This is a genomic window from Rhodopirellula sp. J20-39 (genome assembly GCF_057365095.1).
In genome coordinates this window covers 3,794,663-3,850,000 of the sequence record NZ_CP195123.1, presented here as the reverse complement: position 1 = coordinate 3,850,000, position 55,338 = coordinate 3,794,663, and the positions used below count along the sequence as shown (strand labels likewise).

At 54.5% G+C, this 55,338-nt stretch carries 44 protein-coding genes and 1 pseudogene (2 of these 45 only partly in view); 23 read left to right on the top strand and 22 right to left on the bottom strand.

Annotation, left to right across the window (positions count from 1 at the left end; all coding sequences use genetic code 11):
• The 6 genes from ahr to ACR3ZL_RS13995 form a co-directional block, all read right to left on the bottom strand.
• Positions 1–713 carry the 5' portion of an NADPH-dependent aldehyde reductase Ahr gene (gene ahr, locus ACR3ZL_RS14020; RefSeq protein WP_473652503.1) on the bottom strand. It extends 298 nt beyond the left edge of the window, so 713 of the gene's 1,011 nt are visible here — the first part of the coding sequence; the start codon lies at positions 711–713; its stop codon lies beyond the left edge, outside the window.
• A gap of 607 nt (positions 714–1,320) precedes the next feature.
• A complete protein-coding gene (locus tag ACR3ZL_RS14015; protein ID WP_473652504.1) occupies positions 1,321–2,073 on the bottom strand; it encodes a hypothetical protein in 753 nt (250 codons plus the stop codon).
• A 93-nt stretch (positions 2,074–2,166) separates the two neighbouring features.
• Complete coding sequence (locus ACR3ZL_RS14010) at positions 2,167–2,631, bottom strand: nuclear transport factor 2 family protein (RefSeq protein WP_486172706.1); 465 nt, start codon at positions 2,629–2,631, stop codon at positions 2,167–2,169.
• A gap of 326 nt (positions 2,632–2,957) precedes the next feature.
• Positions 2,958–3,413 (bottom strand): hypothetical protein, encoded by a 456-nt coding sequence (locus ACR3ZL_RS14005; protein ID WP_473652507.1) that lies wholly within the window; start codon positions 3,411–3,413, stop codon positions 2,958–2,960.
• Positions 3,414–3,554: 141 nt separating this feature from the next.
• On the bottom strand, positions 3,555–3,890 hold the full coding sequence (locus tag ACR3ZL_RS14000) for a hypothetical protein (protein ID WP_473652508.1): 336 nt from the start codon (positions 3,888–3,890) through the stop codon (positions 3,555–3,557).
• A 136-nt stretch (positions 3,891–4,026) separates the two neighbouring features.
• Entirely contained in the window at positions 4,027–4,224 is a 198-nt protein-coding gene (locus tag ACR3ZL_RS13995) for a hypothetical protein (protein ID WP_473652509.1), read from the bottom strand.
• 272 nt (positions 4,225–4,496) lie between these two features.
• On the opposite strand from ACR3ZL_RS13995, the gene ACR3ZL_RS13990 reads away from it, so the two are divergent.
• Positions 4,497–5,858 carry a sulfatase-like hydrolase/transferase gene (locus ACR3ZL_RS13990; RefSeq protein ID WP_473652510.1) on the top strand — a complete coding sequence of 454 codons (1,362 nt, stop codon included), beginning with the start codon at positions 4,497–4,499 and terminating at the stop codon, positions 5,856–5,858.
• 81 nt (positions 5,859–5,939) lie between these two features.
• Here the strand turns inward: ACR3ZL_RS13990 and ACR3ZL_RS13985 are convergent, their stop codons facing one another.
• Both ACR3ZL_RS13985 and ACR3ZL_RS13980 read right to left on the bottom strand, forming a co-directional pair.
• Entirely contained in the window at positions 5,940–7,118 is a 1,179-nt protein-coding gene (locus ACR3ZL_RS13985) for a right-handed parallel beta-helix repeat-containing protein (RefSeq protein ID WP_486172705.1), read from the bottom strand.
• A 116-nt stretch (positions 7,119–7,234) separates the two neighbouring features.
• Positions 7,235–9,658, bottom strand: a complete 2,424-nt coding sequence (locus tag ACR3ZL_RS13980) for a glycoside hydrolase family 95 protein (protein WP_473652512.1) — start codon at positions 9,656–9,658, stop codon at positions 7,235–7,237.
• Positions 9,659–10,518: 860 nt separating this feature from the next.
• Between ACR3ZL_RS13980 and ACR3ZL_RS13975 the strand changes: the two genes are divergently transcribed.
• The 6 genes from ACR3ZL_RS13975 to ACR3ZL_RS13950 all read left to right on the top strand — a co-directional run bounded on the left by ACR3ZL_RS13975 (position 10,519) and on the right by ACR3ZL_RS13950 (position 16,375).
• Positions 10,519–11,304 (top strand): CAP domain-containing protein, encoded by a 786-nt coding sequence (locus ACR3ZL_RS13975; RefSeq protein ID WP_473652514.1) that lies wholly within the window; start codon positions 10,519–10,521, stop codon positions 11,302–11,304.
• Positions 11,305–11,413: 109 nt separating this feature from the next.
• Positions 11,414–11,908 carry a DUF1269 domain-containing protein gene (locus tag ACR3ZL_RS13970; protein ID WP_473652515.1) on the top strand — a complete coding sequence of 165 codons (495 nt, stop codon included), beginning with the start codon at positions 11,414–11,416 and terminating at the stop codon, positions 11,906–11,908.
• Between the two features lie 144 nt (positions 11,909–12,052).
• A complete protein-coding gene (locus ACR3ZL_RS13965; RefSeq protein ID WP_473652516.1) occupies positions 12,053–13,216 on the top strand; it encodes a hypothetical protein in 1,164 nt (387 codons plus the stop codon).
• 253 nt (positions 13,217–13,469) lie between these two features.
• Positions 13,470–14,624, top strand: a complete 1,155-nt coding sequence (locus ACR3ZL_RS13960; RefSeq protein ID WP_473652517.1) for a baeRF3 domain-containing protein — start codon at positions 13,470–13,472, stop codon at positions 14,622–14,624.
• A 126-nt stretch (positions 14,625–14,750) separates the two neighbouring features.
• Positions 14,751–15,614, top strand: coding sequence for a DUF1206 domain-containing protein (locus tag ACR3ZL_RS13955; protein ID WP_473652518.1), 864 nt, complete (start codon positions 14,751–14,753; stop codon positions 15,612–15,614).
• A gap of 11 nt (positions 15,615–15,625) precedes the next feature.
• A complete protein-coding gene (locus ACR3ZL_RS13950; protein WP_486172704.1) occupies positions 15,626–16,375 on the top strand; it encodes a CDP-alcohol phosphatidyltransferase family protein in 750 nt (249 codons plus the stop codon).
• Here ACR3ZL_RS13950 and ACR3ZL_RS13945 read toward each other — a convergent pair.
• The 5 genes from ACR3ZL_RS13945 to ACR3ZL_RS13925 all read right to left on the bottom strand — a co-directional run bounded on the left by ACR3ZL_RS13945 (position 16,372) and on the right by ACR3ZL_RS13925 (position 22,021).
• Positions 16,372–17,397 (bottom strand): mechanosensitive ion channel family protein, encoded by a 1,026-nt coding sequence (locus ACR3ZL_RS13945; protein ID WP_486172703.1) that lies wholly within the window; start codon positions 17,395–17,397, stop codon positions 16,372–16,374. The genes ACR3ZL_RS13950 and ACR3ZL_RS13945 overlap by 4 nt on opposite strands.
• 4 nt (positions 17,398–17,401) lie before the next feature.
• On the bottom strand, positions 17,402–18,565 hold the full coding sequence (locus tag ACR3ZL_RS13940; protein WP_473652522.1) for a hypothetical protein: 1,164 nt from the start codon (positions 18,563–18,565) through the stop codon (positions 17,402–17,404).
• A 114-nt stretch (positions 18,566–18,679) separates the two neighbouring features.
• Complete coding sequence (locus ACR3ZL_RS13935) at positions 18,680–19,282, bottom strand: esterase/lipase family protein (protein WP_473652523.1); 603 nt, start codon at positions 19,280–19,282, stop codon at positions 18,680–18,682.
• Positions 19,279–20,514, bottom strand: coding sequence for an App1 family protein phosphatidate phosphatase (locus ACR3ZL_RS13930; RefSeq protein WP_473652524.1), 1,236 nt, complete (start codon positions 20,512–20,514; stop codon positions 19,279–19,281). Before ACR3ZL_RS13930 ends, ACR3ZL_RS13935 begins: the two co-directional genes overlap by 4 nt.
• Positions 20,515–20,695: 181 nt before the next feature.
• Positions 20,696–22,021, bottom strand: a complete 1,326-nt coding sequence (locus tag ACR3ZL_RS13925) for an AI-2E family transporter (protein ID WP_473652525.1) — start codon at positions 22,019–22,021, stop codon at positions 20,696–20,698.
• 87 nt (positions 22,022–22,108) lie between these two features.
• Between ACR3ZL_RS13925 and ACR3ZL_RS13920 the strand changes: the two genes are divergently transcribed.
• Genes ACR3ZL_RS13920 through ACR3ZL_RS13910 form a run of 3 tightly spaced genes read left to right on the top strand, consistent with a single transcriptional unit; the run spans position 22,109 to position 24,342 of the window.
• Positions 22,109–22,978: a class I SAM-dependent methyltransferase gene (locus tag ACR3ZL_RS13920; protein WP_473652526.1), complete on the top strand. Its 870-nt coding sequence runs from the start codon at positions 22,109–22,111 to the stop codon at positions 22,976–22,978.
• The gene (locus tag ACR3ZL_RS13915; protein WP_473652527.1) at positions 22,962–23,174 is read left to right on the top strand and encodes a hypothetical protein; all 213 of its coding nucleotides are present in this window, start codon (positions 22,962–22,964) and stop codon (positions 23,172–23,174) included. Before ACR3ZL_RS13920 ends, ACR3ZL_RS13915 begins: the two co-directional genes overlap by 17 nt.
• Before the next feature lies 1 nt (position 23,175).
• Positions 23,176–24,342 carry an endonuclease/exonuclease/phosphatase family protein gene (locus tag ACR3ZL_RS13910; RefSeq protein ID WP_473652528.1) on the top strand — a complete coding sequence of 389 codons (1,167 nt, stop codon included), beginning with the start codon at positions 23,176–23,178 and terminating at the stop codon, positions 24,340–24,342.
• 122 nt (positions 24,343–24,464) lie between these two features.
• Here ACR3ZL_RS13910 and ACR3ZL_RS13905 read toward each other — a convergent pair whose 3' ends face one another.
• The 3 genes from ACR3ZL_RS13905 to ACR3ZL_RS13895 all read right to left on the bottom strand — a co-directional run bounded on the left by ACR3ZL_RS13905 (position 24,465) and on the right by ACR3ZL_RS13895 (position 27,334).
• Positions 24,465–24,779, bottom strand: coding sequence for a DUF4235 domain-containing protein (locus ACR3ZL_RS13905; protein ID WP_473652530.1), 315 nt, complete (start codon positions 24,777–24,779; stop codon positions 24,465–24,467).
• 216 nt (positions 24,780–24,995) lie between these two features.
• Positions 24,996–26,531: a hypothetical protein gene (locus ACR3ZL_RS13900; RefSeq protein WP_473652532.1), complete on the bottom strand. Its 1,536-nt coding sequence runs from the start codon at positions 26,529–26,531 to the stop codon at positions 24,996–24,998.
• Positions 26,532–26,746: 215 nt separating this feature from the next.
• Positions 26,747–27,334 (bottom strand): lipase family protein, encoded by a 588-nt coding sequence (locus ACR3ZL_RS13895; RefSeq protein ID WP_473652533.1) that lies wholly within the window; start codon positions 27,332–27,334, stop codon positions 26,747–26,749.
• A gap of 420 nt (positions 27,335–27,754) precedes the next feature.
• Between ACR3ZL_RS13895 and ACR3ZL_RS13890 the strand changes: the two genes are divergently transcribed.
• On the top strand, positions 27,755–29,392 hold the full coding sequence (locus tag ACR3ZL_RS13890) for an ABC1 kinase family protein (protein ID WP_473652534.1): 1,638 nt from the start codon (positions 27,755–27,757) through the stop codon (positions 29,390–29,392).
• A 25-nt stretch (positions 29,393–29,417) separates the two neighbouring features.
• Here ACR3ZL_RS13890 and ACR3ZL_RS13885 read toward each other — a convergent pair whose 3' ends face one another.
• Positions 29,418–30,803 carry an MATE family efflux transporter gene (locus tag ACR3ZL_RS13885; protein WP_473652535.1) on the bottom strand — a complete coding sequence of 462 codons (1,386 nt, stop codon included), beginning with the start codon at positions 30,801–30,803 and terminating at the stop codon, positions 29,418–29,420.
• Positions 30,804–31,059: 256 nt separating this feature from the next.
• Between ACR3ZL_RS13885 and ACR3ZL_RS13880 the strand changes: the two genes are divergently transcribed.
• The 5 genes from ACR3ZL_RS13880 to ACR3ZL_RS13860 all read left to right on the top strand — a co-directional run bounded on the left by ACR3ZL_RS13880 (position 31,060) and on the right by ACR3ZL_RS13860 (position 35,905).
• Positions 31,060–31,251, top strand: a complete 192-nt coding sequence (locus ACR3ZL_RS13880) for a hypothetical protein (protein WP_473652536.1) — start codon at positions 31,060–31,062, stop codon at positions 31,249–31,251.
• 148 nt (positions 31,252–31,399) lie between these two features.
• Positions 31,400–32,464 carry a glycosyltransferase family 4 protein gene (locus ACR3ZL_RS13875; protein ID WP_473652537.1) on the top strand — a complete coding sequence of 355 codons (1,065 nt, stop codon included), beginning with the start codon at positions 31,400–31,402 and terminating at the stop codon, positions 32,462–32,464.
• A gap of 38 nt (positions 32,465–32,502) precedes the next feature.
• A complete protein-coding gene (locus ACR3ZL_RS13870) occupies positions 32,503–33,555 on the top strand; it encodes a glycosyltransferase (protein ID WP_486172702.1) in 1,053 nt (350 codons plus the stop codon).
• Positions 33,552–34,418 carry a glycosyltransferase family 2 protein gene (locus ACR3ZL_RS13865; RefSeq protein ID WP_486172701.1) on the top strand — a complete coding sequence of 289 codons (867 nt, stop codon included), beginning with the start codon at positions 33,552–33,554 and terminating at the stop codon, positions 34,416–34,418. The genes ACR3ZL_RS13870 and ACR3ZL_RS13865 overlap by 4 nt, the downstream gene beginning before the upstream one ends.
• A gap of 200 nt (positions 34,419–34,618) precedes the next feature.
• Positions 34,619–35,905, top strand: coding sequence for an MFS transporter (locus ACR3ZL_RS13860; protein ID WP_473652540.1), 1,287 nt, complete (start codon positions 34,619–34,621; stop codon positions 35,903–35,905).
• Between the two features lie 94 nt (positions 35,906–35,999).
• Here ACR3ZL_RS13860 and ACR3ZL_RS13855 read toward each other — a convergent pair whose 3' ends face one another.
• The 5 genes from ACR3ZL_RS13855 to ACR3ZL_RS13835 are packed head-to-tail and all read right to left on the bottom strand — an operon-like array spanning position 36,000 to position 42,113.
• A complete protein-coding gene (locus tag ACR3ZL_RS13855) occupies positions 36,000–37,358 on the bottom strand; it encodes an aminopeptidase P N-terminal domain-containing protein (protein ID WP_473652541.1) in 1,359 nt (452 codons plus the stop codon).
• 21 nt (positions 37,359–37,379) lie between these two features.
• Complete coding sequence (locus tag ACR3ZL_RS13850; RefSeq protein WP_473652542.1) at positions 37,380–38,876, bottom strand: aldehyde dehydrogenase (NADP(+)); 1,497 nt, start codon at positions 38,874–38,876, stop codon at positions 37,380–37,382.
• A 23-nt stretch (positions 38,877–38,899) separates the two neighbouring features.
• Complete coding sequence (locus ACR3ZL_RS13845) at positions 38,900–40,153, bottom strand: NAD(P)/FAD-dependent oxidoreductase (protein WP_473652543.1); 1,254 nt, start codon at positions 40,151–40,153, stop codon at positions 38,900–38,902.
• Complete coding sequence (locus ACR3ZL_RS13840) at positions 40,137–41,147, bottom strand: proline racemase family protein (protein WP_473652544.1); 1,011 nt, start codon at positions 41,145–41,147, stop codon at positions 40,137–40,139. Before ACR3ZL_RS13840 ends, ACR3ZL_RS13845 begins: the two co-directional genes overlap by 17 nt.
• 12 nt (positions 41,148–41,159) lie before the next feature.
• The gene (locus ACR3ZL_RS13835; protein ID WP_486172700.1) at positions 41,160–42,113 is read right to left on the bottom strand and encodes a dihydrodipicolinate synthase family protein; all 954 of its coding nucleotides are present in this window, start codon (positions 42,111–42,113) and stop codon (positions 41,160–41,162) included.
• A gap of 173 nt (positions 42,114–42,286) precedes the next feature.
• On the opposite strand from ACR3ZL_RS13835, the gene ACR3ZL_RS13830 reads away from it, so the two are divergent.
• The 7 genes and pseudogenes from ACR3ZL_RS13830 to ACR3ZL_RS13800 form a co-directional block, all read left to right on the top strand.
• Complete coding sequence (locus ACR3ZL_RS13830) at positions 42,287–43,027, top strand: PAS domain-containing protein (protein WP_486172699.1); 741 nt, start codon at positions 42,287–42,289, stop codon at positions 43,025–43,027.
• Positions 43,028–43,112: 85 nt separating this feature from the next.
• Positions 43,113–44,471 carry a hypothetical protein gene (locus tag ACR3ZL_RS13825; protein ID WP_473652546.1) on the top strand — a complete coding sequence of 453 codons (1,359 nt, stop codon included), beginning with the start codon at positions 43,113–43,115 and terminating at the stop codon, positions 44,469–44,471.
• Positions 44,472–44,738: 267 nt separating this feature from the next.
• Positions 44,739–44,957 (top strand): MerR family DNA-binding transcriptional regulator, encoded by a 219-nt coding sequence (locus tag ACR3ZL_RS13820; protein ID WP_473652547.1) that lies wholly within the window; start codon positions 44,739–44,741, stop codon positions 44,955–44,957.
• A gap of 160 nt (positions 44,958–45,117) precedes the next feature.
• Positions 45,118–51,306, top strand: a pseudogene (locus ACR3ZL_RS13815) (PAS domain S-box protein); the annotation flags it as partial.
• Positions 51,307–51,486: 180 nt separating this feature from the next.
• Positions 51,487–53,010 carry an ATPase domain-containing protein gene (locus ACR3ZL_RS13810; protein WP_473652548.1) on the top strand — a complete coding sequence of 508 codons (1,524 nt, stop codon included), beginning with the start codon at positions 51,487–51,489 and terminating at the stop codon, positions 53,008–53,010.
• Complete coding sequence (locus ACR3ZL_RS13805) at positions 53,007–54,671, top strand: response regulator (RefSeq protein WP_473652549.1); 1,665 nt, start codon at positions 53,007–53,009, stop codon at positions 54,669–54,671. The genes ACR3ZL_RS13810 and ACR3ZL_RS13805 overlap by 4 nt, the downstream gene beginning before the upstream one ends.
• 76 nt (positions 54,672–54,747) lie before the next feature.
• Positions 54,748–55,338, top strand: the 5' portion of a protein-coding gene (locus ACR3ZL_RS13800; protein WP_473652550.1) for an SDR family oxidoreductase. 324 nt of this gene lie beyond the right edge of the window; the window shows 591 of its 915 coding nt (coding positions 1–591); the start codon lies at positions 54,748–54,750; its stop codon lies beyond the right edge, outside the window.

Below are 55,338 nucleotides of genomic sequence, written 5' to 3'. Positions count from 1 at the left end.
GCAACGGTGGACAAAATGAAATCAAAAGAACCCGACGCCTTCTCCAGCTCGTCGTCCGATCGAGAGTTGATGATCTTGTGGGCTCCCAGCTTCTTCGCTTCCTCAGCTTTGCTCTCGCTGGATGTGAACGCAGTCACCTCACATCCCCATTTATTCAAGAACTGCAACGCAAGGTGCCCCAGTCCGCCGATCCCGATAACGCCAACACGGTGCGTAGGCCGCACGTCAAACTGTACGATTGGGTTAAACACGGTCAGTCCACCGCAAAACAGCGGGCCCGCCTTCTTCGCGTCGACTCCATCAGGCAATGGGATCGCCCATGCCTTGTCGCACCGGACCTTGTCTGCGAAACCGCCGTGCCGACCCACGATGGTACTTTCACTTTCAGCACAAAGGTTGTGATCCCCGCTCATGCATTGATGACATGTCATGCAGCAACCACTCGACCACCCCAGCCCAACGACCTGACCGACGCGAAGGTGCGTTACCCCATCACCAACGGCAGCCACGGTGCCCGTGACCTCATGACCGGGAACGAGAGGAAATTCCGTCATCCCCCATTCGTTGTCGATCATGGAAAGATCGGAATGACAGATCCCGCATGACTTCACATCAATTTCGACTTCGTCATGACCAATCGGTCCCGCGTCGTACTCGAATGACTCCAGCTTTCCACCAGGTTCTTTTGCCGCATAGGCATGAATCGTTGTCATTTTGATTGGCTTCCGAGTTGAAGAAAATGTGAGACCTATTGAATCGAAATGTGCTCACCGGCGACAAATCGTAGTCCGAAGTCAAACCCGCGTTCTTCGCGACAGGAATACAGCCCGGCATCAAGATGAGATCAAAACCGGTTTGAGTCATTCAGATTTTGCTTGTCCGTGCCTCGAGAAACCGAACACAACACTACCCATGAAAGCAGCATAAAAGGGAAAGCTACCGTGTTAGTCCGCCGCCCTAATAATCACGAAAACATACTAACATTGCCGCCAACATGAACGTGTAAGCACCACAAACCAAATCAATGTTTTGTAGCCTGAAACCACGGCAGCCTCACACATTTTCCTAAATCCAATCCCACCGTTTTGCTGCAGAGACACGTTATGGAACGACTCAGTTTCAGACAGGCTCCCCACAACTTGCGACAACATTGAAAGCGGAGATCGCTATATTTCCGCTGCCTTGAATTCGGCAACTGACGTTGAAAATCACGAGCAAACACATAGCCAAACATCTCAAAATCACAGACTTCCAATGAGGCCAGCAACGCTAATTTCAATGCCAAACAAAACTCGTTTCGTCGTCCCCACGCAATCCTATTCAGGTCCCACGCTGGATAGCGGGCTTGTAACTACAGTCAAGCATTTTGGTGACATAGCGAATGCCACGTGTGGTGTATGCTTTCGCATCGGGCCGCAGATATCTCAACCAATGTGGTCGGTCGTTTCCTCTCGCCAACGCGTACAAGGCAAGTGAATAGCCCAAGGCATGCATGCTCAAGTAACCACGTTTTCCAACTGACCAAGCCGAGTATCCGGAACCGTGCACGTTGGTTTCGTGTAGAGATGCATTGGCCGCGAACACTCCAAGGCCAAGAAAGACAACCAACAAGTCGGTTAACTCTTCCTGATCCTCCGCATCAGGATCGATTCGCTTCTGACCAAGCAACAGCACATGTGCAATCTCGTGAGCAAGTGTCGCGATCACGCCACCGGGGTCAGCCAGACAATTGACCTCGAGCCATATTCCAAACCGACCGTCCTTTTCGGTGTAAAGCCCGGCCGAGGCGGCGTGCGTGGTCCCGTCCAGACCAATGCCGATGTCCTCATAGAAATTCAAATCAAGTAGCGTGGCGTCAGCTCCCATGTACTCTGCGACGCGTTCCATCAAGACGGCAAGCCCTTCTTCGCTGCAATCGTAGTCCAGCGGCAGGAACTCCTCCGTTGGAAGAACCGTCTTGTGCGACGTCAGACGATGCATCCCAAATTCTTCAGTAAGCCACTGAAAACGTCGTTCAATCCAGTCTTTCGTTTCGCGATCGACAGGGCATGTCGGTTTAAAAATACTTAGCATGCGGACGTACTAATCTCTACACTCAAAAACAATCCGACCAGCGAAGCTGGTTGCACCTCAATCTAATCCAGGCAATCCAGCTCGGTATGTCATTTACCCAAAGTGCTCGGCCATTTTGCTTACGTCCAGCAAACCAAGCTTCGCATACAGTCCGGTGTAGTCGATGATATTGTGGGCTCGGTAGATCAAGCCGTCCTTCAGTGTTCCAAAGCATGACGCCTCCAACGCAACGTCGATGTTGGTGTCGAGCTGACGCCCTTCAAACTCCATCGTCACCGCAAATTGATCTCCTCTTAGCAGCAAGAAGTGAAGTGTGGCGGTGCGGTGGCAGAGCCGCGCGCACATGGCTCGATGCGTCACCCGCATCTCTTCCAAACCCTCAATCACTTCGGGCGACAACCCACTAACAATGCACTCCGGATGAAAGTGCTCTTCGACCAGGGAGTTGTCGTTAGATTCCCATCCTGCCTTCAACCAACGTTTTAACAATGCAGCATTGATCTCTTCTCGCTGCGTCCAAGGAGGATCGATCTGGGGGACCTCTTCTCGGTAACTCATCGCTCAATAAATTTGATCTGCAGTTTGGGTCAAAGGAGATGCTGAAGATTGTACGGCAATCCCCCCAAGCCGTCCAACTAAATCGGCGGATGCAATTAAGTCTGGCGATCCCGTCAGCCAACGCCATCGCACTCAATCGCCAAACAACAAAGCAACCTCGGGACGCCGCGTGCGCCCGGCATCAGACACGAGTCATCATCCGCGGTTTCCCGAACGCAATGATCGAGATGTTTGTTTCGGTTTGTGATCACTGAACGATCTTCCACTTACAATGCCGCCGCACCTTAAAAACGGACCGTCGACGTGTAATTTGTTTCGCATGGCTATCAGTCGGCCTGAGTTGTCTTGCCATCCGCAGGGAGCTTCGCTGGGAGGATTCGTTCTCGGACGTAAAAGCAGGCTAGAATCACTGGAGCAATCGTGCATACGGCGGCAGCGCGAAAGCCTCGGATCCAATGCAGCGAAGACAGTCTCTCATCCGTTGGCATGTCCCAGCCCACGAACCACACAATGGGCATCAACACTGAAAGCAGTGCCAGCACATAGGCAAGGCCCTGAAAGGGATCAACGCGGTCACGCTGGAACCACAGGCGACAAGCAAGCGAAACTACTAACAACCATGCAGCAGCGGATATCAACGACGCAAACGGTCTTCCCTGCCATAGAAGCGCAACTGCGCCGAACAACAGCCAAGAAGATCCACCGATGACGCCACCGAACCAACCTCCCGCCTCCCACTGCAGTTTACCACTGCCGAGCCTAGCTTTCCGATCTCGCTTCATTTCATCTATCCCAAATGTGATGCAACTGGATAAACGAGAGTAATACAGTGTGATCGGGGTAACGAACTCGCAAGAAGACAATCCCGAGAACAACCAGATCCCACCAGCCCCCCACCGTGCACCGTCTGGTTCGACCAACAACTAGGCATCATACGACCAACCGCAGTGACTGCAGACGTTCTCGTCTTCCGGGATCGCCAAACCGCACGACAGACAATCGTCATCGCTACTGGACGAAGAATCGAACTTGCGATTTGAATTGAGTTGTTTCGCGAGGTCCCGTGCATTGGATTCGTACCCTATGGGAACCTGCACCTTGATCCCGCCTACCGCGTTTGCCAAGGTCCACTTCATCGCAACGATGTGTTCGTCAGCCAATCGCGCCGGGATCCCTTTCTGATTAAGAACCAGCAGAAGCAAGTCAGCCTGCGACAGGTGATCGAAGGATTGGATCGTCACGAAATCGTCGGCGTCCATCAGATACCAGTGTTTATGATTCGGTTAGCTAGCAAGCCTCCGGCGACAACTTTTATCTCGGAGATCGAACCGCGTGAGTGACTAAATTGAATACGCGTCTTGATCCATAATTTCGGCGACCAACAAAGTAGCGTTGTTATCCCACGTTTCGAGGTTGAGATGACTCATCATCATCCTTCGCTTTCGTTGGTCCACTTAAAGGATCGTCATCCAGAGTTTTGGTTTGAGGCTGCCGATCGGCAAACGAGACCACAAGCATGAACAGCACACAGACCGCGATCACCAGAAATGCGAACGTGCCCAGTTGTAAAATCACGTCTTCCGCGTTCTGCATAAGTTTGGGTACCGCCCTACGCTTAATCGTATGTTCTTGATTCGCCTGTTTATACCAACGCGTGCCCGACCAGCATTACAACCACCGCTGCTCCACCCCAGTGATGGCAGAACAGTTCGGGTGCAGCCACGGTAATTGGTTCAGCGGTCTGCAGCGTGAACCATCATCATACCACCTGTACCCGAGCAGGATGCTTATACTATCAGTCCGAATCTTGATTGCTGGTGGAAACCGCCATCGATGCAGCTCTCGTACTTCGAAAGTCCCCCATTATGAGAAGTTCTCTTTTCGCGTTTGTTGCATACCTCACCGTGGCATGTTCCACCGTGAATGCAAAGTCGCCCAACATCGTGCTGATCCTGACCGACGACCAGGGCTGGAGTCAGGTAAGTCATCTGGCGCATCCAGAAGTTCCGGAGTCGAAGTCAGATTATCTGGAAACACCTAACATGAGCCGCATCGCAAGCGGTGGCAAGCTTTTCACTCGGGGTTACTCACCCGCTCCCTTATGCACCCCAACGCGGCGCAGCATCCTTTGCGGAGCATCGGCGGCACGCAGCGGCAGCGAATTTGCCAGTCAGTACATCCCTGCACAACACATGACTTTGCCACGCGCGTTGAAGCAGGCGAATCCAGACTACGTGACAGCCCATTTTGGGAAATGGGGTGAGAAGATGCTCTCAACACCTGCGGAATGTGGATATGACATGAGCGATGGCGTGACCGGTAACGTCACCGGTGGCGCTGTAGACAAGATGGAACCATTTCACATAACCGAAGATCCAAAACTGACTCGATCGGTGACGGATCGCGCCATTAACTTCATCCAACAACAGTCAGAGGCTCAGAAACCGTTCTATGCGCAGGTTAGCTATTACGCCGTGCACCTTCGTGTTGAATTGATGCAGAAGTCGCTGAACAAGTATCGCACGAAAGGCGTGCCCGACCGTGCCTACACCGAGGCCTTCGCTGGCATGCTCGAGGAACTGGACACCGGAGTAGGACGAATCTTGGACACGCTTGATCAACTTGATTTAGCACGCGATACCTATGTCGTATTTACAGCGGACAATGGCGGGCGAGGCACACTCCCTGGCGGCGAAGCCAGTCGCTTGCCTACCAATTATCCACTCAAGGGCGCTAAACACAGCCTGGACGAAGGCGGGCTCCGGGTCCCGTTCTACGTTCGCGGCCCCGGTATCAAGGCTAAGTCCGTCAGCCACGAACCGGTTGCTGGCTATGATTTTCTGCCAACGTTCTACGAGCTCGCTGGCGGATCGAAGCCGCTGCCAAGTGAAGTCGATGGGGGAAGCATCGTCAGTCTTCTTTTAACCGACAGCCAATCCTACAGTGCAACTGAAGATGTGCAGCGTGGGGCCGGCGGTTTGGTCTTTCATCGCCCTGGCAGACGTGGTTCGGTATTCGTGCAAGACGACTACAAGCTGTTTCTAACCTGGAAGAACAATGGCGAAATTGCCAAAATCTCGCTTTACAACACCCGGACAGATCACGCCGAGCAACATGACATCGCCTCAAGCCATCCGGAAAAGACATCGCAACTGAAAGCGAAGTTGCTTGACTACTTGAAGTCCGTTGATGCCGAAAAGCCTACGAAGGGCAAGAAAAAGAAGTAGCCGCTGCGTGTTATCACAGTCGGCACATCGCAACCAGATCGACAAACTCAACGCACCCGATCGTGCCCCCAACAATGCAGGTCACTGATTCCGAACAGGTTTGCCGTGATTCCCGGGCAGACGGTAGTCCTCGGTTTGCTGGACGGGACAGCGGATCACCGTGTTGTCCGTCAACTCAGCATCGGGGCTGTTCGCTGCCAAGATACCGCGACAGAACGCATCTCGAATGTAACAACCGCTGATCACGCCACTGCCGTTGAAAAACGCGACTGCATCATCGCCCGACGCAATGAACCGGCAGTTCTTCACCACGTTGCCAGTTGTCGTCGGATCATTTGGCTGACCAATTTGCGGGCCACCGCCGGGCGCGGCCAAACAAGTCACCTGACCGTTGATGGGTGCAGAACGATCCGTGACGCAGTCGAGGAACTGCACTTGATTGAAACCACCTCGGAACACGCCGCGAGTTTTCTGGGTCCATTTGACGGACTGGAACACAAAGTCCGATCCGCCCATCAACCAATACGTTTGCCCGCCGAACTCTATATCACCACCGTGTTTCGACTTGATGCCGATCAAAGCCCCTTGTTCGTAGTTGGCTATTTGCTTCTTTCGCTTCAATTCGATCGCCCACTTCCGATCTTCGATAAGCTTGGCACTAGTCCAAGGGATCTGCTCATTGTTTTCCTGAATGAGTTGGGGATCGGTCTTGCTGTTCGTGTAGCGACGTAGGTAGCGGCCTTGCGTGCTGTGCGGGTTGAAGATCATCGCTGGCGTTGGGAAGCCGTCCTGTATCTCCAGCACAACCCGGCCTGGAGCGGTCTCCACCACCAACCCTTGACTGACCGTGTAATCCTTGCGGGTCATGTGCATGTCAGTCATCGAAACGCGATACACATCCCGCCCAAAGATGGCATGCTTGTTGTCGCTAAAGACCAACGTGGTTTGGTCGATCCCCTTTCCTCGAAAGATCAGACGACCGCTCGGTCCTGGATTGATCCCACTTAGGTCGATAGTGCCTTTGCTGTCGCTCTTGTCTTCTAGGAAAAAGGAACCTTCGTCCAACTGCATCACGATGACGTCATTGGGCTCCGCTTTGAAGTGCGACTTCGCCACGTCGATCGCCTGACGAATTCCCTCCGCCGAAATCCCGAACTTCTCCTGCACGTTCCAACTCAGTGTTGCCGCGCGCAAAATCGTGTCGTCGCTAACCACACATAGCAAAAACACTGCAATGCTCATCCAGCAGTATCGTTTCATCTAAGTTCCCTGTTGCTGATCACCATCGACTACTGACCATGGGATGTTGATCATCGACTACTGAATAACAAAAGAGCGGTTGCCCCGATGCTAAGGCCGCCCACAAACGCCACTGGTTACTCTGCCGTCCAAGTATAGCTATCACCCTTGGCCAAGTCCTGGTTGCGTACTTCGTCGCCATAGCGGACTTGCAAAGGGTTTCCAATTAGCGAACGAATCGTCGCCTCGGTTAGCTTTCCGTCCTTCCAAGCGATGTCCACTTCGAAACCACCACGAGCACGGAGTCCTTTAACCGATCCCTCATCCCAGACAGTGGGCAAAGCGGGCAGCAAGTGCACCTCGCCGTCATGACTTTGCAACAGCATCTCGGCAATAGCGGCCGTGCCACCAAAGTTGCCATCGATTTGGAACGGTGGATGGGTATCGAACAAGTTCGTCAGCGTCATCTTCCGATGCAGATTGCTCAACAAGTCGTGAGCCCGGTCACCGTCATGGAATCGTGCCCAAAAGTTGACCTTCCACGCCATCGACCAACCTTTGCCGCCGTCACCGCGTGCCTGCAGTGACTTCTTCGCCGCTTCATACAAATCCGGCGTCGCGTTTTTGGTGATCTGATTACCGGGATGAAAACCGTACAAGTGCGATGTGTGGCGATGGTGAGGGTCCTTTTCACCGTAATCCTCCACCCATTCCTGCAATCGCCCCGTTTTGGGACTGATCTGCAGCGGTTGAAGTTTCGCTAACGCCGCTTCCAACTCGCCACGAAACTCTTTGTCGAAATCGCCGGTTGGGTCAATCGCCTCGTTCGCCTCCAAAAGTCCACTGAAAAGGTCGTGGACGATCTCAAGGTCCATTGAAGATGCATAGGTGAAAAGCGACTGGCTTCCGTCTGCCTTGATGAATGAATTCTCTGGGGAGTGGGATGGGCTGGTGATCAATCGTCCAGCAGCAGGCGTTCCTTCCGGAGCCTCGATCAAGAAGTCCAAAATGAACTGCGCCGCACCTTTCATCATTGGATAAGCCCGCTCTTTCAGGAATTCTTTGTCGCCGTTGAACCGATAATGTTCCATCAATCCGCGACTCGCCCATGCGGCACCCATCGGCCAGATCCCATGCACACCGTCCGCCGGAGCAGTCATGCCAAACAGGTCCGACAAGTGATGCAGGGTCCATCCGTCAGCCCCGTAGTGCACCTTTGCAGTCTTTTCCCCAAACGGAATTAGGCTCTCGACATAATCGAAATAGGGCTCGTGGCACTCCGACAAGTTGGTCGTTTGCGCGGGCCAGTAGTTCATCTGGAAGTTGATGTTGAAGTGGTAATCGCTATTCCAGGCTGCGTTGTATTGCTGTGCCCACTTACCTTGCAGGTTGGCAGGCAAGTGGCCAGGCCGCGAACTGCTGATCAATAGGTATCGACCAAATTGGAAGTAGAGCGTTTCGAATTGCGGGTCAAACTCACCATCCTTGACCGCACGAAGTCGCTCATTGGTCGGCTTGTCCACCGCGTCGGTCGTGCCTAAGTCGAGCTCCACACGCCCGAACAACTTTTGGTAATCCGCGACATGGTCGGCTCGCATCTCTTCATAGGACCGACCACGGATCGCCTGCAGGTACTTCTCACACCGCGCGGCCGCATCTCCGGAAATATCAGTCGCGTTGTTGTAGCTCGTCGCGCCCACCACCAACAGCGTTGCCTCATCGGCCTCGGTGATCGTAAGCACGCCATCGGTGGACTCGACGTTTCCACCTTTCACCACCGGCCGAAGCTGAGCCTCGTAGTCGACGCCCAATTTTCCACGCAGGATTAAACGATTGTCAGAATCGGATTGAGTCGTCGCATGGTCACGAGTAAAACGGGCCTGAAAGCTAATTTTGCCCGGCTGACTGGCTGTCAAATGAATCACAATCGCCTGGTCAGGCGAGCTCGCAATCACCTCCCGAGTGTATTCGACACCGTCAACGGTATAGCGAGTCCGGTTGATCGCGGTCGTCAGATCCAACTCGCGACGGTAACCCGATACAGTGTCGGTGTCGGCGAAGTCGATGAACAAATCGCAGAGCGTTTGATACGATTTGATTCTACTGGGGATCGCCATCATTGTTCGACCGGCCAAACGGGTTGCCTCCGCGTTCTTTCCCTCGAAAAGTAGCCGACGCACTTCCGGTAGAGCCTTCAACGCCTCTGGGTTGTTGTAGTCCGTTGGCACGCCATCCCAGACGGTCTCTTCGTTGAGCTGAATGCGTTCGTTGTTAACGCCGCCGAAAACCATGGCCGCCAACCGCCCATTCCCAACTGGCAACGCTTCGGTTTCCCACTTGGTCGCCGGCTTGCGATACCAAAGTGACAACGGCTCGTCAGGAGCGGATGCCTCGTCGACATAGGTTTGATGCGCCTTCGGATTGTTGCTTTCGTCCACGTCGTGGCGTGCTGCCCAAGAACTGTCTGCTGCGAAGCAGCCAAGTATGACGAAGGTGACGAAAGCTCGATACATATTGCCTGCCGTTTGAGTGATGTTCATTGTCTGGATTGAAAAGATCATGAAGCTGATTTTGGTTGGCGGCTCTATCGCCGCGTCTGGAGAATCTGTTGGCGGTCTTGACCAGGATAACTTAGCTGGTTCGTTACGAAAGAAGTTTGGCACAGTAATGGAAACTGAAGCAATGTAGCTGACCGAGGCCCTCGGTCAGTAACTCCGCATAGCGGCAGTGTTCGGTGTGGCAGACTGAGAGGCCTCAGTCTGCTACGGGGAAGATGACTGGGAAAGCAACAATGTAGCTGACCGAGGCCCTCGGTCAGCAGCTCCGCATAGCGGCAGTGTTTCGGCATGGCAGACTGAGAGGCCTCAGTCTGCCACGAGGAAGGGTGTCAAGGAAAATAGCAATGTAGCTGACCGAGGCCCTCGGTCAGTAACTCCGCATGGCGGCAGTGTTCGGTATGGCAGACTGAGAGGCCTCAGTCCGCTACGAGGAAGGTGACGGGGAAAATAGCAATGTAGCTGACCGAGGCCCTCGGTCAGTAACTCCGCATGGCGGCAGTGTTCGGCATGGCAGACTGAGAGGCCTCAGTCTGCTACGAGGAAGGTGACGGGGAAAGCAACAATGTAGCTGACCGAGGCCCTCGGTCAGCAGCTCCGCATGGCGGCAGTGTTCGGTATGGCAGACTGAGAGGCCTCAGTCTGCTACGAGGAAGGGTGACTGGGAAAGCAACAATGTAGCTGACCGAGGCCCTCGGTCAGCAGCTCCACATAGCGGCAGTGTTTCGGTATGGCAGACTGAGAGGTCTCAGTCTGCTACGAGGGGATGATTACTGGGGGTCGCAATGCAAGTCGATAGTGGCACGACAGTTGCTCGACCTTGGTCTGCACATCACACGTTCTCGACCTCAAGAGTGGATTAGCAAATGAAATACGCGACGTTCTCAATACTCTTAGCGGCAACGCTTTTACCTCAGCCATCCACAAACCGATTTGCAACTGCGGACGAGGTGAAAACAACGTCTACCAGCACCGATCGCGATACGCAAACGAACGAATCCGCGAGCATGACTGTCGCCGTGGAAGATGCGATCGTCAAACAAACCAACGACTTCCGAAAATCAAATGACCTGGATGCCGTTGATCCAAACAAAGAACTGATGAAAACCGCCAAGAAATTTGCGGAGTTCATGGCGAAAACGGGCAAATACGGTCACCATGCCAACGGCATGACCCCCGCCGAGCGAGCGAAAAAGGCGGGCTACGATTATTGCGTCGTGCGTGAAAACATCGCTTACCGCACCAACACCGGCGAGGTCACCGCCGAAAGCTTGATCGAAGTGTTCGTGCAAGGCTGGATCGACTCGCCGCCGCACCGCGAAAACATGCTGGCAGACTACGTCACCGAAACAGGAGTCGCCGTCGCGACGACCGATGATGTGACCTACTACGCTGTCCAGCTTTTCGGGCGTCCCAAGTCGTCAGCCTTCCATCTTGAGATCACCAACGAGTCAGGTGAACCTCAGACGGTGGTTTTCGAGGGAAGCGATCAAACCGATGAGATCGAGGTTCAGCCGCGAACGACCTTGAAGATGACACGCTGTCTGCCCACCACGATCGCTTTGGCCGATAGCGATGACCGCACCAAAATTTCCGCGGATGCCGCCATGACGATTACGGAAGATGGCGAAATGAAATCGCAGTCTCGCTAAAGCAATCTCCACTGTACTCCACTCCGACGTTCAACCCCACCCGCAGTTTGCCGGAGCGAATTCAACACGCTACCGAATAGCCGCCTATCAACTTCGAAGGAACCGACTCATGTCACATGAATGTCTTATCGCCGAATTTTCCGACTTTGATTCTTTCCGGACCGCTCTGCAGGTGCTCGAGAAATCCAACTTCACCGAAGACTCTGTTTCCATTGTCACCAGAGCGGAAGAGGTATCGAGTTCAGGAATCGATGACCGTCCAGACGACGAAACGGCATCGCCTCCATCCGGTAAAACCACGGGTGCCGCGACGCTCGCCGGTGGAACGTTGGGTGCCATGCTGGGCAGCGCCACGATGATGGGGCCGCTATTGGTTGCCGGGCCACTGCTAGGTATGGCCGCGGGTGCTGCTGGGGGCGGAGTTCTATCCGCTATCGATAGTTGGGGCGTCGCTCCTGAAGAGGCAGGGCGATACGAAGATCGAGTTCGCCAGGGCTCGAGGCTGATCATTCTGACCGGCGACGATATCAAACTCGCCGAAGGTGAGCGGATGCTTCAAACTTGTGACCCAACTTCACTCGAGCGTTTTGAGCCTACGGCCTAACAAGCTGACCACCGTCACAAGTTGATGGCATCTGGTTTGCATTGCTTCACAAATGTTATCGATCTCTACGCCGAACCACCAGCGAAAGCTTAGTTCGCGTAACCGATTCTGTTGAAAGTTACCCAAAACCCACAAGCAACTGACATGAACGTTTCCAGATCTCTCTGTCTTTTCGCATCCGTGTTCATCGCAATTCCGATTGCTTACGCTCAGACGCCCGGGTCACAAGAGTCGAAGGTTCCCGATGGGTCGCCGTCCCGAATTAGCGATTGGGCATTGTCTGGTGTTATCTGGAGCGATGCGAGTCTCACGAAAAAATTGGCAGACAGCGCGGCGAGGGAAGCCGACTCGGCGGCTCAAGCAACTCGATACCGCGAGCTGTCGCGGCAGTCGTCCGAAATCATCGAAGCGATGGAAGAGTTCGGTTGGAAACAAGTCACACGAACAACCAACCTGAACGATGGTCGATCACAGGACGCGGCGATGAACCGCGATCCATCAACGCAACCGAATACTTCACCGTTAACCGGCGATAATCTCGAAACGCCCCCTGAACGCACAGGACTTCAACGGTTTGACACTGAAACACCAGCCAATCGCGATGATCCTGGCATGGACGACGAGCGGACCGATAACAATCTTTCGCTAGATGTCGATAACTACCGCGTGGACGATTACGTGGACGAAACACCGAGCGAACGACGCAACCGCGCCGACGCGATTGAGGACGGAGTCGAAGGTGCAATCGCAGCAGCGTCTGGCCGGCTTGGCACCGGACGCGGAACCGCTGGACACATCAGCGTGAGAGAATCACAAACATTATCAGCTACCTTGCCATATTCTCGCGATTCCATCTACGACGCTGATGACTACGATCCAGACGTGGACTTCTTGGTCGAAAATCCAGAGGGTACACGATCTGTGAACCCGCGAAGTGTTGGCGTTGGAGACCAGGACGATGATATCGACGGTGGTGTGCTTCCGGAAACCGTTGACGGCGAAGATGAACTGATGGCTGCGATGAGCCGCGAACGAGGATCGAGCGAATCACGAGCACGCACCGACATCGCGCGAACACCACGTATGAACTTGGACAATTATACGTCCGAACGATCCAAGCACGCTCAAGACGCCAATTGGGTTCAATTCCATCTTTCCGCGAATCAATCCGTGTGGAGCGATTTTACGACACGCGGCAATTTGACCACACAGCTTGATAGCTCGATCATCAAGTTAAAGGCGAGCATGAAGGCAGCAATGGATGCGACCAACAACGAAAGCCTCCGGGATATGCTGAGCCAGTTTTAAGCACCTCTATCGAACCGATCCAATGCAGCGCAGCCCAGGCCCACAGCCTGGGTTTGTTGCGTTCCGGGAACCGGCTTTAGAAACACAATTGGTGCAGCCAGAAGCCTTGTAAGTGAATGCGCCGAAAGATATTGACGCGTTATCGTCGCTCGGTCGCGATTCCAAGCTCTATCATGAGTTAACTCGATAGCGGCATCGGATTTGCAAGTTATGACGTTGGACAACGTCATACTCGTAAGTAGGAACTTAAACGATGAATGCCACCGCACTTAGTAGTCCCAACCGAGCCGAACTGACCAACCTGATCGGAAAGGAGTCTGGCACTTGCGTATCGGTGCTGATGAATACATATGAACGCGGACGCGAGACGAATCAAAACGCGATTCGGTTTAAAAATCTGGTAACGAAGGCGATCGAACAAGTCGGCGACCGAAGCGAAAGAGTGAAAGCCCGACTCAACGATTTAATGAAACTATCAAACGACGATCAATTTTGGCAGAACCAAGCCGCCGGGTTCGCCATGTTTGTTGGTGAAGACTTTGATCAGTTCTTCAAGCTCAACCACGCCCCCGATGAGACGGTTTACGTTGGCGAGCACTTCTACACGCTGCCCATAGCAGGTGCCTCCTGCGGGACGGGTAGCACGCGAGTGCTGGCACTAAGTTGGGAGCGAGCTCGTTTGTTTTCGTGTGACGGCCATCAGACGTTCGAAATTACTGATCACCAATTCCCAGTCACCATGGACGAACTGGTCACCGCTCGAGACGCCGAAGAACAGTTGCAGTTTTCAACTCAAGCGACTCAGGGCGGCGGACCTTCTGGACCGGGAGGAAACTCCACAGCGATGTACCACGGCCATGGGGAAGGTGAAGACAAAATCACAGCGGATCGCGACATGTATCTGACCCGCGTGGGTCGAATGGTTGCCGATGCGGTTTACAACACCGATCACCCACTGGTCGTCGTCGCGACCGATGAAGTTGCCGGTCACTTCACATCGACGACCGACGTTCAGGTCAATCATGTGATTCACGCCAGCCCAGACGGTCTGACGCAACAAGACCTTCACCAACGCATGACCGAAGCGTCACACGCATTGCTCAAGACATCCGCCGCTGAATTATCCGAGCAACTCGGCACTGCGATTGCGAAGGAGTCCGGATCATCTGACCTGAGCGATATCGTGGTACAGGCGGCCGACGGTCGTGTCGATACCCTTTTGCTTAGCGACTCTAAGCCTCAACGAGGCACATTCGATCGTGATCGCCGACAAGTTCAGCTTCATGACGATGGCAATACTGACATCGTCAATCTAGCCGTGCGGGAAACGCTGAAAGCCGGCGGAACGGTGACTCAGATTGCAAGCGGCGAATCTAAATTTGATGTCGCAGCGATCTATCGCTTCTAGAGCTTCTCGGCAGTCGCCGTGTTCAGCGATAACACGGCGTTTCTGTCCTAGGCTTCAACCTCCAAACGAGCCGACCATCACAAGCACGCCCTACCGGCTATCTCAAGCCATACCCGAGACCATTCGATGACGACCAGTACGACTGCGGATCACCCCCAAGCAAATATTTCGTGGCACGGATTCACGACAAAGCAACTCCCCGAGGTGCCTTCTTGGGTTGAACCGCTTGGGCGTGCTGGGCACATCGCAAAGGGCATTGTGTACGGGATCATCGGCAGCTTGGCATTTATGTTGGCGATCGGAGCCGGTGGCGAGATTTCAGGTTCGCGTGAAGCCGCGCGTCAGATTGGTGAGCAACCGTATGGCCGGGTGTTACTGGGGATCGTCGCGGTTGGTTTGATCGGATACACCATCTGGCGTTGGACCCAGGCGGCGAAGGACACCGAGGGCGCCGGCACAAATGCCAAAGGACTTGTTAAGCGGGCCGGATATACTGTTAGCGGCATCGCGTATCTGTCGCTTGGCTTCTTCGCGGGGTCACTTGCGTTGGGCATGGCGACCGGACAAGCAGACGGCGGTTCAAGTTCCTTGCTAGACTCCACCTGGGGCCGAGTCGCATTGGGTACAGCGGGAGCGATCACCATCGCGGTCGCATTCTTTCTCTTCTACAAAGCTTATCAAGCCAAGTTTATGGAGAAGTACGATCTGAGCCGGATGAATGAAACGGTGAGAACGTTCGCGTTGTACGCTGGTCGTGCCGGACTTTCCACTCGCGGCGTTGCTTTCACAATCATCGGTGGTTTCATCCTTAGGTCGTCGATCCGAGGCACGTCCGATGGAGAAATCGCCGGGATGAGTGATGCCTTAGCGGCCATCGCAGCCCAGCCATTTGGCAAAGTGCTGATCGGGATCACTGGGTTTGGACTCGTTTGCTATGCGGTTCACATGTGTCTGCTTGGTTGGTACCGACGCTTCAACGTTGGCAACTGAAGCAGTCACGGATGAAACAACACAAATCAGATCAGCAGCCAAACCAACACGGCAAGTTGAGTAACAAGCGAGTCTCTGCCTACGCAGTTCACGTGCTGACAGCGAGCGGAATCGTTCCAGCCGCGTTGGCCGTGATGGAGATTGCCAGTCCAGATTGCGATCCGCGGGTTGTCTTCCTTTGGCTGTTGCTGTCAACCTTGATCGATGCAATCGATGGTCCGCTGGCGAGACGTTTCCATGTCAAGGAATTTGCCTCCAGCATTGACGGTCGAACGATCGACGATCTGATTGACTATTTGACATTCGCTTTCATTCCGTTGTTGCTGATCTGGCGAATAGACTGGCTCCCATCGTCAACTGGATGGACAGTCCTCTTTGCCATGGGAGCAAGCTTGTTCGGGTTTGCTCACGTTCACGCAAAGGATGAGACGAACGGTTTCTTTCGTGGCTTCCCATCGTACTGGAACGCATACGCACTCTACGCCGGAGTCTTCTCAGCGACGATCTCGCCTTGGCTAACCGCGATCACACTGTGGGTACTTACCGTTTTGACGATCGCGCCCGTTTGGGTGATCTACCCGAACCTCGCCCCCAGAAAGTGGAAGCGGTCCATCATGGTGGGGGCACTGCTATGGACGATCTCGATGCTGGCCATCTTGTGGTATTTCCCACAACCGCCATCGTGGCTGATTGTCGTGTCGCTCACCTATCCGGTATATTATGCGATCCTTTCTTGGCGCCTGCGACGTTCGGTCACTTAGAACGTTAGCGTCGGTGGAGAGTCCGTCTTTTCGACCGCCGTATAGGGCGATGTGATTTCGGTCGCTCCCATTTCCGCGATTGCTTCTTTGCCACGGACCGTCACATCGGTAATGAACACGAACTGATCGCGCATGTCGAACGGGTATGCTTTGACTTTGTAATGCGATCCCCAAGGTTCTTCGCTCATCACTACCAAGACTGGCTTGTCGTATTCCAAATAGGCGCTGGTCATCACAACGTCGCGAAGAGCGCCCCGCAGGCTCGCTGCGTCATGATCGGGATGAACGTAGAAGTCGGCAATGCACATCAGCGTGCGTTCGCCATCATTGCTATTGGAAACGTTATTTTGCCACATATGTAAATGAGGCACTGTGATGATGTCGTCGGCTGGCGTTCGGATCGCGATCGCGCGGAGGCCGACCGATTGCACTTCGCCGTAATCGCCGTTGATCTTCACCCAATCACCCGGCCGATACGGACGCTCGAATACCGCTACCACACCAGCGATCAGGCTGCTGACGTAATCCTTAAACGCGAAACCGATCGCGACGCTGGCACCACCAGCGATCACCAGAAAGTTCTGGAAAGTAACGTTAAAGATAATCGGGATAATCCAGACCACCGCCAACGTCATCAATAGCAAGCGGATGATGGGCACGGCCGCCAACAAATAGAGTCTTAACTGGCTTGGCCCACGCTCCGCCAAGAACGGCAGCAACCGCCGGATGATGGCGATCGTGACAAAGACGCCGATCGAGATCGCTGCGATCTGAAGCAGACTGATGTCTTGCCAGTCATTAATAAGCTTCACCGCTTCATCGGAAGCCTTGCTAGCTGCGCCCGACGATCCTTCGCCAACAGACGTGGACTCAACACCACCGCCCGAAATCGCATCAGCAGCAGAATCACCCGTTGTCGATCCGCTGGCCGCGTTCGCGACATCGGCTACCTCCGCGGCAACGTCAGACACGGCGTCCGAGGCCGGTTGTGATTCCGTCGTTTGGGTATTTTCGTTTTGCATTGCGCTACAGACGATCCAGAGGAAAACCGGCGTCGGCCAGTGCTTGCCGAATACTGGGATACGCGGTGGGCGAGCAATAGAATGCGTCGCCATCCCGTTCAACAAACTCGGCAGTCACCAACGCCGCCAGCAAGTTTGACTCATCCACGCTAGGCAAAACGATGCTCAGTTCTGCCGCTGTCAACGAGTGATGTAACAACAACGCGTGCAGAGCGAGCAATGCGTTGGAAACATGGTTTTTGGGTAAATGAAAGTCGTCCAGTTCAGCGACCCATAAGGCCTGCTCGTCAGGGAACTGCTTCGCGATCTTTGCGTTTTCCTTCGGCGCCAACCTCAAACTGCTACGCCACAAATGCCACGCGATCCAGGGAATGCCCAAGCTTCTTGCTGCCAACTTGGTCAGAAAGTCGGATTCCGGCGAACCGTTGTCCTTCGGGTTAGCGAAGATGTCTTCGCCCGTGGCGGAGAGACGAAAAACCTTGCCTTCCGCTTCGCCCGATTCAACCAACTGAGAAAACCAAGCGTACAATCGGTCGGCATCGTAGGCCTGCAGCGTCACAGCGACGGGTAACACCAAATCGGCACCGACTGTTTTTTCGAAGAAGCCCCACGCCCAACTATTGCATCCAATCACACAATGTCGTTCAAGCGAAGCCAGTTGGTCCAGAAGTCGACGCAGCAATTTCAAACCGTTGCGATGTCGGATAAACCAATCTTCTAGACGAGGAATCACGAGCACGCCATCGCCGTGGATCTCGGGAAGCGTAATGTCAGCACTCCCGTTGAGGATCGCCGCACGGTCAGGTGCTTCGACTAATGTGTGACCGGCTTGTTTCGCCCACGCACTGACGATGTCGTTCTGGTCGCAAGGCGGTAGCACGACCAATTGCATCCAGTGGATCGGATCCGAATCTTGCGACCACTGGTCAAACGTTGCGTGCATCTCACCCAATAGCGGCCCGCAGGCAGGCGGTGGCACAAATCGATTCAACTTTCGATTGGTAGCAACTCGCAGTGAATCGTCGGAGATGAAAGGATCTTTGGTCTCACGACGCAACGTCCGCCAAATATTTCCGGCGAACCGTCGGATTGTTTCATCAGCGGGGGTCGGCGGCAGGGTGAACTGACCGAGAGGCTGAAAGGTTTTAACGTCGGATGATTCATTCATGCGGCTGATACGCTTACGACGCTCCTTTAGTTATTGCCAAGCTGAAATTTACGATACCGTTCCCCCATAGCACTCTAATTGAAAACCATCCGCGATGGAGCAATCGACGCTCTTTTAGCCGCGAATCGCACCACATGTCTCAACAACCGGCTGGCGTTTCAACTCATCCCGCACCAACCTCCACACATTTGGTTGGAACAAAACCGAGGTATGCGAACCAGTCACAAAACGCTGGTCCACCGCCTCTTGCTGACGCACTAAAATTTCGCCTTTCGCATGGACGACCGTGCGGTCGATCTGCAGGTTAGTCGGTAAGGAAACTTCGGCCGACGAGGCACGCGACATGATTCGCAGTTCGGGCGTTATGTATTGCGAAAATCGCCGCGTGCGGTTGACGATCGGGACAGTGGTCGTCACTGGACAAATCGAAATGAGCCGGATGGACCGTGGGGGCTGGATGAGGTGTAACGCCGACCGAGCCAGCCAATCACCGAAGCTGTGCGAAACAATGGCAAGCGAAGGGCTATCAAATTCGGAGAACTGCTTGGCGAGCGATACCACGCTCGCATCGAGATCCGTAAAGACTCGGGGATAGTCCCACCGAACCACTGGCCGGATCGATTGCTGAAGGTATCTGGCAAGCGGCCACATGGTCCACGCGGGCGACATGAAACCGGGAACCAATACTACCGGAGCGACTGGCAAAGTATCCGTCATGGCTTGAGCGGACTTGCAGATCGTTGCTCATCGCGTCTGGTAGCGGCTTCGACAAATGCGAGCTGTGACGATTCAAGTAAGCCCAAATCAACACAGTGTTGAGCCGCTTCAACGCTGTCCTTGATCGCAATCATTGGTACCCCAATGCCGTTACACTCACGAATGTATTGATCCACCTTTTTGTCATGTTCACTGTCACCCATGGGATCAATATCTCGGATGAAGATTGCCTTAATCCGCGAACCGAATTCCGCTGCGGCGGTCGCGTACAACCTGGCGTCCTCCTGGCCTGAATCGCCTGACAAGACAAACGGCAAATCTGGGTACGCGTTGATCAACCGGCGAGCCTTATCAAGTTTGTGATCATGACCGCTCTTGAGGAACTTGTTGTGATCGAAGCCAAGATCTCGCAACAAGATAGGTCCATCCGGAATCGCATTGATTTCGATAAAGTCCTCCAACAGATCGTAGAGATTCCATGGTGAACTGCTGACATAGAAGATCGGATTGTTCGGCTCCCAATCGTCCGATACTTCGATATTGTTTGTTCCGACATGTAACAGGGAACTGTGGCAACGGGCACGGTGCATCGCTTCATACCATCCGGCGATGCCAGGTAGTGGCGCTCGTGTTCGTGCGTTGCTGAAGAACGTTAGCTTCGCCATCGTGCCAAGACTTGTAGCACCGGTGTGCAAGATCGTATCGTCTACGTCGCTAATCAGAACAAAGTTAGCCGTGTCAGGAACCGCCATCACCTTGCAAACGGTTGTCGATTCAAGTGGCGAAGTCCGGGCGTGATCAACAATCGAAAGTGTCGCATTGACCCAAAAGGGCAACTCGCTTCCAACGTCACTACGGTCCATAATCAGATGGAAGTAGCCCTCGTTGTCACTGACCGCCTCACCCGTTGCCTTCCCCAAGCTCGCTCGGATCTTAACGCCCGGCACTTCATCGCTGGCAAAACGCTGAACGGTGTTGGCTAGATTGTGCCACCAACGGTCTTCGCTGAAGTCCGCGTCCAGTGGCGGATTCGTAAGGACACGACCATGCAAGTGGATAGTATCGACGGTCGCATAACCCCTATACGCCTGAATTTTCGGTCGCCCCGATCGGCCGATCCGCTTGCGTAAACGCCGGACCCCAATGTCAGCGTAGTCGTCGGCCGAAGCAGCAGACCGCGTTACGATATTTCGTAGTTCTCTTCGCCATACCGATGTTTCTACATGATCCATGTCTACTCAGTGGGGTTCATTGGGATTGTCACACTTCACGCGTCTTCAACCGCTGTGATAGAGCCGCACACAACGGTTCCAGCCAAACTGGCGGTCGATTGACTCGGGGATAGGCAATCTTCATGCCAACGTCGGTAAGTCTACCAAGCCGAGCTTGAACGACCTTGGTTGTAAACAGAAATTACGCCGGGACGGTATCTGCAATCGGGCTATCCTCTTGAATTGGTTCGCAATCTTCACCGGGTTCGCATGCCTCTTCGCCTAAAACAACCGCGAACGCGTAAGTAGCTTGGAAGCTGGCAAAAACCTTTCGCTGAACGATCAACAAGGGTACGGCAAGGAACACTCCGGGCAGTCCCCAAAGAAAACCCCAGAAGGCAACGGCGATCAAAACCACGACCGGACCGACACGCAATGTTTTGCCCAATATGATTGGAGTGATGAACTGACCTTCCACCGCAGTTGTCAACCAGAAGGCGAAGGCGGTTAACCCGGCTCGTCCAATCGTGTTAAATGACGTTGCTGCTGCGAGAAAGACGATCGCAGTGGCCGCTAAAGGTCCAACGTAAGGAATGAAGTTGAACAGCGCCGCCATCACACCCCATAAAACAGGCGTTGGCATTCCAACGAACCACATGACAATTGTGACCGCGACGCCGAGTCCAACGTTGATGGCCGTGATCTGGGCGAGATAACGGCCAACGCTGTGCTGAATGTCACCGATCTTTTGCAACACCTCCTCGCGTGCCGCTGACGTGGGCAGCACACCAAGCACGCGATTGAGAAGATCGTCGCCGGTGGAGAGCATAAAGAACGTGAGCACCGCGATCGCCGCCACAAACGCGAGCAATTGTCCGGTGCTATTGATCAGCATCGCTTCGCTCACCACGGACGGCTTTTCGTAAGCGACCTCGATTCGCGGTTCGCCGTCACGCAAAGGCGCCGTAGCGTTATCAACCGTGTCTTCCGCTCGATCCAGCGTGGTTAGTGGTTCAACGACCGATTGAAAATTCGCTCGCACTTCAGCGAGGCTTTCGGGCGCAGTCACGATCCATTGCTGAGCAGGTGAATAGAGCAAAGCGACGATCAGAGCAAGCGTTGAAAACAACCCAACAATAAGTAGTCCACTGGCTGCCGCTTGCGGCACACCCCAACCACACATTTTTGCCGCGATGGGGCGTAGCGACAAATAGGCTAACGTCGCAATCACGACCGGCACCAACAGATCCCCAGTAATGTACAACGTCCCGATCACCAGAATCGCTGCGATGACGGTCACCATCGTCCGAATCCAACGATCGGGTTCAACCTCCTGTTGTAAATAGTCCCCTGGCAAAGAATCGTTCGCCACACGAACTCGCTGCAAATCGACACTCGATGGTGACTTCAACGCGGCCGTGTTTGCGGCACCAGCATCGAACCGGCGCTGCTGGTGATCGTTTCCAGCACATGATTCCTCAATATGCCGTGATTGATCTTCGCCACACTCACCTCGTTTGTCTGCCATCTTTGACTCCCCGTGCGTTACGAATCGTTCCGTGTTCCGTTGCGTCCTCTTTATCATTCTCTGCGTCGTTTTCCTGCGAATTTGGGGATGCAATCCATGTGCCGACTTGGCACGCCGATTGCTTTCGCAATAGCCAGACAAACACTGGAGCAGGATTCACTCGAATTTTGCCTGACCGACCTGCGACGCTGGGAAAACGACGATTGGATCCCCAGCCCGCCTGACAACCTGAACGAAGTTGAATCCATGAATCACGCAATCAACGCAAACCGACCTGCACCGGTCACTCGAACTGCGTTTGCCCGCCGCGCTTGGTTTGTACTGAAAGCTTGGCTCCAAGACCCACTCAACGTAGCCACGATTTGTCCCAGTTCGCCGTTTCTGACGGAGCACTTGGCGGACCGAGACTGCGTTCGACAAGCCCAGCGAATCGTGGAACTCGGCCCCGGTGCCGGTGGAACCAGCGAGGCGTTGCTCGATAACATGCGGCACGACGCAGAACTACTGGTTGTTGAAAAAACAGCCGCCTTTTCAGAAGCACTTCATTCGATCTACGATCCGCGACTGAAAGTGGCGATCGCTGATGCGTGCGACCTTGTCGACCTTGTCGTCAAGCACAACATCGGACACGCTGATGTCGTGATCTCGGGGATTCCTTTCAGCAGCATTCCAAGTCCAGTCGCGAAGCGAATTACCCAGTCCATTTATGAAGTGTTGCGTCCCGGCGGTGTCTTTATTGCGTACCAACTTCGTTCGGATGTGAAAGATTATGCTCGACCGCTCTTCGGTCCGGCGGAAACGGAATCCATTCCCATCAACTTGCCTCCGCTGACCGCGTTCGTGTGGACGAAGGTTTGCGGACTACCTCAAGGAGACGATCATGGCAACGACAACAACGGATCACAGCACCATCAGGACTTGGATCGAAGAGCGTGGCGGAGTGCCTGCGACGGTTGAATCAACCAGTGAAACCCCAGACGGCGTCGGAGTGTTGCGCGTCGATTTCCCTCATGGTGAACGCAACGACAATCTTTCGACCGTCGCCTGGGAAGACTTCTTCGCCAAATTCGACGAGGCGAACTTAGCGTTCCTGCATGATGAAAAGACAGCCGATGGGGAACTGAGCCGGTTCTGCAAATTCGTAAGTCGCTAATATGAGTATCGCTTACGTTGCAACAATCGTTTTGTTGGCGGGACTGCTATTTCTCGTCTTCGGCACGCTATTGAACCTCAGCAGCAACCCGCATTGGTTTGTACGCGGTTGGGATTTCCCTCGCGTGCAGATCGTTGTGATTGGTTGGCTATTGGCAATCGCGTATTGGCTCATCCGCCATTTCGGGGGAAGCGACGATGTGCTTCCGGCTTGGCCGTTCTTTTCCATCGCGACTGGACTAACGCTTTGGCACGGCTTTCGAATCATGCCTTACACCCCGCTGATGCCGAAGCAGTCCGCTGATACGCCAAGCGAATTGATGGCCGATCACCGTGAGGATGATTCGACGATTCGCATGGTGATGACAAATGTCGAAATGGAGAACGATCAGTACGACCGTTGGATGGAAACGATTGATGAGGTTTCACCCGACGTTGTCCTGATCGTTGAGGTGGATGAGAACTGGACCAAAGCGATTTCGGAACTGATCGATCGTTATCCCCACCGGATCGTTAAGCCACAAGACAATTGGTACGGCATCGCATTGCTATCCCGCATGCCCATTGAGAGTTTTGAGGTTTTGCATCTAGTCCAGGACGATATCCCATCGATCGATGCGAAAATTCGCATGGACGACGATACGCTGATTCGCTTTGTCGGTGTCCATCCTCGGCCACCCGAACCGATACGCGACAACGATGCGACCGCTCGAGATGCGGAATTAACTCTGTGGGGTGAAGAACTCGCCGACGACAAGGGTCCGGTGATCATCGGCGGCGATCTCAACGACGTGGCGTGGTCACAAACGACGCGATTGTTCCTGCGTGTCAGCGAGATGCTCGACCCACGTCGTGGACGGGGTTTCTTTAACTCTTTTCATGCCGGTCGATGGTACATGCGTTTTCCACTGGACCACATCTTCCACTCGACACACTTCACGGTCAGCAGAATCGAGCGACTTCAGTTTGTCGGATCCGATCATTTCCCGATTATGATTGATCTTTGCTACGCTCCTGAAAAGCGTCAGGAAAACAAGGTTCTTGAAAAGAAATCTTCGGATGATCAAGAGAGCGAAACCCGAGTGGATCGGGCGGCCCGAGAACAAGCCTTCGACGGTGAAGCGGTTCGCAACGGAGCAGGCAAGAAGGGAGCTCCCATTCGCCATTGATCGGCTGCCAGAACTGGTATTAGCGAATTGCCAGAAAAGAGCGTCCTCTGTTTTGACGGAAGCGACAAGAGAGTTCTTCCGGGACAAGCATGAGGACGCTTTCGCATTCAGCTCGCACGACCTTATTGCCTGAACGAACGATAAACGGATGAAGATCCACGTCGGGATGCGATGCGAGCGATTCCAACGACCGCTCCCGAAACGGCTCCCCAAAGCAACGCGTCACGCCATGCAACTTCATGAGATGCTGGATTCTTTGGCGGTTCACTATCCATCGTGGTACGCCACCCCGCCTGCAACGCGTTCCGTGCCAGGAACGTCGCTCCCAGAGCGACGGCAAATGCGACTAGGTTTTCGGTTGGCTCGATCCCTGCGTTTCGTCCATTGGGTTCATCTGAAACGTACTCGTTCGCCTTTTCCTTAATCGCTTCCAACATCGGTTTCTCCGCTAAGTGTCAAAAAACGGCAAGGGACTTCCTTGCCAACACCAGCTTCGATCGCAAAAAGCAGGCCGCTTTCAAATTCACCCGCTTAAAACTCCTGTCAGTCGATCAGGACGGCCAAGCCGGATCGTTAACGGCCAGCCTGACTGCTAATCCACCAACCTCAAAACGCTAATTTGCTAGCGGATTCAACCGACGGTCAAGACAATACTAGGCCAACGATTCGCGTACTCGATCGACCAAACCGTTATCCTTGTCACCGCTTCCGGGAAGCAGGTACGCAGCACTAGCTAAGTACGCATTACGGAAGTTCGGTGACACCGCATAGAAGTCTTCCAGGGCGGCCGAGCTGAATTTGTAGTCATGCGAGTCGTTCCCTTTCAAGAACACCAGACGCCGAGCAGCGTTAATCAACGGCTCAGGTTGATTGCCGGCATCCAGAAAGGATTGCATGCCCGCCGCGGCCTGTTTGCGATTCGATGAAACCATCTCGTACAGCGTATCAACATCCGGTTGTGATTCTTCCGAATGAGGTTCTGATGCAGCATCGATCCGGAACGATCCCAACTTCCCTCTCGATCGCATGGAGTCTCGGAAGTAGGGAATGAAGGCTGCGTTTTGCAGCAACAACTCGCGACGTGTTTGATCGCGATAAGTCGTTCGATATGCATACTGCATCGCGTTGGTCGTCGTTGCGGAATGCAGGGCAACAATCCCCGGTTGCTGCCCCAGCATTTCACCCGCCGACAAAAACAGAGCGTCGCTAATGGATTGCGGACCAATCCCATCATTGATCAACTGCGTCGTCGCCTTGACCGCTTCAACCGGACTTGCCGTACGCAGGGTATCCAGCAGCGATAGCGTGGCCCCTGGATCAACGCGTCCTTGCATCCAGTCATCATCGAAGTCATCGACCTTTTCTCGGGTCACAGCCCAAGCTGCATCCGGTGACAAATTGCTTTCGGACGGATTGGGTTCGCCGTGGTGATTTAAGATCGCGTAGGCCAGCGAACGGAGCACTGGTTCGGCGTACCGCCATCCAATGCACTGCAGTGTTCGATATGAATTAGCCACGTAGATCGCCTTGTGTCCAATGCTGCGAAAATCGCGACAACCATAGTGAGCGAGAAGATCGAACACACGTGTCGCACTGGCCGATCGGCACAAAGCGGTAACTGCGACATCTGCCGCTTCCACGTCCCAGCTATCCATGGCGTTTCGAAACGCCTTTTCCGCAAGATGCGATGGCGGAAGTTGGGACTCGTCCAATGCCGACATCGTCCAATCGTTCTCTCGCACATCACGAGCTTGAGCGGACTTGAAGTAATCCAACGCCCAGAAAATCGGCAGCCAACGATCGGTATCTGGGGCGGCTAAACTGGCCAGGTGAGCCGAATTGACGACCAACACGGCATGGAACTTAAACCCAACGCTTGGACGAGGCTCCACGTTTCGGACTCCAGCCAACAGCAACGCGGCCAAGACTTCCCGATAGCTCGTTCCGGAGCGAATTTTATCCGCAAAGGTCGCAACGATCTTGCCGCGAGGCGTGTCCTCGAGCAATCGCACGAGCGGCTCAATGTCCGGCGAAAACTGAACTGCATCGGCAGGTAACCGCGATTCAGCGGCCGATACGACAGGCAACTTATGTAGGAAGCCAAACTCGTTCAGCGACACCGTGATTCCAGCCGCACTGGCCGCTTTCAAAAACGTGCGTCGTTGCGGCGTGTTGTTTCTTGGGCTCATCGAATTGCACCTCCAATAATGCGATAACCTTCATTGTACGACCTCCACGCCAAGCACTGCACCAACAAGATTCAATCCGTCTCAATTTTCTTACGAGCATAGTTCGAACTTGTTTCCCTACTCCTGTAAGCGGAACGCGACCGATGCAATGCAGGCTCGGGTCGATACGCCAATCGCCCTGCTTTGCCCGACAAGGGGCCGCTAGATGGAACGACCTAACTTAGCTGTCTTGCGATTAGCCGCATCACATTGGGTTGCATTACGGCGGTCAGATGAGTCGCCCAAATATCAAAAACTTCAATAGACGGCAAATGTTCGAGAGACACTTTGCGAACGCACTCGTCGATTTTGGACCAAATGACGGTTCGCCGCACCGATTCACCCAGATCAAGATTCAGATCGGCCATTCGTGGGTCAGCGAGAATACGCAGTTCGGGTACCGAGCCGAACGTCGACCAATGCAACGCAGAGGTAATCGCTCCTAATCGCAACCCAGGTGTGACGGAGACCACCGACTCGACGCAGTGATCCGGTGTGTTCGCAATTGCTTGTCGCGAAACCCAATCACCAAAACTGTGCGATACGATTCCGACTCGATCATTAGGCCCCTCGGGCTTAATCAGTTGCCCCAACTGCCGAACACTTCGGTCAGTATCCCGCATCACAACTCGGTCTTCAAAAACGTCAACACGGCGATGATGTTGCGACAGCATCCTCTGCAGCGGCCAAAACACGCATCTCGGTTCGAGCAACCCCGAAACCAGGACGACTCGACTGACAGCACTGGAAGAAGGAATAGTCAAAACCGCTCACTCGATTAGTCGACTCGAATTTGTCCGGGTTCTCGACCGACTGTTAAGCCGACCGTGTTTGGCTCATCGGCGATTGAGAGGGACAGAGGTGAGATGGACAGAGGCATCCTACCCGGCTGTGAACTGGACGCTTCCTCAATCGCCGATCGACGACCGATTTTGGTGAACGCAAACGCTGGCCACCGAAAGGCTAGCAGCTTCGCCCCGAACTCGTAACTGCCGTATCAACAGTTCTTGGCACAGAACTTGCTCGATGGACTACTCAATCTTGTGTCTCAGGCTCCGACCGGCACGGGCTCGCCGTGAGCACGACTTGCTTCACGCGTCGCGTGTCTTAACACGCTACGAAGTTCAATACACCGCGACAAGAAGTCGAAAAAACCCCATACCAGATGAACTGGAAACTAGACGATGCTGAAAGATCTACCGGTCGACGCGTACCACTACACCCAACTTTCCAAGTTGCTTTGGAAACACGGCCGGCATGACTTGGCCAGTCAACTCGGCTGGACCAAACCTGACCAAGTGGACGACGACGGCGGATCTGCCGACGAACTCGCTCGCGATATCGAAAAGCTGGGCACCGCATACATCAAGCTCGCCCAAATCGCCAGCACTCGGCAAGACCTCTTGCCGCCCAAATACGTTGAATCGCTCGCCAGGTTGCAAGACGATGTTGAGCCGGTCGCGTGGGCTGAAATTGAGGCCACCATCGTTGACGGACTTGGCGCAAAACCTTCCCACCTTTTTCGTTCAATCGATCAAGTTCCCTTCGCGACCGCATCGATCGGACAAGTTCACCGGGCCATCCTGAAAGACGGACGCGAAGTCGTCGTGAAGGTGCAGCGTCCTGGAATCGCTAGCGAAGCGAAAGAGCAACTCGCTAGCCTCAAGCGGTTGGCGGCCATGGTCGACGACAACTCTGAAATAGGAAAACAATTTCGCTTCCGCACTCTCGTCGGCGCCGTCGAATACGCACTGTCGAACGAGTTGGACTACCGGTTGGAAGCCAATCACCTGCAGCATCTGGGCGAGAATCTTTCCGCTTTCGAAAACATTCGCGTTCCGCAACCCATTCCGCAAATGGTCTGCAGCGACGTGCTGGTGATGGAATACCTCGCCGGCACGCCGTTGAAAGACGTTAGCGGCGTCGTGCTCAATGAGCTCGATACCCAAACGATCGCAAGCGATATCGTGCGAGCTTATCTGCAGCAAATTTTGGTCGACGGCTTATTCCACGCGGACCCACATCCAGGCAATCTGCTCCTGCACGAGAACAATCGTATTGGTTTACTGGACGGCGGAATGGTCGTCACCTTGCCACCAATGCTTCGCCGCGAAGTCGCCTCATTGCTGTTAGCGTTTAGCGAAGGTGAAGGCGAGCGAGCGGCGACGATTGCTTCCCGAATTGGACAAACCGAAGAAGGCTTCGATTCCAAAGCGTTCCGAACGGGTGCTGCTCGCGTGGTTGCCGGCGAGATTTCAGGCGACTTTAATTCCCTGTCGCTGGGCCGAACGCTTGTCGAGTTCTTGAACGTCGCCGGTTCGCACGGGCTCGTGTTGCCATTCGAGCTGATCTTGCTCTCCAAAGCTTTCCTGCAACTGGAAACAACGCTTCAACAACTCAACCCGGACCAAGACGCCAAAGCCATCATCCGCAGTTACACGTTCGAGCTGCTGGGTGATCGCGCGAAAGAGCAACTTAGCCTAGGCCAAATCGCGGCCGCCGCTCTGGATTCCGCCGAGCTAGCATCCAACTTGCCGAGTCGCTTCAACGAGATCACACGATTGGTATCCGAAAACCAACTTCGAGTGAAAGTGGACGCAATCGATGAGACCGCCTTGCTCGCCGGGATGCGAAAAATTGCCAACCGAATCACATCCGGACTGATCGTCGCATCCATGATCGTGGGGGCTTCCCTGATCATGCGAATCGACGGCGGTTCCAAGCTGTTTGGCTACCCATTGTTGGCAACGACCTTCTTCCTACTATCCGCCGCGATCGGACTCGTGCTGTTGTATCAAGCGATGGTTTCCGACGAGCACTAAAGCACGCCCCATAGGTCGCCGTGGATTATACCCGGGACTCAACGTGTTTCCCGTCTTGCCGCATTCCGTACAAAATGGTGGCGGCTTGCAACAGTGCCCAGACGATCAACACGCTCCACCAGTGCGTCACTGCCGACTCGTCCGTCGGTGAAAACCACCATCCCCATCCCACCGCGATCACGCCGGGTACCGCTGTCGCGATCAGCAAGATAAACGTGCGGCCGATTCCTTTCGCAGCGGCGCCTAACAGCAAACTGGCAACATCAGCCAGGCAATACAACGCGGCGTATCGAAGCAGAGTCGTCGCTAAAGGTTCAATCTGCGAACGCGCCTCCAGCTCCAGACCCCCCAGCGAAATTTGCAGAAGCGGTCCAGGAAACACAACCATCACGACGGCAAGCGATACGGCAACCACGACGCCGATAACTGCGCTGCGTCGCATCACCTCGTTGGCAAGCGGTGTCCCACCGCTCGACAGACCTTGACCCACCACGACCGTAACCGCCGTGGCGAGTCCAATCGCGGGGATGGACAGCAATTGATACAAGCTCAACGCGGCGGACGTTGCCGCTAACCCTGTCACCGATGCGGAACCGATCACAAGCAATACGAAACTGAACAAGCTTGACCGCACTAGTTGCTGCAGTCCCAGAGCGGAACCTGGAATCACAATCTCGGCAATCAACTTCCGACTCGGTCGCCAAACCGCTAGCCGGTGACGCCCGAAGGATTTTAACCGCACCAGCAAGAAGACGAACACGGCAACCTTAAACCACATCGAAAACGCCGTCGCCAATGCCGCACCGAACACCCCCAGTGCAGGGATCCCCAGCCCACCAAAAATCAGCCAGAAGTCCAGCCCGACGTTCAAGACCGCCGACGCGATATTGCTACGCAGGATCGGTGTGGTCACTCGGCGGCCGACGAAGAATGCCGTTAACCCCGCCTCCAGCATGGACGCGGGTGCTACCAACAACAGCGTCTGAAAATAGCGAGATTCCTGTCTCGCCAAATCGGGCTCGTGGCCGAATGCTTCAAACAATTGTGGACTGAACCAGCCGATCAAAGCAAATACCGGCACGCTAGCGATCGTCAACCAAACACACTGCCACAACAGCGACCACACCCGTCCGAATGTTGCCCCCCGCTTGCGACGTTCGCCCATCGCTAAGGCCACCAGCGGAGTGATGAATCCCATCGTCGTCACGGGAATGCAGGCAACGGCCCAGTACAAGTTTCCAGCGGAGACGGACGCCGCTGATGACGACGGTCCGTACCACATTAACAACGTGCGGTCGGTAAATAGCGTGATCGCAAAGCAGCCAACGGTCGCTGCCAGTGGCACCGCAACAGCCAGCAAAGCCCGATAGCCGAACTGATTCCGTTTGGTCGTCGTGAGTTTTCGATCCATCAATCAGTCAGCATAGACACGGTAACCGCCGCAGCGGACTGGGTGCGTAATTCAACGACGCCTTATCAACGTCACGATCGAACGAAGCCACTATGCAAACCGGCTTAAAAATTGCAGGTGAATCGCAAGTCGCGTGTTTGTTCAAACGTGTAACACGAACATGGTCGGCACGTTTGAGCATTTGCGATTTCCATGCCATCGACGAACTTCGGCGTCACTCACCTGCCTGCAAGCAGAACGATAAGGAACCAACACGATGTCCGCTAGCACACCAACGGTCCAACCCACATCACCCCTCGCCCACGTAGGTCACGTGATCCGAGAAACTTTCAATCTGCTACAAGACTCGATCAACGAAGCCGATGAAATTACGCGAGAAGCGGGAATTGTGATCGGTGAAACGGAACCAGGATCAATGGTACCCGTAGCACCCCGCAAGCCGCGTTAGTGGTCTCTAGGCCACACCAGCCCAACCCTTTGGCACGCACGTTGCTTTTGTCCGCACCAACGGATTGAAACAACGGATAAGCAAACAGACGGATCGCTTCTACATTCAAGGTCGTACTCTTAAACGACCTCGCACAAGGGTACGGATCATGAAGATTGGGATTATCGGCCACCTCAAGTTTCCGATCGCCAAGCCATTTTCGGGAGGCTTGGAAACATTCACGCATAGTTATGTCGAAGCGTTGGTTAAGCGTGGCCACGATGTAACGCTCTTCGCTTCAGGCGACTCCGACCGCTCTCTTCCTTTGACGCCGGTTGTTAAGCGAGCGACCATCCCTGACTCGCAACGTCGACTGGGTCGCGTGCACAATGAATGGATCGAAAGCACGGAAGACGAAGCGTACGACACACTGATGGCAAAGCTCGCCGGCAGCAACTACAACGTCATTCACAACCACTCGCTCAGCCCGATTCCATTGCGTTTCGCCAAGCTGTTGTCAGTTCCCATGGTCACGACGCTGCATGCACCCGTCTTGCCGCGGATGGAAGCGGAAATCAAACCCAACGTGGACTGCGGCTTGTTCGTCAACATCTCCAACGCCAACGCCGAGCAATGGAGCCGCGTGTTGCCCAACCAGTCCGTCATTCACAACGGAGTCGACACCGACTTCTGGCGAGGATGCAAGTCGACCAAACAACATCGCGCCGTGTGGTTCGGTCGCATCCTTGCGGACAAGGGAACTCACTTCGCAATCCAAGCCGCTCAACAGGCGGGTCTACCGATCGATATCGTTGGTCCAATTTCAGACCAAAACTATTTCGATAACGAAGTGGCACCACGCTTAGGGTCCCAAGACAGCTACCTCGGCCATAAGACCCACGACGAACTGTGCGGCATCATCAGCCGTTCGTCTGTTGCGTTGGTTACACCTTGTTGGGATGAACCCTTCGGACTTGTCGTGGCGGAAGCCCTTGCTTGTGGCACACCCGTCGCTGGATTCAAACGAGGTGCGTTACCCGAGATTGTTATTCCATCGGTTGGTCGCTTAGCAACCCCGGGCGATACCGCGGACCTAGCTCGAGCGGTACGGCAATGCCTCGGTTTGAACGGCGAAGTTTGCCGTCGTGTCGCCCAAGAGAACTTCAGTTTCGACCGGATGGTGTCGCAGTATGAGGACGTCTACGCACGTCTCGCGACGAGGTTGGCCGCGTGAACCAGCCCTGCATAGGATTTTACGTCCATTATCACGGCATGGGACACAAACAGCGGGCCGAATGCATTTTGCAACATTTAGCGATGCCCGCGACGGTGGTTACCAGCAAGCTGGATCGCATGCCGTGGACGGGCCCGACGCTTAAGGATGTTGTTTCGATTGCATGCGACAACGACGACTTGAGTGATCTTGGTCTGCAACACAAGACAGACTCTCCAGGACTGCACTTCGCGCCACTTTGGTCCGACAACATTACGAACCGAGTCGCACAGTATTCCGCTTGGCTGAACTCCGCTAAACCCGATGTGGTCATGGTCGACGTGTCCGCTGAAATTGCAATGTTGACCCGATTGGCATCGATACCAACCGTCGTCATGCGTCAGCACGGTGATCGTAACGACAACGCCCATGCGATCGCTTACCGAGCCGCCCATTCGCTGCTTGCGCCGTTCCCTGAGATCATGGAAGACGACATTACCCCCGACTGGGTACGGGACAAGACCGTATATCTCGACGGGTTTTGCAAAGAAGGCAATTCGTCTGATGACACCCCGATGCACTTCGATCGCCCAACCATTGTGGTGATGTTCGGCCGCGGCGGGAATGACTCCAAGACATCTGATTTGTGTGATGCTGCCAACTCGCTTCCCGACCACGATTGGATTGTGGTTGGCAAAGAGACACCGGCGGACCAGCAACTTCCGTGTAACTTGAAGTTCACCGGATGGATCGACAACCCGGCTTCCTACCTGAAAGGCGCTGACTTAGTCGTCACGGCGGCAGGACATAACAGCGTGATGGAAGTGGGTCGTTCAGGATGTCGCTTCATCGCGATTGCTCAAGACCGTCCCTTTCAGGAACAGATTCGAAAAACGCACATTCTGGAGCGTGAGGGATTAGCGGTGGGCATCGCGTCCTGGCCTGTCGCCGATCAGTGGCCGGACTTAGTCGCCCGCGCCAAACGACTCGATTCAACGAAATGGGAATCCGTTTTCATGAACGACGGTGCGATCCAGGCGGCGAATCATCTTACTCAAGTCGCGTTGTGGTCTTGCCAACAACGATCTTCCTCCAACCGGGTCTCTCTATGAACGTTAGCGTACTCACGATTGTCCGAGGCCGCCGAACGCATCTCCATAATCAGCTCGAAGGGCTTCTGCAGTCGACCGTGATTCCGAAACAATGGATTATTGTCGGCATGAACGAAGACGTCTCGATCGAGTCGCCATCCGGCGCAGGCTTATCGATCAAGACTGCTCGAGTCGATGGTGTTGGCAACCAACTTCCGCTCGCCGAAGCTAGGAATCTCGCGGCATCCATGTGCGACACCGAAGCAATGGTGTTCTTGGATGTGGATTGCATTCCGGCGCCGACCATGATCAAAAACTTCCAATCCGCATTGCGAGTCAGCGATGGTTTGTGGATGGGGAACGCTCGGTACTTACCCGAAGGTGCCGCTTGCTCAGGCTGGGACATGCAGGACCTGGAAAAAGTTGCCGTCAAGCATCCACTCCAGCCCGAATTAGGTCGAGGCGAATTGTTGCTATCAGATCGCTATGAGCTGTTTTGGTCTCTGTGCTTTGCGATGACGAAGTCAAGTTTCGAAGCGGCTGGCGGGTTCGACAATTCGTTCGACGGCTACGGTGGCGAAGACACTGATTTCGCGTTCGCGGTCAAAAGAGCCGGTATCCCATTTGGCTTCGTCGGCGCAACCGCCTATCACCAATACCACGCCGTTTGCAAACCGCCGCTGAATCACTTTGACGCAATCGTTCGCAACGCGGTTCGCTTTCATCAAAAATGGGATATTTGGCCAATGGCCTCCTGGCTCAACGCGTTCGATGAGCTCGAACTTGTTCGTTTCGCGCCCGAAGCGAACGAGCTCGTCATCCTCAAAAAACCGACTCACGAAATGGTGGAAGCCGCCAAAACCTTGACGCCTGCTGGTTTCTAAAATCGCTGGTATAACGGGCGATCATATCACTGGCATGGATCGATTTTATGCTGCCAATGCGTCATTCAAATCGTTCGCTATGAAATGCGCATAGTTGGCCGATTGTATCTCGTTACGCTTAGGGCTAGTGAATCGCAACCGGCCCTATTCGCGAGAAGACACCTTCTTACGGCGCGGCGGACTTAGCAAGAAATGATTTCATGCCAAAGACACTCGATCAGCGTCCGGTCATATGCATGGCGACCTTATGTGCCTTGTATGTGGCACAGGGAATGCCTGACGGGTTTGTCCGCACGGGGCTCAAGACCTACCTAATCGACGAGGGTGTCTCGACTGAATCGGTCGGCCAAATGGTTGCCCTCGTCAGTTGGCCTTGGGCGTTGAAATGGGTTTGGGGCCCTGTGATCGATCGCTTCGGACACCACCGAATGGGGCGGCGAAGACCTTGGATCCTGGCGGCTCAAACCGGTATCGGTATCACCCTTGGAGCGATGCTTTTTATTCCGGACTTGTCCGAGAGTCTCCGCCTGTTGAGCGTGATGATCTTGTTGGCGAACATCTTTGCATCGATCCAAGACGTATCAGTCGATGCGATGGCGATTGATCAACTGCCCGAAGAAAAACGCGGAATGGCGAACGGGTTGATGTACGGATCTGCCTACTTTGGCAGCTACATCGGTGCATTCCTATTAGGAAGCTTGCTGCTATCCAGCGGTATCGCCGCCGCAGTCTCCGTCCAACTTCTCTTGCTCTTTTTGATCGCGCTGTTCCCGTTCTTCTTTCGCGAAAAACAATCCGATGCGATGCTCGCGGTCAGGTTTGCGAACCGCGAATCGAGTTCGGGTGCCAACTCTTCGACTAAACAATTGGTGGCCAAGCTCGTCAAAGGCTTTTCCGTTCGATCATCTTGGCTGGCCGGCGTGCTCGCCCTGACCTCCTTAGTGGCCGTCAATGCTTATTTAATCGTGTGGCCGGTCTACCTCAGCGAACAACTGGGATGGACGAGCGCAGAATACTTAGGCCTCGAAGGCGGCCTCTCGGTCTGGTTCGGTCTGGGCGGTGCGGTAATCGGCGGAGCAATCGCGTCGAAAATTGGAACTCGACGATCGGTCTGCGTTGCGATCATACTGGTGGCAGCGATTTGGTTTGCACATGCCGCGATGGTGACAAGCTGGACATCACGGTCATGGGTTACCGTGCTGTTCCTTGCCTCGACCGCCTTCACCGGATTCCTTCAGGTGTCGATGTTTTCGATGTTCATGGGAATCGCTTGGCCACCGATCGCCGCGACCCAGTTCACCGCCTACATGGCGATGCTGAACTTGTCTAACGGGATCGGCGCACGAATAGCCGGTACGTTGGAATCATCGTTTTCGATGCAAAGCCTGTTCTGGTGCTTTGGCGTCTACCAACTACTGGGACTGTTGATCTTGTACTTCATCGATCCCACCCAAACACGCCGCGTGCTAGCAGAAGCAAGCAGTTAGCAATGTTGGTTCGAACCACAACACTCGCCGTTCGCAGCGATTTGGAGTAATCCGAAATTGCGATACTGCGACCTAAACCAACAGATACCGTGACCTAAATTAGCAATTGTGCAGTCGATTGAATTAGGCCTGGCGACTTCATCAACGCTTCGATGTCATCGGGGTAGTGAGGCACATCCGCCGTCAAGTTTTCTAGCCCGTTGTCGGTGACCACGACGGTATCTTCGACACGGAAGTACAAGCGATCTTCCGGCACCCACAATTGGGGATCGAGAGCGAAGACCAAACCGGGAACGATTTCTTTGTCATCGTCCTGGTAACCCGATTCATCATGGACGGCCATACCAACTGCGTGCGTTAGCGATCGACTAGTAGCCAACAACTTCGCTGCCGCATCCGCAAAGGAAGGGCGAGACCATTGGGTGCGACTCACCGTTCCCCCCATCACGTCGGCTGCCTTGTCGCGAACCTCTTTAGGAGTCATCCCCGGCTTCGTTATGTCAAACACCACAAAGTGATAGTCAACGACCAAGCTGTAGAGCTCCCGTTGCCACGGCAAGTATGTTCCGCTGACCGGCCACATTCGGCCAATATCGTTCGTGTAATTGCACACGTCCGGTGCGTAATCGAACAACACCAAATCACCATCGGCGAGCACGCTGCTATTACGGTAATAGTGGAGGTTCCAAATATTCTCACCACTGGCAACGATCGGACGATATCCGCCGCCCGCCGCCCCGTTCACCAGATAAACGTAGTCCGCCACCGCGGCTAGCTGGGATTCCAGCACACCCGCTTGGGTTGAACGCATCGCTTCCGCTGTCGCCAATGCAGCAAGCTTCCCCGTCCGCCGCATCACGTTGACTTCTTCACCGCTCTTAAACGATCGCAATCGTTTGATGATCGGCGAAAAATCTTTCAACTCCGCGACATTACAACGACTCTTGATCAGATCAGCAAAGCGTGACTCACCGGTGGTCGTCTCTAGCCACGGATCGTTGGCGTTTCGCTTGACCATCGCCTTGATCGAATCCTGGCACACCTGACGACCTTCGGCACCCTGCTGGCAGGCATAGACCACTGGCTTTTGACGGAGGTCTGACTGCAATGCTTCCAAAGGTTTGACATGATCCACGCCCGTGATTTCGATAGCGACTTCCGCATCATCACAATTCAGTTCCGCACCTTCCTGCTCAGCAACATGCGGATCGCTGTGACCGAGATACAGCGTCGTTGTCGAGGACGAACCGTCGATGACCAAGTACGCGTTTGGGACTTCGACACCACAAAGATAAAAGAAGTCGTTGTGCTGACGAAAACGATCCATCGCACGGCTAGCCGATCCGCCCTGAACCACCGCCACCGCGTCTCCGATCGCATCAGAAACTCGGTCGCGTCGTTGGCGGAATTCACCCACCGAAAAACAGGTTTGGAAAGGAGGTCGTTCGTTCATATTCATATCAGAAATCGTGGACTATCGAAGACAAGCGGGCAGGAAGGTTGCATCAATGTTGTCGAAACAACTGAGCTTCGAGAATCGTTCTAACGATGCGGGTATGCCAACCGCCGTGAACAGCGGGTGACCGGTCGCTGGGAAAGGACCGCCATGATTCATCGCCGGCGAAACAGCCACTCCGGTCGGCATCTTGTTGTGCATGATTCGGCCGGCAACTTTCCGCAAAACCTTGGTCAGCGAAGCCATCGCGGGATCATCGACTTGCCCATACACCGTCGCGGTCAAGCTTCCATGAACACATTGGGCAATGCGAATCATCTCGCGATCGTCTTCGCAAACAACCACCAAACAAGCCGGTCCGAATGCTTCGGTTTGAAGTGCGTCCGCGTTTGCAAGGAACGAACTTGAATCGACCGTCATCAGCGTGTTGGCATACGCTACCGCTGGACCCTCTACTTCGGTGCCACCAGTTACCAGTTTTGCACCTGCGTCAACAAGTTGTTGCACACTAGCCTTGAGCGACTTCAAAACCGATTCGTTCAACAACGTTGCCGGCGGCTTGGATTCAAACGTTTCCTTCATCGAGTCCATGAACTCGTCCGTTCGAGCTCCCTTGGGAACCATGATCAGGTTTGGGCAGGTGCAAAACTGGCCGCCACCGATCAGACAACTGCCCGCGGTTTCTTCACTCAGCTTCGCATTGCTATCCAACGCACTCTGCAATAGGAACACTGGATTGACACTGGACATCTCCAAGTAAATCGGTTTACCGACCTTGTCCGCCGCTGCCTTCAACGCCAAACCACCTTGTCGGCTTCCTGTGAAAGCGATTGCTGCGATTCGCGGATCGGCCACCATCTTCAAACCGTCACTGGGTTCAATGTCGTACAACATCTGCACGATACCATCGGGCATCCCGGTCCGTTTGGCTGCCTCAAGCACCTGCTCAGCCAGCAGCCGCGAGGTGCCTGGCTGGGAAGGGTGTGCTTTGGCAATGACCGGGTTACCTGCCGCAATAGCCGCGACAAAATCGCCGCCGGCGATCGCATTGAACGCGAGCGGAAAATTGTTAGGCCCGAAGATCAGAACCGGACCAATTGGAGTCAAGCAAGAATGGATATTCTTGTCATGATCGTGGACGGGCTTTCGCCAACCGTGATCCTTCGCGGCGGCAGCAGCTTGACGCAATTGATCAACTGTTCGTGGCATTTCCACGTCCAACAATCGTGGGCGTAAGGGCAAACCGGTCTCCAGGCTCGCCATCTCGCAAATGCTGTCTGCGTTCGCTTCCAAGTTGTTTGCGTACGCTTCCAAAAAACTCGCCAAATCGGCCGGCGATACGTCTTCCAAAGCAATCGCTGCTGCGTGAGCCGCGTCCATCGCCAATTCGCAATCATCCCACTGGCTCTTAGGGTAGTCAGCTTCAATGGTGGCGCGGCTAGCTGGATCGATCGCTTGAATCGAAGCGGACGAGTTCGCAGCCTGCCAGGTGCCGTTGATTAAAATCGAATGCATCAAATAGTCATAAAGGTTTGAGTTTAGAAACGGCTGGGTGAATAGGGTTCTGGGTTCAGGTGAGCAGTTTGCCCGGTGATCATCTCAGCAATCAGCCGCCCCGTCGCGGGCGCGAGACTAAGCCCGAGCATGTTGTGACCGGTGGCCAGAAAGGCGTTGCCGAGATCACCAGCCTTGCCGATGATGGGCAAACTGTCCCAGGTCATGGGGCGCCATCCGTACCATTTCGATTCGGCCTGCCCGTCTACCGAAGCAACGAGGTACGGACGGGCCGAGTCGCGAAGTTGCTGAATCCGGCGATCCGAAATCGACCGGTCGTATCCAGCGAACTCCATCATCGAACCCAAACGCAAGCCGGTATCGAACGGGGAAACACCAACTTTGTGTTCAGGAAAAAGAATGGGGTGCTGTGGTGCGTTTTCAGGTCGTCCGAGCGTCACCGAATACCCCTTGCCGGGTTGAACCGGAATCGAGCACTGCAATTGTGATTCCCACTTGGCTGCCCAGGCACCAAACGCAAATACGAAGTGTTCGCTTTCAAATTCGCCCTGCGAGGTTTCCAACGCTACCACGCGGCCACCTTCCTTGCGAATCGACTTCAGTTCGCACTGTTCGACAAATCGGACGCCGCGAGAACGTAAACTTGACGCCCAAGCTTGATTCAGCTTATCCGGGCGGACCGATGTATCACCTGGATAAAGAAACGCACCCGCCAAACCGGGCTTCAGTCCCGAATCAAATTCAGGCAACGCGTCGCCGTCAATCCGCTTAGCCGAGATCCCAAAGTGTTCGGTTACCAGCGAATCGGTCGAAGCAAACTTATCCATCCCACGTTGGGTCTGCATTACGTACAACAGACCGTCTTCTTTCCACTCGCAATCAAGCTGAAACTCTTCAATCAGCTTGTGGTATTCAGCCATGCTGGATTCCAAGATCGCTTGCAACGGCTTACCCGCAGCCAGCATCTGTCGGTGGGTGCATCGCTTGGCAAACTGGGCCATCCACTTCCAAAGGGCTGGGTTCCAATGCGGTTTCACACGAAAGGGTGAACTCGGATTCAGCATCGAACGCAACGCAACACCGAAGGCACCGGGTTCCGTTAACGGCAAAGCATGACTTGGGCAAATGTAGCCACAATTCGCCAGCGAGCACGCACCAGCCACGCTACCTTGATCAATCACCGTAACATCGAGTCCGGCTTGTTCCAGGTAATGCGCACAGCCAATTCCAATGACGCCCGCACCGACGATTGTGACTGAATCACGCGTTGCCGACATGGTCTTGCCTTTCAGGTTGTGTCCCGATTCCAAATCCGAGCGGATCTCCTGGCTGGCCGATCAAGTGCGCCTCACCGCACACGAACGCTCTGCCGGTGATGCGGACGATGACCGAAGGACGGTCGGTGGCCGACGATTCGCAAGGTTGATAGGTCGCCCGGAAAACTCCGCCCGTCACACTTCGCTGCACCCACAGCGTGTCCGGTGCGAGCTCGTCATCAGCGGCTAAACAGGCAACCTTTGCGCTGGTTCCCGTGCCACAGGGCGACCGGTCATAAATGCCACCAGGACATAACACAAAGTTCGTACTGTTCGGCATGTGGCCAGACGAAAGATCGCCGACGGACTGATCCTCTGCCGCATCGACAGAGAACTCAACGTGGTCAATTTTAGCGCCGTCAACTCCGGTAATCCCCTGGTCAACCATCGACGTCGAGATCTTCCGCGACAAAGTTGTTAGTTCATCCAAGTTCTCGCGTTCGAGCGGCAACGGCGATCCGTGGATTAGGAAAAACCAGTTTCCGCCCCAGGCGATGTCACCGCAAAACGTCCCCACACCTTCAACATCAACGCTAACCGCTTTGCGATATCGATAGCTGGGAACGTTCTCGATTGTGACTTCGTTTGGACCAATCACGTCGACAACCACCACACCGACCGGCGTCTCAATCCGCTGAATCCCCAGTCCAATGCGGCCCAAGTAGTGCAGCGTTACGGCCGCGCCAATCATCCCGTGGCCACACATCCCCAAGTAGCCGACATTGTTAAAAAAGATAACGCCAGCTTTGCACGATGGGTCATTGGGCTCGCACAACAAAGCACCCACCATCGCGTCCCACCCACGAGGCTCGTTGACAGCGAAGGCTCGAAAGGCATCAGCTTCCTGACGAAATGTCGCCAGTCGTTCGTTCAACGGACCATCACCTAAGTCGGGACCGCCTTCGACGACTACTCGAGTTGGCTCACCTTCGGTGTGCGAATCAATTACGCGCATCGCTTGATACTCCTAACACGCGTAGTCTTTGCCGGGCCAGTTTTTCCACCATTGCTGAAACTGAGCCAATTGTTGCTTGGCGTAAGCAGCCTGGCTTGGTGAAAGCGCATCGGACGAATTCAACTGGAATTCGTAATCAGCGTCTCCCAACAAGAACATCAAGTACTTGTAATAGAGCACCAAATCCGGGCCTTCATCGAACGTCGACAAAACGGTAAACGCACTGGAAAGCTCGCGGGCGTACTGGTCAGCCTGGCAATCACCACAGGCAGCCGCTTCGCATATTTCGACATACTTCAGCACTTCGGCGGGCAAACAGTTTCCAATTCCGGTGATCGCACCAACTGCACCGCAGCGGACGAAGCCGTGATAGACCTGGGTGTCGACACCGGCCATCAACAAAACATCGTCGTCTGTGTTGGTGATATGTTCGGCAGCGTAAGACAGCGAATCCGCACCGCCAAATTCTTTGAATCCAACCAAGCTAGGAAATTCCGACCGCAAGTTAAAAAACAAGTCAGCCTTCGTTTCGAATCCGTAATACGGACTGTTGTAGATCACCGCGGGAAGCGAAGGCGCCGCCGAAAGGATCGACGCGAAGTGATTCCGCTGCGCTGCGGGTGATGTGGTGCGTGAAAGCACTCGAGGAATCACCATCAAACCGGCCGCACCGACACGTGCAGCATGACTGGCGTGCGCCGTTGCCACGGCCGAGTTCTGGGCACCGGTACCGACAACCACAGGAACGCCGGCGTCACAAAGGGCCTCGACACCATCTTGACGTTGTTGATCAGTCAATAGCGGCCAGTCGCCCATCGACCCACAATAGACAACCGCCGTCATACCGGCGTCCATCATCTCTTTGCCCTTTCGGACCAATCCTTCGAAGTTCACTTTTCCCTGCGAGTCGCAGGGCGTCATCAACGCTGGAATACAGCCTCGGAAAACAGACGCATCAACCTTCATCTAACTAACTCGCGAAAAAGTGGAATCGAAAACAGCGAACGCTAACCGGGCGGCACAGACGGGAAAGCATGAACCAGCGATCTTCGCCAACAACGAGAGCATTCTTGCATGACCGCCCGCCCCAGTCTTGTGAAAGTGTTGACGATCAAGTTGAAAAGGCGCACAATTCCAGCATGCCTGTTACCCCCGTTGCTTCCGCCCTATTCAACCAGCTCAGCGAACCGTTCACCGCCGAGGTGCTGTTCGATGGCCTGCATGACACGGTCTTTTTCATCAAAAACGATCAGGGTCAGTACATTGTTGTGAATGAGACTCTAGTCCAACGTTGTGGATTGAAGCGAAAATCGCAATTGATTGGGCGCACATCCGAAGCCATCTTACGGCCCCCCTTTGGTAACAGCTTCACACGCCAGGACCAAGCGGTTCTACGCTCCGGAAAACCGCTGGTCGGACAACTGGAATTGCACCTGTACGCATCCCGAGAAGTCGGATGGTGTCTGACCAACAAATACGCACTGGTCGGTCGTGACGGCACCAACGTTGGCCTGGTCGGCTTCTCGCGTGACCTTGGTAAACCCAATGAGTCCAGTGAAGATTACAAACGGGTCGGCAGCGCCATTCGGCACGCACAAGACTCGTTAGCCAATCCGATTAGCGTTATGGAAATGGCGGAAGTCGCCGGTCTCTCACGATTCCAACTCGATCGTCGCATGCGGATCGTGTTCGGACTGAACACCGGGCAATGGTTGCTAAAGCAACGGATCGACCGAGCCTGCGAATTGCTACAAGAAACCGACAAATCGATTATCGATGTCGCGTTATCAACCGGTTACGCCGATCAAAGCGCGTTCACGCGGCAATTTGGCCGTGCCACCGGAATTTCCCCCAGCCAATACCGCAAGGTCGAACTCTAGCGACAGTCGTTTGTCCGATCAATCACGCCTCGATTGACTGGCTACAATAGTCCACGCCTCACTTTCCCCATAATGAGACTCGGACATGCAGCCTGTTTACCGTTCACTTGCTTTCATCTTGATCCTTGCCACCGGCTCCGCGGTTGTCGCACAGAAACCTCCTTACGACACGTTTCCTAACGCGGAACCACCGTATTACCGAATCCGTTACGAAGCTTCCGATCAACCAAGTGAATTGATCGTTGCGGCGAGCTACACCATTTGGATTCCAGAGAACGTGCCGACGCTTCGTGGCATCATCGTCCACCAACATGGCTGCGGTGAAGGCTCCTGCAGCTCTGGCCTCACGGGGGCTTACGATCTGCACTGGCAAGCGTTGGCGAAAAAGCACGATTGCGCACTGTTGTCTCCTTCCTATGAACAGCCGCAGCAGGCTAACTGCCAAATGTGGTGCGATCCGCGCAATGGTTCTGCAACAGCGTTCGATCGTGCCGTCGCCGATTTAGCGAAGGTCTCTGGACATCCTGAACTCGCAAACGCGCCACTGGCACTCTGGGGCCACAGCGGCGGTGGTCACTGGTGTGGAGGGATGGTGATGCTACAACCCAATCGTATCATCGCGGCTTGGCTGCGCTCTGGCGTGCCTTTACTGGAGACCAATCCTGATCGACCGGATCTTCATGCTCACAATCTTCCCGAAGAAGCGTTGCAAGTCCCCATGATGTGCAACCTGGGAGCGCAAGAAGGCGTCACGGTAACCGACGGGCGATTCGCCAACGTGTGGCCCGCCAACCTGGCGTTCTTCGACAGAGTTCGCGGTCGCGGCGGGTTGTTGGGTGTAACCATCGACCCACTAACCGCACACGAATGCGGCAACTCACGCTACATCGCCATTCCCTGGTTGGACAAATGCTTGGAATTGCGTCTGCCCAACCGGCACGGCGGACCGTTGCAGTCGATATCGCCAAAAGAAGCTTGGCTTGCCAAACCGCTAGAAACCACCGCCATTCCAGCCGCCAACTTCGACGGGGATCCGCTCACCAAGGGCTGGCTACCGGACGAGAACATTGCGAAAGCATGGATGCAGTTCCGCGAGGACACCAACGTCGCCGATCCATCAACACCACCGGCACCAACGCATGTTCGTCTCACCCAAAACCATTTGACCTGGAAAGCCTCCGCTGACTTGCAAAGCGGTATTGAGAAGTTCGTTATCCAGCGAGACGGGAAGTTCCTTGCCGAGGTCACCGGAAACGGCACCAACCGCTTTGGCAGGCCACTTTTCCAGAACTTGCAATACAGCGACACGCCAACTCAACCTCTATCAAAGATGGAGTTCACCGACTCAACCGCCACCGAATCGGACCACGATTACCAGATCATCACAGTCAACACCGTCGGACTTCAATCAGAACCCGCCGTCGCAATCCGGCACCCAGAATAGAAACTGCTCAAACACCCAAACGCGTCATTAGGCACGCAAAGGCGAAGGATGACCAAGCAACGCTCGCAACGTCCTAGCACCGCGCAAGCATGGCTTCGCCTCGTCGACGGCTACTTTCTAGGTCGCTCAAATGCTTCCTCCGCTTAATCCGGAAGCGTGAGAGGCCGCCAAAAACGCTGTATTTCCAGGCTGATTGACCATGGCAAGTGGACCTGTTCCAATTTCAATAGTTTGGAATGTTTGTAAGGTTTGACTTGGGTAGATCCAATGGCTGAGAAGACGAAAACGAAGCCCTTCCAAGGCATGATGCGGGTCGGCGAGGCGGCGGACTTCATCGGTGTTTCTGCCGAAACGATGCGAAACTGGGACCGTTCCGGACGCCTTTCCTCGCAGCGAAATCCTGTCACGGGATACCGTTATTACGAGCGAAGAGAACTCGAGCAATTTCTTGCCAAGGCCATCAATGAACGCGAGGCCCTGAGCTGATGAGCCCATCCGGTTCCAGCCCATCTGACCATCGAGCCTTTCTGGCTACCGGCAGCGTCAGCACGCAACAAATCGCTGCGTTAAGAATTACAACGCAGAATTCCCCTCGAGCAACATCATGACCATCCAAACGATCAAACCGCTGGTCGTTGCTGTCGGTGCATCCGCTAGTCAGATCGACGCGTTCTTAGAATTGCTTTCATCGATCCGCCCGGGCTCGAATCTAGCAATCGTGTTCCTTCAGCATTCCCGGCTCAATGGACTTCCCACGAAGGAATCGCTGACCGACTTAATTCGCAATAGCACTACTTCATTCGAGGTTGTCGAAATTGCCGATCACCATGAATTGAAAGCGGGCACGGTCTACCTTTGCCCAGTGCAACAGTTCGTCAGTGTTGACCAAGGGTTTGTGTCTATCGTCAGTGAACCGAATTCTTCGCAGTACGCTTCCGCTATAGACAATCTGGTCCAAGCTCTTGCGGCCGACCACAGCATCGACGCGATCGGTGTCGACTTGTGCGATTCAGGCAACCACGCCCTTCACGACATGCGGACGAACCGCGACGACTCCGCTGGCATTACTAGCACGATGTCCGTTACCCAAATTGCTGCGGAGCTAATCCAAGCCTGCGACCGAGCGGACGAAATGCAATACGTTGCACAGGAGCAACAGTCGCAAGAAGACGAGACTGCCGAGTCAACGAACGAGAACGCGAACGACGTCTCGGCTACACCCAGCGTTCACACCGGCGTTTCGACAAGCCCATCTACTAAGGATACTTCGGCGGACGAAACCATCCGTCGTCTCCAGCGTGAACTTGAGACAACACGGGCTGATCTCGACCAAACCACACGAAAGATGGTGGCCGCGACGGAGCGATTGACGGTAACTAATGAAGAATTGCAGTCCATGAACGAGGAACTGCAATCGGCAAACGCATTGCTGGAGACATCGAAGCAAGACGTTCAAGCCGCACTCGATCAGATCGCGCAATCCGAAGCCGACCAAAAGGCTTTACTGGACAGCACTCGCATTGCGACCTTGTTCTTAGATAACGAATTTCAAATTCGCAGTTTCACCCCGGGAGTCACCACGCTTTACAACCTGATCCCGGACGACGTCGGCCGGCCGCTGCAACACATCACGCATGCGGCCGTCGAGATGCCTGCGTTCCCAAGCGATCTATCCGATACCAACGCGTTGCCGATCGAAGACGAAATCGAAACTCAAGACGGGCGTTGGTACATGCGTCGCATCCAGCCGTATGCGAACCAGGACATGCGGCGTGATGGATTGGTCGTGACCTTCTACGAGATCACCGAACAAAAGAAACTGCGAATGCGGTTGGCGGCCGCTCATTCAGTGACCAAATTGCTTGCCGACGCTGACTCCTTCGAGGCTGTCATCCCGAAAGTGTTGCATGCGTTACGTACATCCCTTTCCGCAGACGTCTGCTTACTTTGGCGGACCGATGATCGAGGCGAGTCGCTGCGTTGTGTTGAAACTGACGCGGCCGATGACTCGAGTCAGCCATTCATCGACGCCAGTCGCCGTACCAGCTTTGTCTCCGGCCAAGGACTACCCGGCCGCGTATGGAAACGGCGAGAGCCGGTCTGGTTCAGTGACGTGCAGGACACCGGTGTGTTCGTTCGATCCGAAGCCGCGGCGGAAAGCGGTTTGGTCAGTGGTGTCGGAACACCGATCGTCGTTGGAAACAAGTTCAAAGGCGTTATCGAGATCTTCACGATACGCCGCCTTACGCACGAACCCGAACTCATTCAACTACTGGGCTCCGTCGGCAGCGAGATTGGCCAGTTCATTCGCCAACGGCGTCTAGACGCGAGTTTCCGCGACGAAGAAGCACGAAAGACCGCGATCTTAAAGTCCGCGTTGGACTGCATCATCACGATGGATACAGCCGGGCGAATCGTTGACTTCAACCCCGCCGCCGAACGCACCTTCGGTCTCTCGGCCGCTGAAGTCACGGGAAAATCGCTCGCCGAAACGATCATACCGGAACCGTATCGCAAAGCTCATTTGGACGGGCTGGCCAACTACTTGAAAACCGGTAGCTCAAAAATGCTCGGCCAGCGAACCGAACTGATGGCCCAGCGATCTGACGGCAGCCTGTTCCCAATCGAACTGGCTATCAGCGTCTCGCACGGTCGAGATGGCACCCCGTTTTTCACCGGATATCTACGCGACATCACCGAACGCAAACAAAGCGAGGCGTCTTTACTGCAACGCGCGGAGTTGTCCGCTTTGCATTCTTCGTTGGCGGTATCCTTGGCTGGTGAAGCCCCGCTCGACGATAGCTTGACGACATGCTGCCAACGAATCGTCGACGGGCTCGGCGCCACCTTCGCTCGCGTCTGGATACTCAACGAAACGACCCAATCGCTGCACCTAACCGCCTCCGCCGGCACGTCATCGCAATTCGACGAACTTCATAGCCGCATCGAATTGGATGAATCGGTCATCGGCGAAATCGCCTCGGCGCGTCGACCAAGGCTGGTCAACGAGATTACACCAGATTGCAATTTGGGCGATCCTGATCTGGCCGCCGCTAACGGTGTCGCCGCTTTGGCTGGCTACCCGCTGGTGGTCGAACAAAGACTCGTCGGCGTCGTTGCTTTGTTTGCAAACCAAGCGATCAAGCCCGAGGTTTATGAACAACTGATACCGATGGCCGATGCGATCGCCCAGTGCATTGCTAGAAAAGAAACCGAACAACGATTACTGGACCGCGACCAACGCCTGAATCTCGCTCTTGACGCCGGGCGTCTGGGGACGTGGCACTGGAATGTCAAAGATGATCGTCTGACGTGGTCCGATCAACTGTATGAGCTGTTCGGCTATCAACGGAATCAGTTCAATAAGACAAAAGCTGGGTTTCTAGAGATCATCCATCCCGAAGATCGAGAACGTGTAAGCAAACGACTTGATGCGGTGTTCGTCGGAAATTGCCAGTCCTATGAGATGGATTTCCGAGTCATCCGCGGTGATGATGAAGCGATCGTCTGGACTTCAGGTCGGGGCGTCATTCGCCGTGACAAATCCAAGCGTCCACTAAGCATCACGGCCGTCGCCAGTGACATCACGCAGCGCAAGCGTTGGGAATTGGAACTTGCCGATCGCGAATCGCACCTGCGTAGCGTCATTGACAACACGCTGTTCATGATTGGCGTTTTAGACGTCGACGGAACGCTACTGGAAGCCAATGCGACAGCGCTCAAATCCGCGAATCTGGATCGTAACGAAGTCATCGGAAAGAAGTTCTGGGATTCCTACTGGTGGAATTTCAGCCAGGAATCGATCGATCAGTTGCAAGACGCGATCAAGCGTGCCGCCGGTGGCGAGTTCGTCCGTTACGACGCGACGACTCGAGTCGGAGACGATTCGCGGATCACGATTGACTTCATGATCAGTCCTGTTAAAGCAAGCGACGGTTCCATCACCCACATGATCCCTTCCGCTGTCGATATCAGCGATCGTAGGGCTGCGGAAAAGGCAGTCTTGGAACGCGAACAATTCCTGATGCTGGCACTCGACGCCGGCAAAATGGGCACGTTTAAATGGGATGCCGCAACAGGAAGAATTGAGTGGTCGGAAATGGTTTACGCCATCTACGGTTGCACCCGAGACCAGTTCGATGGCAGCGATGAGAGTTTCTATCGGCTGATTCACCCGGATGATCGCGATTGGGTGCATGCCGAAATCGAAGAAACGTTCGATAGCGACATCGACGACCATTGCATCGAATTTCGTTTGGTTCGCCCACTCGATGGACGGACCATTTGGATCGAACACCGCGGCGTCGTACGGCGAGAGTCCGGCAACTCGTCATTGCAACTTACCGGCTTGACTCAAGACATTAGCGATCGGAAAGCCGACGAATTGGGCCTCGCTTTTCTGTCGGATCTACAGACTCAACTGGTGCCGATGCGGTCAGTCGACACCCTGATGGATGTCTCGACACGATTAACGGCCGACTACTTGGGACTGTCCCGATGCTTGCTGGTCGAATTTGACGAAAAGGGCGAAGTGGCGGACATCCTTTGTGACCATCACCAAGGCGACCAGCCAACTATGATTGGAAAGCATCCTGTCGATGCGTTTCATACCGAAGCGGAGCGGGTGGCACTGATCGCGGGCAAACAAGTCGTTTGCAACGACACACTCGGCCCCAGCCGGGACGACCAAACCATTGGAAGTTTTCGTGCTTTCAATATCGGGGCTTTTTGCAATTCCGCATATGTGACGGACCGCGGAACCAAGTTTGCCGTTTCCGCTCTGCATACAGAGCCTCATGTTTGGCAAGCCGACGAACGCATGCTCTTGCAGGAAGTCGCAAACCGGGTAGGCATTCGCATTGAACGAGCGCGTGCCGAAGAAGAATTGGCCGATCGCGAGGCTCATCTTCGCCGCGTCATTAACAACCAATTGGGACTGGTCGGGGTCATCGACCGTGATGGAATCCTGCTGGAAGTCGACGACCGATCGCTGAAGATTGCACAGACACGTCGCGAAGTCGTGATCGGCAAGCACTTCGCTGACGCTCCTTGGTGGAGCTACGATCCCGCCGTCGCCGCACGCATGCGAGAGGCGATGCAACGAGGGATGGCAGGCGAAACCGTTCGCTATGACGTTTCTTTGTTTGCCCATGGTGAGAGCGGCGTGATGATCGATTTCATGATCGCCCCGGTTTTTGATAGCGCTGGCAATGTTGAATACTTGATTCCATCCGGCGTCGACATTCGCGAACGCGTGAAGGCCGAACGAGAGCAGCGATCCGTCACCCAGCGTTTAGAAATGGCGTTGCGTGCCGGCGGGATGGCGGCATGGGAATGGACACCGACGAAGAACATTTGGACGCCCGGTTTCTATGAATTGCTTGGTATCAACCCGGATCAAGAGGCTAGTTCGGAATTGTTTTATTCCCTCGCTCACCCCGATGACGTCGACGCACTTAAACACGCATGGCAAAAGGCGATCGATGGTTCCGATACCTACAGCAGCGAATTTCGTATCATTCGCCCTGATGGCCAAGTCCGCTGGCTCAACGGCCTAGGCGAAGCAGTTCGCGACCCTGACGGAAACCCGATTCGGATGTACGGAATCACTTGGGACTCGACACAACAACACTCACAAGCCGACGCTCTTCGCGAAAGTGAACGCCGAGCCCACGAAGCAAGCGCATCCAAGAGTGAGTTCCTGGCCAACATGTCTCACGAGATTCGCACGCCCATGACCGCGATCTTGGGTTATGCCGAATTACTGAAAGACTTGGTCAACGATGGCGAAGCCAACCAGTACTTGCAAACCATCCGTCGCAACGGCGATTACCTGCTTGAAATCATCAATGACATCCTTGACCTTTCAAAGATCGAGGCTGGCAAACTCGATGTCGATTCAGAACGCTTTGAGCCGTACAACCTTGTCGAAGACGTACGCAGCATCATGGAGGTCCGCGCGACCGAAGGTGGTCTCACGCTAGAAGTCGAGTACGACGGCAAGCTTCCCAAATTCATCAAGTCAGACAACAAGCGATTGAAGCAGATCCTGATCAATCTGATTGGCAATGCGATCAAGTTCACTCACGAAGGTCGTGTCATGATTCGGGTTCGGTTCGATGCACCCGCTCAACAATTGCTGTTTGACGTCATCGACACGGGCATCGGTATTTCCAAAGAGCAAATGTCACGACTGTTCAAGCCATTTTCGCAAGGCGACGCCAGCGTGACTCGCAACTTTGGCGGTACCGGTTTGGGACTCGTCATCAGTCAACGACTTGCGGTTACATTGGGCGGAACGTTGTCGGCCAGTAGCACCGAAGGCGTCGGCAGCACCTTCATGGTGTCTATCGCCACCGGCACAATTGCTGAATCGGACCTCGTTGTCTACGGAACGCCGACCACGCCAGTTGAATCGAAACCGAGTCCGACCAGCGGCGCTGACGTTGCTCTGTCATGTCACGTTTTGATCGTCGATGACCGCCGAGACATCCGCTTCTTGAGCAAGCGGATTCTAACAAAGGCCGGTGCGACGGTAGCGGAATGCGAAGACGGACTGCTCGCCGTTGAGCACATTACCGCCTGTTTGCAAGATGGTGATTGTCCCGATCTCGTGCTACTGGACATGCAAATGCCCAACTTGGATGGGTACTCCACCGCCGAAAGACTGCGCACGTTGGGATACAACGGCCCGATCATTGCACTGACCGCTGATGCGATGCAGGGCGATATGAAAAAATGTCTTAGCGCCGGCTGCAACGACTACCTTTCCAAACCAATCGACGCCGACAAAATGCTTGTGCTGGTCAACCAGTTAACAAACAACCGCGAATGACCGAGTAGCAGCATGCTGGCGTGTTTGCGGTTTGCCAACCCGTCAAGGTTCGATGGAAGTCCGTCGCTAAACCGTATACCGTTAAACGTCTACTGAACGACTGATTGCCGACGAGCTTTCGTTGTTTCCGCCCAATTCATCACTGAAACCATCTGAACAACTCCGCAAAGAATCAGCTCGATGAACCTAATACAAAAACCGATTTCGACCGGCATCCATACGCTTGATGACATCATGTACGGAGGCTTCACCGAGAATCGCCTCTACCTGATCGACGGCTTTCCGGGGACCGGCAAGACGACCCTGGCGATGCAGTTCCTTCTTGATGGTGCCAGCAAGGGTGAGCCGGGACTTTACGTCAGTCTGTCGGAAACCCGAGACGAACTCGAAGGCGTTGCCGCTTCACACGGCTGGACGCTTGATGGGATCGACATTCACGAACTGGTCGATCAAGAAAAGCTCACACAAGAACAAGCCCAGTACACGATGTTCGAACCGTCGGAGATCGAACTGGGGGCTACGATTGACGGCGTGCTAAAGAAGATTGAAGCGATCAAGCCCGTTCGCATCGCGTTTGATTCGTTATCCGAGATGCGTCTCCTCGCACAAGGGCCGCTTCGCTATCGTCGCCAAATCCTATCCCTCAAACAATTTCTTTCTGGACGCGGATGCACCACGCTACTGCTAGACGATAAGTCTGGTGGTGACCTTGAATCGGACCAAAACGATCAACAGCTTCAAAGTCTCGCCCACGGTGTTATCCGGCTGGAACAGTCGCTGAACCACTACGGATCGGCGCGACGACACCTTCGAATTATCAAACACCGTGGCCGAGATTTTATCGGCGGCACCCACGATGTCCTGCTCAAGCGGGGCGGCATGAAAGTCTATCCACGCAAGACGGTGGAAGAAGCCCGCTGGCAATCCACCGGAAGTTGTATCAGCAGTGGCAACCCTCAACTTGACGAACTGATCGGCGGTGGATTGATGGAAGGCACCAGCACGTTGTTGCTGGGTCCTGCTGGTGTCGGTAAATCTTCCACCGCGACTCAATTTGCGGTCGCGGCCGCCGAGCGAGGTGAACGAGCGGTGTTCTTCGAATTCGAAGAGAGTCAACATGCGTTTCTGCAACGTAGCCGTGGACTCGGCTTTGACGTGGACCAGTACATCAGTGATGGCCTAATTGAATTGCGGCAATTCGTACCGGGTGAAACGACACCCGCCGAGTTTGCTTCCCAGGTTCGCGAGGCAATCCAACCGGACGATCAGGGCCGGAAAGTTTCCGTGGTCGCGATCGATAGCCTTAACGGCTACCTGAATTCCATGCCGCATGAAAACTTCCTGCTGATCCAGCTCAATGACATCCTGCAAATGCTGGGTCGTCGCGGAATCGTGTCCTTCTTGATCACTGCCCAACACGGCATGTTGGGCACCGCGATGAAGACGCCGGTGGATGCCAGCTACATGGCCGATAATGTTTTGCTGTTTCGCTACTTTGAAGCCAGTGGCGAAATCCGACAAGCGATTTCGATGGTTAAAAAGCGGACGGGAAAGCACGAACGCACGATCCGCGAGTTTAGCCTGAGTGAAAATGGGTTGGAAATTGGGAGTCCGTTGACTGATTTCCACGGTGTATTGAGCGGTACACCGTCGTTCCGTGGCACCCGCGAAGACTTGCTACGTCGCGGCGAAAACCAAGCATGAGCGACCGCCCCAAACGCAAATCGAAAATAGCACCTGCGAATAGCCAGGTCGTTACCGTACTGGCACCCACTCCCCAGGACGCAAGGTTTTGCGATCAAATCTTGCGGGAACATGGGGTCGAGGTTGATCTAGTGACGTCGGTCTACGAAGTCACCAAACGGATCCGTGATGACGCAGGCGTCTTGCTGATTTCGCAAGAATTCCTAACCGCGGAGGCGATGACACATCTCCGTCGTTCCGTCAACGAACAACCATCATGGTCCGATGTTCCGATCGTGGTACTGCTATCGCAGCGTGAAACCTCCGCCCGTGCCATCGCCGACCTGCTATCGCTTGGCCACGTCACATTGATAGAAAGACCACTTCGGATCGCGTTGTTCGTTAGCGTGCTGAAGGCCAAACTTCGTGATCGCTCCCGTCAATACGAGGTGCGCGACCTATTGTTAGAAGCCCAGCAAGCCAGTCGGTCCAAGAGTGCGTTTCTTGCCAATATGTCGCATGAGATCCGTACGCCGATGACCTCAATCTTAGGCTACGCTGACTTAATGTCGCCCTTGGTCGAGAACGAAGAAGCACTTGCGTACTTGTCGACAATCCGCCGCAACGGCGACTTCTTGCTCGCCATCATCAATGACATCCTGGACCTCTCGAAAATCGAAGCTGGCAAGCTTGACATCAATGTGGAAAGCTTCCCTCCCGATCGAGTGATCGAAGACGTCCGCAGCATTATGGAAGTGCGTGCAAGAGAGAACGACTTACAACTGCTGGTGGTATACGCGACGGAAATCCCCAAACTGATTCGAAGCGATGCGAAACGACTGAAGCAGATCCTGATCAACCTAGTTGGCAATGCGATCAAGTTCACGAACAAGGGCCACGTTAAGATTGTCGTCGACTACATGCCAAAAGCTGAGTCCTCTGGAAAATCAAACGGCTCTTCACCTGGCACCAAGTCAACCGAATCCACTTCAACGCTTCGGTTTCAAGTCATTGATACGGGAATCGGAATGACTCCCGACCAATTGCTCAAGCTATTCAAGCCGTTCTCGCAAGGCGACTCGCTGATCACTCAGCAATTTGGTGGCACCGGGCTGGGTCTCGCGATCAGCCATCGGCTTGCCAAAATGCTGAACGCGAAGATCACCGTTGAGAGCGAGCTTGGTGAAGGAAGCAACTTCAGCCTTCAATTGGCGACTGGAAGCGACAATGATGTCGACTTGGCAATGCCTGATCACGCCGTCAACGAAGACGACGACCAGGACCTTAACAACGATTGCAAACTCGATTGTCATGTCCTGATCGTTGATGACCGTCGTGACATCCGATTCCTTAGCAACCATATCTTGACCAGTGCCGGTGCGATTACCAACCAGTGCGAGGATGGGCTGCTCGCAATCGAGTTCTTTCACGAATGTCTTCGAAAGGGCGATTGCCCCGATCTGATTTTGCTGGACATGCAGATGCCCAATTTGGATGGGTATGGTACCGCAACCCAACTTCGCAAGCTGGGATATTCGGGCCCCATCATCGCGTTGACCGCCGGAGCGATGCAGGGGGACATGACCCGATGCGTGGAAGCGGGTTGCAACGACTATCTCAGCAAACCGATTGACGCTGCCAAATTGGTTGCCAAGGTCGCGGAACTGACCAGCAGGAACTAGGTCGATGGGCACGCCGCTTGCTACTGGTTTTGGATCTTCCGATTCAAACATTCCAAAACCTGATGGAGCCTAGACGATGGAAACGACACTCGACGCGACCACTTTGCCAAATGTGAAGCTTGTTGATCCGCGATACGCCTACGTCACCCCGCCCTTCGATGATCAAAAGACCATGGACATGCCAGGATCCACGGCAAAGATGGCACCTAAGCCGGACCACGGCGAAGAAAGCTATCGAGGTTCTGGCAAACTGAAAGGACTTAATGCCGTCGTCACCGGTGCGGACAGCGGTATCGGTCGAGCGATCGCACTCTGCTATGCCCGTGAAGGTGCCAATGTCGTCATCAACTATTTGTCCGAAGACGATGATGCGCAAGAAACCAAGATGCTCGTTGAAGATGCAGGTGTCCGAGCCGAGGTGGTTCGCGGCGACCTACAGGAACAATCCTTTTGTGAAGAGTTGATCAACCACGCCGTAGATTCACTCGGATCGATTGACTTGCTAGTCAACAACGCGGCGTTCCAACTTACTGCCGACTCGATTGAAGAGTTCTCAACCGAGGTGTTTGACCGTATTTTCAAGACGAATGTCTACGCACCGTTCTGGCTATCTCGTGCGGCCATGAGTCGATTGCCGGCTGGTGGCAGCATCATCAACACGGTATCG

Coding starts and splice junctions, on each gene's coding strand:
- ACR3ZL_RS14015 (WP_473652504.1), bottom strand. CDS start 2,073: ATGCTAAGTATTTTTAAACCGACATGCCCTGTCGATCGCGAAACGAAA.
- ACR3ZL_RS14010 (WP_486172706.1), bottom strand. CDS start 2,631: ATGAGTTACCGAGAAGAGGTCCCCCAGATCGATCCTCCTTGGACGCAG.
- ACR3ZL_RS14005 (WP_473652507.1), bottom strand. CDS start 3,413: ATGAAGCGAGATCGGAAAGCTAGGCTCGGCAGTGGTAAACTGCAGTGG.
- ACR3ZL_RS14000 (WP_473652508.1), bottom strand. CDS start 3,890: ATGGACGCCGACGATTTCGTGACGATCCAATCCTTCGATCACCTGTCG.
- ACR3ZL_RS13995 (WP_473652509.1), bottom strand. CDS start 4,224: ATGCAGAACGCGGAAGACGTGATTTTACAACTGGGCACGTTCGCATTT.
- ACR3ZL_RS13990 (WP_473652510.1), top strand. CDS start 4,497: ATGAGAAGTTCTCTTTTCGCGTTTGTTGCATACCTCACCGTGGCATGT.
- ACR3ZL_RS13985 (WP_486172705.1), bottom strand. CDS start 7,118: ATGAAACGATACTGCTGGATGAGCATTGCAGTGTTTTTGCTATGTGTG.
- ACR3ZL_RS13980 (WP_473652512.1), bottom strand. CDS start 9,658: ATGATCTTTTCAATCCAGACAATGAACATCACTCAAACGGCAGGCAAT.
- ACR3ZL_RS13975 (WP_473652514.1), top strand. CDS start 10,519: ATGAAATACGCGACGTTCTCAATACTCTTAGCGGCAACGCTTTTACCT.
- ACR3ZL_RS13970 (WP_473652515.1), top strand. CDS start 11,414: ATGTCACATGAATGTCTTATCGCCGAATTTTCCGACTTTGATTCTTTC.
- ACR3ZL_RS13965 (WP_473652516.1), top strand. CDS start 12,053: ATGAACGTTTCCAGATCTCTCTGTCTTTTCGCATCCGTGTTCATCGCA.
- ACR3ZL_RS13960 (WP_473652517.1), top strand. CDS start 13,470: ATGAATGCCACCGCACTTAGTAGTCCCAACCGAGCCGAACTGACCAAC.
- ACR3ZL_RS13955 (WP_473652518.1), top strand. CDS start 14,751: ATGACGACCAGTACGACTGCGGATCACCCCCAAGCAAATATTTCGTGG.
- ACR3ZL_RS13950 (WP_486172704.1), top strand. CDS start 15,626: ATGAAACAACACAAATCAGATCAGCAGCCAAACCAACACGGCAAGTTG.
- ACR3ZL_RS13945 (WP_486172703.1), bottom strand. CDS start 17,397: ATGCAAAACGAAAATACCCAAACGACGGAATCACAACCGGCCTCGGAC.
- ACR3ZL_RS13940 (WP_473652522.1), bottom strand. CDS start 18,565: ATGAATGAATCATCCGACGTTAAAACCTTTCAGCCTCTCGGTCAGTTC.
- ACR3ZL_RS13935 (WP_473652523.1), bottom strand. CDS start 19,282: ATGACGGATACTTTGCCAGTCGCTCCGGTAGTATTGGTTCCCGGTTTC.
- ACR3ZL_RS13930 (WP_473652524.1), bottom strand. CDS start 20,514: ATGGATCATGTAGAAACATCGGTATGGCGAAGAGAACTACGAAATATC.
- ACR3ZL_RS13925 (WP_473652525.1), bottom strand. CDS start 22,021: ATGGCAGACAAACGAGGTGAGTGTGGCGAAGATCAATCACGGCATATT.
- ACR3ZL_RS13920 (WP_473652526.1), top strand. CDS start 22,109: ATGCAATCCATGTGCCGACTTGGCACGCCGATTGCTTTCGCAATAGCC.
- ACR3ZL_RS13910 (WP_473652528.1), top strand. CDS start 23,176: ATGAGTATCGCTTACGTTGCAACAATCGTTTTGTTGGCGGGACTGCTA.
- ACR3ZL_RS13905 (WP_473652530.1), bottom strand. CDS start 24,779: ATGTTGGAAGCGATTAAGGAAAAGGCGAACGAGTACGTTTCAGATGAA.
- ACR3ZL_RS13900 (WP_473652532.1), bottom strand. CDS start 26,531: ATGAGCCCAAGAAACAACACGCCGCAACGACGCACGTTTTTGAAAGCG.
- ACR3ZL_RS13890 (WP_473652534.1), top strand. CDS start 27,755: ATGCTGAAAGATCTACCGGTCGACGCGTACCACTACACCCAACTTTCC.
- ACR3ZL_RS13885 (WP_473652535.1), bottom strand. CDS start 30,803: ATGGATCGAAAACTCACGACGACCAAACGGAATCAGTTCGGCTATCGG.
- ACR3ZL_RS13880 (WP_473652536.1), top strand. CDS start 31,060: ATGTCCGCTAGCACACCAACGGTCCAACCCACATCACCCCTCGCCCAC.
- ACR3ZL_RS13875 (WP_473652537.1), top strand. CDS start 31,400: ATGAAGATTGGGATTATCGGCCACCTCAAGTTTCCGATCGCCAAGCCA.
- ACR3ZL_RS13870 (WP_486172702.1), top strand. CDS start 32,503: ATGGGACACAAACAGCGGGCCGAATGCATTTTGCAACATTTAGCGATG.
- ACR3ZL_RS13865 (WP_486172701.1), top strand. CDS start 33,552: ATGAACGTTAGCGTACTCACGATTGTCCGAGGCCGCCGAACGCATCTC.
- ACR3ZL_RS13860 (WP_473652540.1), top strand. CDS start 34,619: ATGCCAAAGACACTCGATCAGCGTCCGGTCATATGCATGGCGACCTTA.
- ACR3ZL_RS13855 (WP_473652541.1), bottom strand. CDS start 37,358: ATGAACGAACGACCTCCTTTCCAAACCTGTTTTTCGGTGGGTGAATTC.
- ACR3ZL_RS13850 (WP_473652542.1), bottom strand. CDS start 38,876: ATGCATTCGATTTTAATCAACGGCACCTGGCAGGCTGCGAACTCGTCC.
- ACR3ZL_RS13845 (WP_473652543.1), bottom strand. CDS start 40,153: ATGTCGGCAACGCGTGATTCAGTCACAATCGTCGGTGCGGGCGTCATT.
- ACR3ZL_RS13840 (WP_473652544.1), bottom strand. CDS start 41,147: ATGCGCGTAATTGATTCGCACACCGAAGGTGAGCCAACTCGAGTAGTC.
- ACR3ZL_RS13835 (WP_486172700.1), bottom strand. CDS start 42,113: ATGAAGGTTGATGCGTCTGTTTTCCGAGGCTGTATTCCAGCGTTGATG.
- ACR3ZL_RS13830 (WP_486172699.1), top strand. CDS start 42,287: ATGCCTGTTACCCCCGTTGCTTCCGCCCTATTCAACCAGCTCAGCGAA.
- ACR3ZL_RS13825 (WP_473652546.1), top strand. CDS start 43,113: ATGCAGCCTGTTTACCGTTCACTTGCTTTCATCTTGATCCTTGCCACC.
- ACR3ZL_RS13820 (WP_473652547.1), top strand. CDS start 44,739: ATGGCTGAGAAGACGAAAACGAAGCCCTTCCAAGGCATGATGCGGGTC.
- ACR3ZL_RS13810 (WP_473652548.1), top strand. CDS start 51,487: ATGAACCTAATACAAAAACCGATTTCGACCGGCATCCATACGCTTGAT.
- ACR3ZL_RS13805 (WP_473652549.1), top strand. CDS start 53,007: ATGAGCGACCGCCCCAAACGCAAATCGAAAATAGCACCTGCGAATAGC.